Origin of the sequence: Aeromonas sp. Y293-4, from assembly GCF_027705905.1 — a bacterium.
GTDB classification, from domain to species: Bacteria; Pseudomonadota; Gammaproteobacteria; order Enterobacterales; family Aeromonadaceae; genus Aeromonas; species Aeromonas veronii.
This window is the reverse complement of sequence record NZ_JAPDCI010000010.1, coordinates 115344-165094: the sequence shown is the minus strand read 5'-3', so window position 1 is coordinate 165094 and position 49751 is coordinate 115344. Positions and strand designations below refer to the sequence as shown.

At 59.2% G+C, this 49751-nt stretch carries 61 protein-coding genes (1 of these 61 only partly in view); 14 read left to right on the top strand and 47 right to left on the bottom strand.

Annotated features, from left to right (window positions below; genetic code table 11):
* Window positions 1-138: 138 nt before the first annotated feature.
* From rplQ to rpsJ, 28 genes are all read right to left on the bottom strand, one after another.
* A complete protein-coding gene (rplQ, locus tag OKC31_RS13190; RefSeq protein ID WP_005307999.1) occupies window positions 139-522 on the bottom strand; it encodes a 50S ribosomal protein L17 in 384 nt (127 codons plus the stop codon).
* Between the two features lie 43 nt (window positions 523-565).
* Window positions 566-1555 carry a DNA-directed RNA polymerase subunit alpha gene (locus OKC31_RS13185; protein ID WP_005307997.1) on the bottom strand — a complete coding sequence of 330 codons (990 nt, stop codon included), beginning with the start codon at window positions 1553-1555 and terminating at the stop codon, window positions 566-568.
* Window positions 1556-1580: 25 nt separating this feature from the next.
* Complete coding sequence (gene rpsD / locus OKC31_RS13180) at window positions 1581-2201, bottom strand: 30S ribosomal protein S4 (protein WP_005340600.1); 621 nt, start codon at window positions 2199-2201, stop codon at window positions 1581-1583.
* A gap of 39 nt (window positions 2202-2240) precedes the next feature.
* A complete protein-coding gene (gene rpsK, locus OKC31_RS13175; protein WP_005307993.1) occupies window positions 2241-2630 on the bottom strand; it encodes a 30S ribosomal protein S11 in 390 nt (129 codons plus the stop codon).
* A 14-nt stretch (window positions 2631-2644) separates the two neighbouring features.
* Entirely contained in the window at window positions 2645-3001 is a 357-nt protein-coding gene (gene rpsM, locus OKC31_RS13170; RefSeq protein WP_005307991.1) for a 30S ribosomal protein S13, read from the bottom strand.
* Window positions 3002-3140: 139 nt separating this feature from the next.
* Window positions 3141-3254, bottom strand: a complete 114-nt coding sequence (gene rpmJ, locus OKC31_RS13165; RefSeq protein WP_005319705.1) for a 50S ribosomal protein L36 — start codon at window positions 3252-3254, stop codon at window positions 3141-3143.
* Between the two features lie 27 nt (window positions 3255-3281).
* The gene (gene secY, locus OKC31_RS13160) at window positions 3282-4610 is read right to left on the bottom strand and encodes a preprotein translocase subunit SecY (protein ID WP_005340602.1); all 1329 of its coding nucleotides are present in this window, start codon (window positions 4608-4610) and stop codon (window positions 3282-3284) included.
* Window positions 4611-4618: 8 nt separating this feature from the next.
* Complete coding sequence (gene rplO / locus OKC31_RS13155; protein ID WP_005340604.1) at window positions 4619-5056, bottom strand: 50S ribosomal protein L15; 438 nt, start codon at window positions 5054-5056, stop codon at window positions 4619-4621.
* A 2-nt stretch (window positions 5057-5058) separates the two neighbouring features.
* Window positions 5059-5238, bottom strand: coding sequence for a 50S ribosomal protein L30 (gene rpmD, locus OKC31_RS13150; RefSeq protein ID WP_005307985.1), 180 nt, complete (start codon window positions 5236-5238; stop codon window positions 5059-5061).
* A 6-nt stretch (window positions 5239-5244) separates the two neighbouring features.
* The gene (gene rpsE, locus OKC31_RS13145) at window positions 5245-5745 is read right to left on the bottom strand and encodes a 30S ribosomal protein S5 (RefSeq protein ID WP_005340605.1); all 501 of its coding nucleotides are present in this window, start codon (window positions 5743-5745) and stop codon (window positions 5245-5247) included.
* Window positions 5746-5759: 14 nt separating this feature from the next.
* On the bottom strand, window positions 5760-6113 hold the full coding sequence (gene rplR, locus OKC31_RS13140; RefSeq protein WP_005340606.1) for a 50S ribosomal protein L18: 354 nt from the start codon (window positions 6111-6113) through the stop codon (window positions 5760-5762).
* Window positions 6114-6122: 9 nt separating this feature from the next.
* On the bottom strand, window positions 6123-6656 hold the full coding sequence (gene rplF / locus OKC31_RS13135) for a 50S ribosomal protein L6 (protein ID WP_005340607.1): 534 nt from the start codon (window positions 6654-6656) through the stop codon (window positions 6123-6125).
* A 13-nt stretch (window positions 6657-6669) separates the two neighbouring features.
* Window positions 6670-7062, bottom strand: a complete 393-nt coding sequence (gene rpsH / locus OKC31_RS13130) for a 30S ribosomal protein S8 (protein WP_005307980.1) — start codon at window positions 7060-7062, stop codon at window positions 6670-6672.
* A 21-nt stretch (window positions 7063-7083) separates the two neighbouring features.
* On the bottom strand, window positions 7084-7389 hold the full coding sequence (gene rpsN, locus OKC31_RS13125; RefSeq protein WP_005340609.1) for a 30S ribosomal protein S14: 306 nt from the start codon (window positions 7387-7389) through the stop codon (window positions 7084-7086).
* Window positions 7390-7399: 10 nt separating this feature from the next.
* On the bottom strand, window positions 7400-7939 hold the full coding sequence (gene rplE / locus OKC31_RS13120; RefSeq protein WP_005331162.1) for a 50S ribosomal protein L5: 540 nt from the start codon (window positions 7937-7939) through the stop codon (window positions 7400-7402).
* Window positions 7940-7952: 13 nt separating this feature from the next.
* The gene (gene rplX, locus OKC31_RS13115; protein WP_005307977.1) at window positions 7953-8270 is read right to left on the bottom strand and encodes a 50S ribosomal protein L24; all 318 of its coding nucleotides are present in this window, start codon (window positions 8268-8270) and stop codon (window positions 7953-7955) included.
* 11 nt (window positions 8271-8281) lie between these two features.
* On the bottom strand, window positions 8282-8650 hold the full coding sequence (rplN, locus tag OKC31_RS13110) for a 50S ribosomal protein L14 (RefSeq protein WP_005307975.1): 369 nt from the start codon (window positions 8648-8650) through the stop codon (window positions 8282-8284).
* A gap of 147 nt (window positions 8651-8797) precedes the next feature.
* Window positions 8798-9046, bottom strand: a complete 249-nt coding sequence (gene rpsQ / locus OKC31_RS13105; protein ID WP_005307966.1) for a 30S ribosomal protein S17 — start codon at window positions 9044-9046, stop codon at window positions 8798-8800.
* The gene (rpmC, locus tag OKC31_RS13100) at window positions 9046-9237 is read right to left on the bottom strand and encodes a 50S ribosomal protein L29 (RefSeq protein ID WP_005307965.1); all 192 of its coding nucleotides are present in this window, start codon (window positions 9235-9237) and stop codon (window positions 9046-9048) included. Before rpmC ends, rpsQ begins: the two co-directional genes overlap by 1 nt.
* Entirely contained in the window at window positions 9237-9650 is a 414-nt protein-coding gene (rplP, locus tag OKC31_RS13095; protein WP_005340612.1) for a 50S ribosomal protein L16, read from the bottom strand. The genes rpmC and rplP overlap by 1 nt, the downstream gene beginning before the upstream one ends.
* A gap of 13 nt (window positions 9651-9663) precedes the next feature.
* Window positions 9664-10377 carry a 30S ribosomal protein S3 gene (gene rpsC, locus OKC31_RS13090; RefSeq protein ID WP_005307962.1) on the bottom strand — a complete coding sequence of 238 codons (714 nt, stop codon included), beginning with the start codon at window positions 10375-10377 and terminating at the stop codon, window positions 9664-9666.
* A 3-nt stretch (window positions 10378-10380) separates the two neighbouring features.
* On the bottom strand, window positions 10381-10725 hold the full coding sequence (gene rplV / locus OKC31_RS13085; protein ID WP_005319741.1) for a 50S ribosomal protein L22: 345 nt from the start codon (window positions 10723-10725) through the stop codon (window positions 10381-10383).
* Between the two features lie 10 nt (window positions 10726-10735).
* Window positions 10736-11014: a 30S ribosomal protein S19 gene (rpsS, locus tag OKC31_RS13080; RefSeq protein WP_005307960.1), complete on the bottom strand. Its 279-nt coding sequence runs from the start codon at window positions 11012-11014 to the stop codon at window positions 10736-10738.
* Window positions 11015-11036: 22 nt separating this feature from the next.
* A complete protein-coding gene (gene rplB / locus OKC31_RS13075) occupies window positions 11037-11858 on the bottom strand; it encodes a 50S ribosomal protein L2 (protein ID WP_005340614.1) in 822 nt (273 codons plus the stop codon).
* A 15-nt stretch (window positions 11859-11873) separates the two neighbouring features.
* Window positions 11874-12176 (bottom strand): 50S ribosomal protein L23, encoded by a 303-nt coding sequence (gene rplW, locus OKC31_RS13070; protein ID WP_005307955.1) that lies wholly within the window; start codon window positions 12174-12176, stop codon window positions 11874-11876.
* Window positions 12173-12778 carry a 50S ribosomal protein L4 gene (gene rplD, locus OKC31_RS13065; protein ID WP_005340616.1) on the bottom strand — a complete coding sequence of 202 codons (606 nt, stop codon included), beginning with the start codon at window positions 12776-12778 and terminating at the stop codon, window positions 12173-12175. Before rplD ends, rplW begins: the two co-directional genes overlap by 4 nt.
* 17 nt (window positions 12779-12795) lie before the next feature.
* Window positions 12796-13428 carry a 50S ribosomal protein L3 gene (gene rplC, locus OKC31_RS13060; protein WP_005340620.1) on the bottom strand — a complete coding sequence of 211 codons (633 nt, stop codon included), beginning with the start codon at window positions 13426-13428 and terminating at the stop codon, window positions 12796-12798.
* Between the two features lie 22 nt (window positions 13429-13450).
* Window positions 13451-13762 (bottom strand): 30S ribosomal protein S10, encoded by a 312-nt coding sequence (gene rpsJ, locus OKC31_RS13055; RefSeq protein ID WP_005307944.1) that lies wholly within the window; start codon window positions 13760-13762, stop codon window positions 13451-13453.
* A 356-nt stretch (window positions 13763-14118) separates the two neighbouring features.
* On the opposite strand from rpsJ, the gene OKC31_RS13050 reads away from it, so the two are divergent.
* Window positions 14119-15033: a DMT family transporter gene (locus OKC31_RS13050; RefSeq protein WP_270657068.1), complete on the top strand. Its 915-nt coding sequence runs from the start codon at window positions 14119-14121 to the stop codon at window positions 15031-15033.
* Window positions 15034-15070: 37 nt separating this feature from the next.
* On the opposite strand, the gene envZ is transcribed toward OKC31_RS13050, so the two are convergent.
* Complete coding sequence (envZ, locus tag OKC31_RS13045) at window positions 15071-16381, bottom strand: two-component system sensor histidine kinase EnvZ (RefSeq protein WP_005340624.1); 1311 nt, start codon at window positions 16379-16381, stop codon at window positions 15071-15073.
* Window positions 16378-17100, bottom strand: a complete 723-nt coding sequence (gene ompR, locus OKC31_RS13040) for an osmolarity response regulator transcription factor OmpR (protein ID WP_005340625.1) — start codon at window positions 17098-17100, stop codon at window positions 16378-16380. The genes envZ and ompR overlap by 4 nt, the downstream gene beginning before the upstream one ends.
* Window positions 17101-17349: 249 nt before the next feature.
* On the opposite strand from ompR, the gene greB reads away from it, so the two are divergent.
* Window positions 17350-17823: a transcription elongation factor GreB gene (greB, locus tag OKC31_RS13035; RefSeq protein ID WP_005355349.1), complete on the top strand. Its 474-nt coding sequence runs from the start codon at window positions 17350-17352 to the stop codon at window positions 17821-17823.
* 201 nt (window positions 17824-18024) lie between these two features.
* On the top strand, window positions 18025-20334 hold the full coding sequence (locus OKC31_RS13030; protein ID WP_247823633.1) for a Tex family protein: 2310 nt from the start codon (window positions 18025-18027) through the stop codon (window positions 20332-20334).
* A 70-nt stretch (window positions 20335-20404) separates the two neighbouring features.
* Here OKC31_RS13030 and OKC31_RS13025 read toward each other — a convergent pair whose 3' ends face one another.
* The 4 genes from OKC31_RS13025 to bioH all read right to left on the bottom strand — a co-directional run bounded on the left by OKC31_RS13025 (window position 20405) and on the right by bioH (window position 22608).
* On the bottom strand, window positions 20405-20683 hold the full coding sequence (locus tag OKC31_RS13025; RefSeq protein ID WP_005355353.1) for a hypothetical protein: 279 nt from the start codon (window positions 20681-20683) through the stop codon (window positions 20405-20407).
* An 86-nt stretch (window positions 20684-20769) separates the two neighbouring features.
* Complete coding sequence (locus OKC31_RS13020; protein ID WP_088868230.1) at window positions 20770-21537, bottom strand: putative metalloprotease CJM1_0395 family protein; 768 nt, start codon at window positions 21535-21537, stop codon at window positions 20770-20772.
* A 1-nt stretch (window position 21538) separates the two neighbouring features.
* Window positions 21539-21772, bottom strand: coding sequence for a flagellar basal body rod C-terminal domain-containing protein (locus OKC31_RS13015; RefSeq protein WP_247823634.1), 234 nt, complete (start codon window positions 21770-21772; stop codon window positions 21539-21541).
* Between the two features lie 71 nt (window positions 21773-21843).
* On the bottom strand, window positions 21844-22608 hold the full coding sequence (gene bioH, locus OKC31_RS13010) for a pimeloyl-ACP methyl ester esterase BioH (RefSeq protein ID WP_247823635.1): 765 nt from the start codon (window positions 22606-22608) through the stop codon (window positions 21844-21846).
* A gap of 38 nt (window positions 22609-22646) precedes the next feature.
* On the opposite strand from bioH, the gene OKC31_RS13005 reads away from it, so the two are divergent.
* A complete protein-coding gene (locus OKC31_RS13005; RefSeq protein WP_247823636.1) occupies window positions 22647-23375 on the top strand; it encodes a ComF family protein in 729 nt (242 codons plus the stop codon).
* A gap of 80 nt (window positions 23376-23455) precedes the next feature.
* Window positions 23456-24034 (top strand): Fe-S biogenesis protein NfuA, encoded by a 579-nt coding sequence (nfuA, locus tag OKC31_RS13000; RefSeq protein ID WP_005340636.1) that lies wholly within the window; start codon window positions 23456-23458, stop codon window positions 24032-24034.
* A gap of 69 nt (window positions 24035-24103) precedes the next feature.
* On the opposite strand, the gene gpsA is transcribed toward nfuA, so the two are convergent.
* From gpsA to OKC31_RS12985, 3 genes are read right to left on the bottom strand one after another with little or no spacing between them, the layout of a single operon-like run.
* Window positions 24104-25108 (bottom strand): NAD(P)H-dependent glycerol-3-phosphate dehydrogenase, encoded by a 1005-nt coding sequence (gene gpsA / locus OKC31_RS12995; protein WP_247823637.1) that lies wholly within the window; start codon window positions 25106-25108, stop codon window positions 24104-24106.
* A 2-nt stretch (window positions 25109-25110) separates the two neighbouring features.
* Entirely contained in the window at window positions 25111-25581 is a 471-nt protein-coding gene (gene secB, locus OKC31_RS12990; protein ID WP_005340639.1) for a protein-export chaperone SecB, read from the bottom strand.
* Between the two features lie 50 nt (window positions 25582-25631).
* Window positions 25632-26063, bottom strand: coding sequence for a rhodanese-like domain-containing protein (locus OKC31_RS12985; protein WP_005340640.1), 432 nt, complete (start codon window positions 26061-26063; stop codon window positions 25632-25634).
* 246 nt (window positions 26064-26309) lie between these two features.
* Here OKC31_RS12985 and gpmM point away from each other — a divergent pair, with 246 nt between their 5' ends.
* Window positions 26310-27839, top strand: a complete 1530-nt coding sequence (gene gpmM, locus OKC31_RS12980) for a 2,3-bisphosphoglycerate-independent phosphoglycerate mutase (protein ID WP_005356867.1) — start codon at window positions 26310-26312, stop codon at window positions 27837-27839.
* A gap of 9 nt (window positions 27840-27848) precedes the next feature.
* Window positions 27849-29201: a murein hydrolase activator EnvC gene (gene envC, locus OKC31_RS12975; protein WP_236324951.1), complete on the top strand. Its 1353-nt coding sequence runs from the start codon at window positions 27849-27851 to the stop codon at window positions 29199-29201.
* A 132-nt stretch (window positions 29202-29333) separates the two neighbouring features.
* Here the strand turns inward: envC and OKC31_RS12970 are convergent, their stop codons facing one another.
* Window positions 29334-29984, bottom strand: a complete 651-nt coding sequence (locus tag OKC31_RS12970) for a Qnr family pentapeptide repeat protein (protein ID WP_247823638.1) — start codon at window positions 29982-29984, stop codon at window positions 29334-29336.
* Between the two features lie 89 nt (window positions 29985-30073).
* On the opposite strand from OKC31_RS12970, the gene OKC31_RS12965 reads away from it, so the two are divergent.
* Complete coding sequence (locus OKC31_RS12965) at window positions 30074-31081, top strand: substrate-binding domain-containing protein (RefSeq protein ID WP_076493932.1); 1008 nt, start codon at window positions 30074-30076, stop codon at window positions 31079-31081.
* 84 nt (window positions 31082-31165) lie between these two features.
* Here the strand turns inward: OKC31_RS12965 and OKC31_RS12960 are convergent, their stop codons facing one another.
* Genes OKC31_RS12960 through OKC31_RS12950 form a run of 3 tightly spaced genes read right to left on the bottom strand, consistent with a single transcriptional unit; the run spans window position 31166 to window position 34119 of the window.
* Window positions 31166-31807 (bottom strand): bifunctional 4-hydroxy-2-oxoglutarate aldolase/2-dehydro-3-deoxy-phosphogluconate aldolase, encoded by a 642-nt coding sequence (locus OKC31_RS12960; protein ID WP_247823639.1) that lies wholly within the window; start codon window positions 31805-31807, stop codon window positions 31166-31168.
* A gap of 9 nt (window positions 31808-31816) precedes the next feature.
* Window positions 31817-33613 carry a phosphogluconate dehydratase gene (gene edd, locus OKC31_RS12955; RefSeq protein WP_236322893.1) on the bottom strand — a complete coding sequence of 599 codons (1797 nt, stop codon included), beginning with the start codon at window positions 33611-33613 and terminating at the stop codon, window positions 31817-31819.
* On the bottom strand, window positions 33610-34119 hold the full coding sequence (locus OKC31_RS12950) for a gluconokinase (RefSeq protein WP_005340649.1): 510 nt from the start codon (window positions 34117-34119) through the stop codon (window positions 33610-33612). The genes edd and OKC31_RS12950 overlap by 4 nt, the downstream gene beginning before the upstream one ends.
* Window positions 34120-34364: 245 nt before the next feature.
* On the opposite strand from OKC31_RS12950, the gene gntU reads away from it, so the two are divergent.
* The 4 genes from gntU (at window position 34365) to OKC31_RS12930 (ending at window position 41640) form a co-directional block, all read left to right on the top strand.
* Entirely contained in the window at window positions 34365-35705 is a 1341-nt protein-coding gene (gene gntU, locus OKC31_RS12945; protein ID WP_111900465.1) for a gluconate transporter, read from the top strand.
* Window positions 35706-35855: 150 nt separating this feature from the next.
* Window positions 35856-37205, top strand: a complete 1350-nt coding sequence (gene pssA, locus OKC31_RS12940; RefSeq protein ID WP_247823640.1) for a CDP-diacylglycerol--serine O-phosphatidyltransferase — start codon at window positions 35856-35858, stop codon at window positions 37203-37205.
* 189 nt (window positions 37206-37394) lie between these two features.
* A complete protein-coding gene (gene recG / locus OKC31_RS12935; RefSeq protein WP_247823641.1) occupies window positions 37395-39464 on the top strand; it encodes an ATP-dependent DNA helicase RecG in 2070 nt (689 codons plus the stop codon).
* Window positions 39465-39522: 58 nt separating this feature from the next.
* A complete protein-coding gene (locus OKC31_RS12930) occupies window positions 39523-41640 on the top strand; it encodes an AsmA family protein (RefSeq protein WP_270657066.1) in 2118 nt (705 codons plus the stop codon).
* A gap of 54 nt (window positions 41641-41694) precedes the next feature.
* On the opposite strand, the gene OKC31_RS12925 is transcribed toward OKC31_RS12930, so the two are convergent.
* Complete coding sequence (locus OKC31_RS12925) at window positions 41695-42603, bottom strand: bifunctional GNAT family N-acetyltransferase/hotdog fold thioesterase (protein WP_115544223.1); 909 nt, start codon at window positions 42601-42603, stop codon at window positions 41695-41697.
* 51 nt (window positions 42604-42654) lie between these two features.
* On the opposite strand from OKC31_RS12925, the gene OKC31_RS12920 reads away from it, so the two are divergent.
* Complete coding sequence (locus tag OKC31_RS12920) at window positions 42655-43335, top strand: spermidine synthase (RefSeq protein WP_270657073.1); 681 nt, start codon at window positions 42655-42657, stop codon at window positions 43333-43335.
* Here the strand turns inward: OKC31_RS12920 and dtd are convergent.
* The 5 genes from dtd to OKC31_RS12895 all read right to left on the bottom strand — a co-directional run bounded on the left by dtd (window position 43324) and on the right by OKC31_RS12895 (window position 49228).
* Window positions 43324-43761, bottom strand: coding sequence for a D-aminoacyl-tRNA deacylase (dtd, locus tag OKC31_RS12915; protein ID WP_033138812.1), 438 nt, complete (start codon window positions 43759-43761; stop codon window positions 43324-43326). The two genes, OKC31_RS12920 and dtd, sit on opposite strands and share 12 nt — an antisense overlap.
* 92 nt (window positions 43762-43853) lie before the next feature.
* A complete protein-coding gene (locus OKC31_RS12910) occupies window positions 43854-44726 on the bottom strand; it encodes a virulence factor BrkB family protein (RefSeq protein ID WP_041209731.1) in 873 nt (290 codons plus the stop codon).
* A gap of 176 nt (window positions 44727-44902) precedes the next feature.
* Window positions 44903-46144, bottom strand: a complete 1242-nt coding sequence (locus OKC31_RS12905; RefSeq protein ID WP_247823643.1) for a malic enzyme-like NAD(P)-binding protein — start codon at window positions 46142-46144, stop codon at window positions 44903-44905.
* Between the two features lie 254 nt (window positions 46145-46398).
* Window positions 46399-47625: an aromatic amino acid transporter gene (locus tag OKC31_RS12900; protein ID WP_139442314.1), complete on the bottom strand. Its 1227-nt coding sequence runs from the start codon at window positions 47623-47625 to the stop codon at window positions 46399-46401.
* A gap of 169 nt (window positions 47626-47794) precedes the next feature.
* Window positions 47795-49228 (bottom strand): DUF2867 domain-containing protein, encoded by a 1434-nt coding sequence (locus tag OKC31_RS12895; RefSeq protein WP_247823644.1) that lies wholly within the window; start codon window positions 49226-49228, stop codon window positions 47795-47797.
* A 167-nt stretch (window positions 49229-49395) separates the two neighbouring features.
* On the opposite strand from OKC31_RS12895, the gene OKC31_RS12890 reads away from it, so the two are divergent.
* Window positions 49396-49751: the 5' end (the start) of a hypothetical protein gene (locus OKC31_RS12890; protein WP_247823645.1), read on the top strand. 736 nt of this gene lie beyond the right edge of the window; the window shows 356 of its 1092 coding nt (coding positions 1-356); the start codon lies at window positions 49396-49398; the stop codon falls past the right edge of the window.

Below are 49751 nucleotides of genomic sequence, written 5' to 3'. Positions count from 1 at the left end.
GAGGCAGTTGAGGCAGTTGAGGCAGTTGAGGCAGTTGAGGCAGTTGAGGCAGTTGAGGCAGTTGAGGCAGTTGAGGCAGTTGAGGCAGTATCAGAATGGATTAAAAGAAAAGCCGGGACAAGCCCGGCTTTTTCTTTATCACTCAGCAGCTGCTTCAGCAGCGGCCGGGCGGTCTACCAGCTCAATATAAGCCATAGGGGCGTTGTCGCCTGCACGGAAACCGCATTTCAAAATGCGAGTATAACCGCCGGCGCGCTCCAGGTAGCGCGGGCCCAGTTCATTGAACAGCTTAGCCACGATCGCGTTATCGCGAGTACGGGCAAATGCCAGGCGACGATTAGCAACGCTATCAGTCTTGGCAAGGGTGATCAGCGGTTCAACTACACGACGCAGCTCTTTTGCCTTAGGCAGAGTCGTCTTGATGATCTCATGACGAACCAGGGAGCTGGCCATGTTGCGGAACATTGCCTGACGATGGCTGCTGTTCCGGTTCAGTTGACGACCACTCAAACGATGGCGCATGACCTTATCCTTCTAACTAAATCTGTGAAACCCGTAATCTGGATTACTCGTCAGCGATGCTGGCGGGCGGCCAGTTCTCAAGGCGCATGCCAAGAGACAGACCACGGGAGGCCAACACGTCCTTGATCTCAGTCAGGGACTTCTTACCGAGGTTAGGAGTCTTAAGCAACTCAACTTCGGTACGCTGTACCAGATCACCAATATAGTGGATAGCTTCTGCCTTCAGACAGTTCGCAGAACGAACTGTCAGCTCCAAATCATCGACAGGACGTAGCAGAATCGGATCAAACTCGGGTTTCTCTTCTTTCTTCTCGGGCACGCTGACATCGCGCAGATCCACGAAGGCTTCCAGTTGCTCGGCCAGGATAGTGGCAGAACGACGGATGGCTTCTTCAGGATCCAGGGTACCATTGGTCTCCATGTCGATGACCAGCTTGTCCAAGTCGGTACGCTGTTCCACACGTGCTGCCTCAACATTGTAGGCAATACGAACGATGGGGCTGAACGCGGAGTCCAGCAGCAGGCGACCAATAGGACGCTCTTCATCATCGTTGTGAACACGAGCAGAAGCAGGCACATAACCACGACCGCGCTGAACTTTCAGGCGCATGCTGATTTCAGCATTGGCACCAGTCAGGTGGCAGATTACGTGCTCCGGGTTTACGATCTCGACTTCATCACCGTGAGTGATATCACCAGCGGTAACGGGGCCTGTTCCAGACTTGGTCAGGGACAGAGTTACCTCGTCCTTGCCTTCCAGCTTCACAGCGATACCTTTCAGGTTGAGCAGGATTTCAAGAATGTCTTCCTGTACACCTTCTTTGCTGCTGTACTCATGCAGTACCCCGTCAATTTCGACTTCAGTAACTGCACAACCGGGCATAGATGACAGCAAAATACGACGCAGGGCGTTGCCCAGCGTGTGACCAAAGCCACGCTCGAGTGGCTCAAGAGTCACTTTCGCATGAGTCGGGCTAACTTGCTCGATGTCAACTAGCCGCGGTTTAAGAAAATCTGTTACAGAACCCAGCATTGTGTCCTCTCTTTAGAAGCTAGCTTTACTTGGAGTAAAGCTCGACGATCAGCTGTTCGTTAATGTCGGCAGACAGGTCGGAACGCTCTGGCAGACGCTTGAAAGCACCTTCCATTTTAGCGGCGTCAACCTCTACCCAAGTCGGCTTCTCACGCTGACCAGCAACTTCCAGGGAAGCTTTGATACGCGCTTGCTTCTTAGCCTTCTCACGAACGCAGATCACGTCCTCAGGGGAAACCTGGAAAGAAGGAATGTTCACAACGCGACCGTTTACCATGATGGCCTTGTGGCTCACCAGCTGACGAGATTCAGCACGGGTAGCGCCGAAGCCCATACGGTAAACAACGTTGTCCAAACGACCTTCCAGCAGCTGCAACAGGTTTTCACCGGTGTTACCCTTTTGACGGGCAGCGTCGCGGTAGTAGTTGCGGAACTGTTTTTCCAATACGCCGTAGATACGACGAACTTTTTGTTTCTCGCGCAGCTGAACACCGTAGTCGGACAGACGCGCTTTACGCGCACCGTGCTGACCAGGGGCGGTGTCAATCTTGCACTTAGAATCAATCGCACGAACACCTGACTTCAGGAAGAGGTCGGTGCCCTCACGACGGCTAAGCTTAAGCTTAGGACCGATATATCTTGCCATCTTCTTTCTCCAACAATCCTAGACCAAGTAGCTACAGCGTTATACGCGGCGCTTCTTGGGAGGACGACAACCGTTGTGCGGGATCGGAGTCACATCAGTAATGTTAGTGATGCGGAAACCAGCCGCGTTCAGGGCGCGGATGGAAGACTCACGACCGGGACCCGGACCTTTGACCATGACTTCCAGGTTCTTGACGCCATATTCTTTGGCCATCTCACCAGCGCGCTCGGCAGCTACCTGAGCAGCGAACGGGGTGGACTTACGAGAACCACGGAAACCGGAACCACCAGAAGTAGCCCAAGACAGAGCATTGCCCTGACGGTCAGTAATGGTCACGATTGTGTTGTTGAAAGATGCATGAACGTGCGCAATACCGTCGCTCACTTGCTTTTTAACGCGCTTGCGAGCACGAGTCGGAGTTTTAGCCATTTTCTACCTTCCCGTTACTTCTTGATAGCCTTGCGCGGACCCTTACGGGTACGAGCGTTGGTCTTGGTACGTTGACCACGAACAGGCAGGCTACGACGGTGACGCAAACCACGGTAGCAACCCAGATCCATCAATCGCTTGATGTTCATGGAAATCTGACGACGCAGGTCACCTTCAACGGTGAATTTACCTACTTGTTCACGCAGACTCTCAATCTGAGCTTCGTCCAGGTCTTTAATTTTCACATTCTCAGCGATACCGGCTGCGGCACAGATGGCCTTGGAGCGGGTACGACCGACGCCATAAATAGCAGTCAAAGCGATGACTGCATGCTTATGGTCAGGAATGTTAATGCCAGCGATACGGGCCACTATTCACTCCTACATATAGTAGATTACGACCACCACAAAGCCCGTGAGCGGATACGTGGCGGTCAACCAATACACAACAAAAGTTGGCTGGCTATATTAGCCAGCACAACTATTTGTTGCAAGTACTAACCGTAAAAAATTAGCCTTGGCGCTGTTTATGCTTTGGCTCGCTGCAAATCACACGCACCACACCGTGACGCTTGATGATTTTGCAGTTACGGCAGATTGCCTTAACGGAAGCACGAACTTTCATTGCTTAACTCCGTAACTACGCCGACCTTTAGCGGCCGTAGCCCTTCAGGTTGGCCTTCCTCAGGACGTCGCCATATTGATGAGACATCATATGGGTTTGTACCTGAGCCATGAAGTCCATGATAACTACCACAATAATCAGCAGCGAAGTGCCACCGAAGTAGAACTGTACGTTCCAGGCAGTCATCAAGAACTGGGGTACCAGACAGATAAAGGTTATATAGAGCGCACCTGCCAATGTCAGGCGAGTCATAACCTTATCGATGTAACGTGCTGTCTGCTCGCCCGGGCGGATCCCCGGGATAAAGGCTCCACTCTTCTTCAGGTTATCTGCTGTCTCGCGGGGGTTGAACACCAGCGCGGTATAGAAGAAGCAGAAGAAGATAATGGCTGCTGCATACAGCATCTCGTAAAGCGGTTGACCCGGCTGCAGGACCATAGAGACCTGTTGCAGGATATCAGCTACTTTACCCTCGCCCTGACCAAACCAAGAGGTAATGGTCCCCGGGAAGAGGATGATACTGGATGCGAAAATCGCAGGAATCACACCAGCCATATTCACTTTCAACGGCAGGTGTGTGCTTTGCGCGGCAAATACCTGGCGGCCTTGTTGACGTTTGGCATAGTTAACGACGATACGACGCTGACCACGCTCCACGAACACCACAAAGTAAGTCACTGCGAAAACAATCAAGCCCAGCAACAACAACAGCAGGATGTGCAATTCCCCTTGACGTGCCTGTTCGGCCGTAGCGCCAATGGCATGCGGCAGACCAGCAACGATACCTGTGAAAATAATCAACGAGATACCATTACCAATCCCACGCTCGGTAATCTGCTCACCCAACCACATCAAAAACATGGTACCGGTGACCAGACTCACAACCGCTGTGAAATAGAAGCCTAGACCCGGATTAGTCACGAGTCCATGCATCATATTCGGCAGACCGGTTGCAATACCAATGGCCTGGAAAGTTCCCAAAACCAGCGTGCCCCAACGGGTATATTGGCTAATCTTGCGACGGCCGGATTCACCTTCTTTCTTGAGTTCAGCAAGAGCGGGGTGAACCACTGTCAGCAGCTGGATAATGATCGATGCCGAAATGTACGGCATGATCCCCAACGCAAGAATAGAAGCACGCGAGAGTGCACCACCACTGAACATGTTGAACATCTCAATGATGGTGCCCTTCTGTTGCTGGAACAACTCGGCCAGTACGGCGGCGTCAATACCAGGAATCGGCACATAAGAGCCTGCACGGAAAACGATAATCGCCCCGAGAACGAAGAGCAGACGGCTCTTCAGTTCACTCAGACCACCCTGTGCTTTAACATCCAATCCTGGTTTCTTAGCCATTGTACTGATTATTCCTCGATTTTACCGCCAGCGGCCTCGATGGCTGCGCGTGCACCTTTGGTGACGGACAGACCACGAACGGTCACAGCACGGTCAATGTTGCCTGACAGAACAACTTTAGCGAACACGATGTTCTTAGTAACAACACCGGCTTGCTTCAGAGTGCTCAGGTCGACCACATCACCTTCTACCAGGGCGATTTCGTTCAGACGCACTTCGGCAGAAACCAAAGATTTGCGAGAGAAGAAACCGAACTTCGGCAGACGGATTTTCAAAGGCATCTGGCCGCCTTCGAAACCGTTGCGGACTTTACCGCCACCGGAACGAGAGGTCTGGCCTTTAACACCACGACCACCAGTCTTGCCCAGGCCGGAGCCGATACCACGACCACGACGTTGTTTTTCAGGCTTGGAACCAGCGGCCGGAGACAGAGTGTTCAGACGCATGCTTAGCCCTCCACCTTAACCATGTAATAAACCTGGTTGATCATGCCGCGTACGCAAGGAGTATCTTCCAGCTCAACGGTGTGACCAATGCGACGCAGACCCAGACCACGCAGAGTCGCCTTGTGCTTTGGCAGACGGCCGATAGAGCTGCGAGTTTGAGTTACTTTTACAGTGTTAGCCATGTCGCATTACCCCAGAATTTCTTCAACGCGCAGACCACGCTTGGCAGCGATCTGTTCCGGTGATTGACCGTGAACCAGAGCGTCTACAGTAGCGCGAACAACGTTGATTGGGTTGGTGGAACCGTAGGTCTTGGCCAGCACGTTGTGGATACCGGCAACTTCCAGAACAGCACGCATAGCGCCGCCTGCAATGATACCAGTACCTTGGGAGGCCGGCTTCATGAACACGGTGGAGCCAGAGTGAACACCACGCACCGGGTGGTGCAGAGTGCCGTTGTTCAGCTCAACCTTGTTCAGGTTACGCTTAGCCTGTTCCATTGCTTTTTGAATAGCAGCCGGAACTTCACGGGCTTTACCGTAACCGTAACCTACACGGCCGTTACCATCACCCACCACGGTCAACGCGGTGAAGGACATGATACGACCACCTTTAACAGTTTTCGAAACACGGTTTACTGCAATGAGCTTTTCTTGCAGTTCGCCGGCTTGAGATTCGACTTTAGCCATCTTCGACTCCTAGCTTAGAACTGAAGACCAGCGTCACGTGCGGCAGCTGCCAGGGCAGCGATGCGACCGTGATACTTGAAACCGGAACGATCGAAAGATACGTTCTGAACGCCTTTGGCAATAGCACGCTCAGCGATAGCCTTACCTACAGCGGTAGCAGCATCTGCGTTACCGGTGTATTTCAGAGCTTCACTGATGGCTTTCTCTACTGTGGAAGCAGAGGCCAGAACTTCGGAACCGTTGGCTGCAATAACCTGCGCATAGATATGACGCGGGGTACGGTGAACAACCAGACGGGTAGCTCCCAGTTCCTGCATCTTTTTCCGAGCACGAGTAGCACGACGGAGACGAGCTGCTTTCTTGTCCATAGTGTTACCTTACTTCTTCTTAGCTTCTTTAGTACGCACTTGCTCGTTGGCATAGCGTACACCCTTGCCCTTGTAGGGCTCCGGAGCGCGGTAAGCACGGATATCGGCGGCGACTTGGCCAACCAGCTGCTTGTCGACGCCACGCAGAACGATTTCTGTAGCAGTCGGGCACTCAGCGGTCACACCAGCCGGCAGCGCATGCTCTACCGGGTGAGAGAAGCCCAGAGCCAGCGCAACAGCATTGCCCTTGATGGAGGCTTTATAACCTACACCAACCAGCTGCAGCTTGCGCTCGAAGCCTTGGGTAACACCGATTACCATGTTGTTGACCAATGCACGGGCAGTACCGGCCTGAGCGTCAGCACCAGCGATGCTGCCGCGCGGGGCGAACTTCAGTACATTGTCTTCTTTGGTCACTTCTACACCGGCGTGAATAGAGCGAACCAGAGAACCTTTACCACCTTTGATGGTCAGTTCCTGGCCGTTCAGAGTCACCTCTACGCCAGCAGGAATAGTGACGGGTGCCTTAGCAACACGAGACATTTCCTACCTCCTATTAAGCGACGTAGCAGATGATCTCACCGCCCATGCTTGCTTTGCGAGCAGCACGGTCAGTCATCACACCTTTAGACGTGGACACGATAGCAACACCGAGACCGCCCATAACTTTCGGCAGATCAGTAGTGCGCTTGTAAATACGCAGGCCTGGACGGCTTACGCGTTGGATCAGTTCTACAACTGGCTTGCCCTGGAAATATTTCAGTTCAATTTCCAGTTCCGGCTTCACGTCACCAGCTACGGAGTAGCCAGCGATGTAACCTTCTTCTTTCAGCACTTTGGCGATAGCCACTTTCAGCTTGGAAGAAGGCATGGAAACCGCAACTTTGCTCGCCGCCTGACCGTTACGGATGCGGGTCAGCATATCCGCGATCGGATCTTGCATGCTCATAAGTCTAACTCCCGAGATTCGTTACCAAGAAGCCTTCTTCAGGCCCGGAATTTCGCCCTTCATGGCATGCTCACGCACCTTGATGCGAGACAGGCCAAACTTGCGCAGGAAACCGTGCGGACGACCAGTAATATTGCAACGGTTACGCTGGCGGGACGGACTGGAATCACGGGGCAGCTGTTGCAGTTGCAGTACAGCATCCCAACGCGCTTCTTCAGAAGCGTTCATGTCAACGATGATAGCTTTCAGCTCGGCACGCTTGGTCGCGTACTTGGCTACCAGCTTGGCACGCTTTGCTTCGCGCGCTTTCATGGATGTTTTAGCCATAACCCTAACCTTACTTGCGGAATGGGAAGTTAAAGGCAGCCAGCAGAGCACGGCCTTCTTCATCGGTATTCGCGGAAGTGGTGATGGTGATATCCAGACCACGGACGCGATCGACTTTGTCATAGTCGATTTCCGGGAAGATGATCTGCTCACGCACGCCCATGGAGTAGTTACCACGACCGTCGAACGCTTTAGCGTTCAGGCCACGGAAGTCACGGATACGCGGTACGGAGATGCAGATCAGCCGTTCCAGGAACTCCCACATACGCTCGCCACGCAGGGTTACTTTACAACCTATCGGGTAGCCTTCACGAATCTTGAAGCCCGCAACAGATTTGCGAGCTTTGGTGATCAGCGGCTTCTGACCGGAAATGGCAGCCATATCGGCAGCAGCATTTTCCAGCAATTTCTTGTCAGAGATCGCTTCACCAACACCCATGTTCAGGGTGATTTTCTCGATCCGAGGGACTTGCATGATAGTCTTGTAACCGAACTGCTTGGACAGTTCATTTACTACATCGGATTTGTAGTAATCATGCAGTTTCGCCATCGTTAAACTCCAATTACTTCACAAGTTCGCCGGTGGATTTGAAGAAACGGACTTTTTTGCCGTCTTCAATCCGGAAACCAACGCGGTCAGCTTTGCCAGTGGCAGAGTTGAACAGCGCTACGTTTGATACATCGATGGGGGCTTCTTTGGTGACGATACCGCCAGCCTGACCCAGTGCGGGTACCGGCTTCTGGTGTTTCTTCACCTGGTTGATGCCTTCCACGATTACCTTACCTTTTGCAATCAGGACTTGAGTGACTTTGCCACGCTTGCCCTTGTCTTTGCCGGTAAGAACAATCACTTCGTCTTCGCGACGGATTTTAGCTGCCATCGTTCGACTCCTTACAGTACTTCGGGTGCCAGGGACACAATCTTCATGAACTTCTCATTACGCAGTTCACGGGTCACCGGGCCAAAAATACGAGTACCGATTGGCTGTTGGTTGTTGTTAAGCAACACAGCCGCATTGTTGTCGAAACGGATGACAGAGCCGTCCGGACGACGAACGCCTTTACGGGTGCGTACGACCACCGCGTTATACACATCACCTTTCTTCACTTTACCGCGAGGAATGGCTTCCTTGATGGAAACCTTGATGATGTCGCCGATGCCGGCGTAACGGCGGTGCGAGCCACCCAGAACCTTAATACACATTACACTGCGAGCGCCGGAGTTGTCGGCAACACCCAGCATACTTTGCATCTGGATCATCTTAGTGCTCCGCTTTGTTTACTTCTTATCCCTAATGGGATCTGGCTGCCTTCAAAAGGCGCGAAACTATAACACAGGATTTTCAGAAAAGGTAGCCTAAAAAACAAACGGCCCCTGAAAGGGGCCGCTTGGACTACAAAGTACCGATTAGGCCTTTTCTACAACGGCAACCAGGGTCCAGGACTTGGTCTTGGACAGCGGGCGGCATTCGCGGATTTCCACGAGGTCGCCAGCTTTGCACTCGTTGTTTTCGTCATGTACGTGCAGCTTGGTAGTGCGCTTGATGATCTTACCGTAGATCGGGTGCTTTACCTTGCGCTCGATAGCAACAGTGATGGACTTGTCCATCTTGTCGCTGATTACACGACCTTGCAGAGTACGGATCTTGTCAGTCATTACGCACCTGCCTTCTCAGTCAGTACAGTCTTGATACGTGCGACGTCACGACGCACTTGTTTCAGAGTGTGAGTCTGAGCCAGCTGGCCGGTGGACGCTTGCATGCGCATGTTGAATTGCTCACGCAGCAGGCCCAGCAGCTCCTGGTTCAGTTCTTCGACGCTCTTTTGACGCAGATCTTGGGCTTTCATCACATCACCGTCTTAATTACGAAAGTGGTCTGAACAGACAGCTTAGCTGCGGCCAGGGCAAACGCTTCACGCGCCAGAGCCTCAGGTACACCGTCCATCTCGTACAGAACCTTGCCAGGCTGGATCGGGCAAACCCAGTATTCCACGTTACCCTTACCTTTACCCATACGAACTTCGAGGGGCTTTTCGGTGATGGGCTTGTCCGGGAACACACGGATCCAGATCTTACCTTGACGCTTAACGTGACGGGTCATGGCACGACGGGCTGCTTCGATTTGACGAGCAGTCAGTTGACCACGGGATGTCGCCTTCAGGCCAAAGGTACCGAAGGATACTTCGTTACCAGAGGTGGCCAGACCGCGGTTACGACCCTTGTGGGTCTTGCGGAATTTAGTACGCTTAGGTTGCAACATTTACCGAATCTCCTTACTTAGCAGCGCGGCGCTTGTTGTCACGCTTGGGCTTTGCAGGAGCTTGCTCTTGAGCAGCGGCAGCGTTAACAGCAGCCAGACCGCCCAGAACTTCGCCCTTGAAGATCCAAACTTTAACGCCGATCACACCGTAAGTGGTGTGGGCTTCAGAAGTTGCGTAGTCGATGTCGGCACGCAGGGTGTGCAACGGCACACGACCTTCACGGTACCATTCGGTACGCGCGATTTCAGCGCCGCCCAGACGACCGGAAACTTCCACTTTGATGCCCTTGGCACCCAGGCGCATTGCGTTCTGTACGGCGCGCTTCATAGCACGACGGAACATTACACGACGCTCCAGCTGGGAAGTGATGCTGTCGGCAACGAGTTTGCCATCCAGCTCCGGCTTGCGGACTTCGGAAATGTTGATCTGAGCAGGCACGCCAGCAATAGTGGCTACAGCTTTGCGCAGCTTCTCAACGTCTTCGCCTTTCTTACCGATTACAACACCCGGACGAGCGGTGTGAATGGTCACACGGATGCTCTTGGCCGGACGCTCAATGGTGATCTTGGACAAGGACGCGTTTTTCAGTTCCTTGGTCAGGAACTGGCGTACTTGAAAATCGCTGTACAGGTTGTCAGCGAAGTCTTTGGTGTTCGCGAACCAGGTAGAATTCCAAGGCTTGGTAATACCCAGGCGAATGCCATTAGGATGTACTTTCTGACCCATTGCTTATCTCCCAGCCTTAGCGTCGGATACCACTACAGTGATGTGAGCGGTACGCTTGAGGATACGATCCGCACGACCTTTGGCACGCGGACGGATGCGCTTCATGGAGGGACCTTCGTCGACCATGATAGTAGCAACACGCAGCGCGTCGATATCGGCGCCTTCGTTGTGCTCAGCGTTTGCAATGGCAGATTCCAGCACTTTCTTAACCAGCACTGCAGCCTTTTTCGGGCTGAAGGTCAGGATATTCAGAGCCTTGTCTACGGACAGACCACGTACTTGATCGGCTACCAGACGAGCTTTCTGGGCAGAAGTACGGGCATAACGGTGTTTAGCGATAGCTTCCATCATTTATCCCTTAGCGCTTCTTAGCCTTCTTATCAGCAGCATGGCCGCGATAAGTACGAGTCGGTGCGAATTCACCCAGTTTGTGACCGATCATTTCTTCGGTAACGAAAACCGGAACGTGCTGACGACCATTATGGACAGCGATGGTCAAACCGATCATGTTCGGGATGATCATTGAACGACGGGACCAGGTTTTAACCGGCTTTTTATCCCCGCTTTCCACCGCTTTCTCTACCTTCTTCAGCAAGTGCAGGTCAATAAATGGACCCTTCTTGAGAGAACGTGGCATGGTGATTCCTCTATGTTAACAATTACTTGTTACGACGACGTACGATGTACTTGTCGGTACGCTTGTTCTTACGGGTCTTGAAGCCTTTAGCCTTCTGGCCCCATGGGGACACAGGCTGCATGCCCTTGTTACGACCCTCACCACCACCGTGCGGGTGGTCAACCGGGTTCATCGCCATACCGCGAACGGTCGGACGAATACCACGCCAGCGGTTTGCACCGGCTTTACCCAGTTGACGCAACATGTGCTCGGAGTTACCGACTTCACCGATGGTAGCGCGGCACTCGGCCAGAACTTTACGTACTTCGCCGGAACGCAGACGCAGAGTTACATAGTTACCTTCACGAGCCAGGATCTGGATGAAAGTACCAGCGGAACGAGCCAGCTGGGCACCTTTACCAGGCTTCATCTCTACAGCGTGAACGGTAGAACCAACCGGGATGTTGCGCATCGGCAGGGCGTTACCTACCTTGATGGCTGCATCAGCACCAGAAGCGATCGCGTCACCAGCTTTCAGGCCTTTCGGAGCCAGGATGTAACGACGCTCACCATCTGCATACAACACCAGAGCGATGTTAGCGGTACGGTTCGGATCGTATTCCAGGCGCTCTACTTTAGCCGGGATACCGTCTTTGTCGCGCTTGAAGTCGACGATACGGTAGTGCTGCTTGTGACCACCACCGATATGACGGGTAGTGATACGGCCGTTGTTGTTACGACCACCGGACTTGCTTTTGCTGTCCAGCAGAGCGGCGAAGGGCTTGCCCTTATACAGCTCTTGATTGACGATCTTGACGACGTGGCGGCGGCCCGGAGAAGTAGGCTTGCACTTAACGATTGCCATTTTTGAGAACTCCTCTTACTCGGCTGCGCCCATGAAGTCGATGTCCTGACCAGCTTTCAGGGTCACATAAGCCTTTTTCCAATCGGAACGACGGCCTACGCGTGCACCTGCGCGCTTGGTCTTACCCTTCATGTTCAGGGTACGGACGGTCTCAACTTCGACCTCGAACAGTTTCGCAACTGCAGCTTTGACTTCCGCCTTGGTAGCATCAACAGCAACTTTGAACACGATAGTGTTCTGCTTTTCTGCAACCATGGTGCTCTTTTCAGAGATGTGCGGAGCCTTCAGAACTTTCAGCAGACGCTCTTCACGGATCATGCCAGCATCTCCTCGATTTGCTTAACTGCGTCAGCAGTCATCAGAACCTTGTCGAAAGCGATCAGGCTGACCGGGTCGATACCGGCAACGTCACGCACGTCAACTTTGTACAGGTTGCGAGCAGCCAGGAACAGGTTCTCATCGACTTCAGCAGTCACGATCAGAACGTCAGTCAGTTCCATTTCTTTCAGCTTGGCGATCAGTTCTTTGGTCTTCGGAGCTTCGATGCCGAACTTCTCAACAACGATCAGGCGCTCTTGACGTACCAGCTCGGACAGAATGCTACGGATAGCGCCGCGGTACATCTTCTTGTTTACTTTCTGGCTGTGATCTTGCGGCTTAGCAGCAAAAGTCACACCACCGGAACGCCAGATGGGCGAACGGATGGAGCCAGCACGGGCACGACCAGTACCCTTCTGACGCCACGGCTTTTTGCCGCCACCAGACACTTCAGAGCGAGTCAGCTGCGCACGAGTACCCTGACGGGCACCAGCGGCATATGCAACGACGACCTGGTGAACCAGAGCTTCGTTGAATTCGCGCCCGAAGGTAGTCTCGGAAACTTCAAGAGCGCTCTTGGCGTCTTTCATTACCAATTCCATTACTATCTCCTCAGACGTTACGCTTTGACGGCAGGTTTGACGATCACGTTGCCGTTGGTTGCACCCGGTACTGCACCTTTGATGAGCAGCAGGTTGCGTTCAGCGTCAACACGAACCAGTTCCAGGTTCTGAGTCGTTACACGCTCAGCACCCATGTGACCAGCCATCTTTTTGCCCTTGAATACACGACCCGGAGTCTGGTTCTGACCGATAGAACCCGGAACGCGGTGAGACAAGGAGTTACCGTGGGTCATATCCTGGGTGCGGAAGTTGTGGCGCTTAACAGTACCAGCAAAGCCCTTACCTTTGGATGTGCCGGTAACGTCTACCAGCTTAACGTCAGCGAGAAGATCTACTTTCAGCTCGCTACCAACAGTGAAAGTTTCACCGTTGTTCAGGCGGAATTCCCACAGACCGCGACCGGCTTCTACACCAGCTTTGGCGAAGTGGCCAGCTTCCGGCTTGGTCACACGGCTGGCTTTCTTGGCGCCAGTGGTAACCTGAATAGCGTTGTAGCCGTCGGTTTCTACAGATTTGACCTGAGTTACACGGTTAGCTTCAACTTCGATAACAGTCACCGGGATAGAAACGCCATCTTCAGTGAAGATGCGAGTCATACCCACTTTGCGACCTACAAGACCGATTGTCATTGTTATCAACCTCTTTCCGTAATTAACCCAGGCTGATCTGGACGTCTACACCAGCTGCCAGATCCAGACGCATCAGGGCGTCTACGGTCTTGTCAGTCGGCTCAACGATGTCTACCAGACGCTTGTGAGTGCGGATCTCGTACTGATCACGCGCATCTTTGTTGACGTGCGGGGAGATCAGGACGGTGAAGCGCTCTTTGCGAGTCGGCAGCGGAATAGGACCGCGAACCTGCGCGCCAGTGCGCTTAGCAGTTTCAACGATTTCCGCAGTGGATTGATCAATCAGGCGATGATCAAAAGCCTTCAGGCGGATACGGATTCTTTGGTTCTGCATTGACAGAGCTCCAATAGATAAAAGAACATAAATCAACACCGCCCGACCGAGATTGCTCCCGCCAGAGGTGTGATTTTTCACGTTTCCCCCCATATCGGGAGGACTGTATGGCTGGCTCCTGTAAACAGGAAACTCAGCAGCAGACATATCGTCTGGCTCACCTCATGGGTAAGCGGAGGGGATTATACGGATTTTTCAAATTTGCGCAAGGGAGAGCGAACAGATTATGCGCAGTTTTATGTGGCAGATGGATCTCGCCTGCGGCAACACACTCTGCTGCCGACACCAAGGTAACGACAATGTTACAAGCAGACTGGTAGACTGTGCGCTTGCCTCTGTCAGTGGAACGACATCCCATGCTCAAAGATCAAAAGAAAGCCTATCAGTATGGCCTTTGCGCCGTTGCCCTCTGGTCGACGGTCGCCACAGCCTTCAAGATTTCCCTCGCCTATTTCGAACCTGTGCAACTGTTGCTTGTGGCCGCCTTCACCTCGACTCTCACGCTGACAGCCGTCGTCGCCAAACAGGGCAAACTGCCGCTGCTGGGGAGCTACATCAAGGCCCGCCCTTTCTACTACCTGACTCTGGGCGTGCTGAACCCCTTTCTCTATTACCTGTTGCTATTCAAGGCCTATGACCTGTTGCCTGCCCAGCAGGCACAGACCCTCAACTACACCTGGGCCATTACCCTCAGTCTGCTGGCCGTCCCCTTCCTCGGCCAGAAGCTGCGTCGGCGTGATGGCGTCGCTATCGTGCTGGGGTATTTTGGCGCGCTGGTGATCGCCACCAGAGGGGATGTATTCGGCCTCCAGTTCGACAGCCCCCTCGGCGTGACGCTGGCGCTGGTCTCGACCCTCATCTGGGCCAGCTACTGGATCCTCAACACCCGCAATCAGGGCGATCCCATTGTCAGCCTGTTGCTCGGCTTTATGATCAGCCTGCCTTTTATCGTCGTGGCGACCTGGTTGCTCTCCGATTTTGCCATGACCGCCTGGCAGGGATGGGCTGGAGCCATCTATGTGGGACTGTTCGAAATGGGTTTCGGTTTCGTGCTCTGGCTGATGGCGCTGCGCCATGCCAACAACACGGCCCCCATCAGCAACCTCATCTTTATCTCGCCGTTTGCCTCACTGGTGCTGCTCAATCTGCTGATCGGCGAAACCATCCATCCGGCCACCCCCATCGGGTTGGCGCTCATCGTTGCCGCCCTGCTGATCCAGCAGCTCAAGTACGGTAAACGCTATCGTGCATCAGTCGAAACCAAGAGCTGACCATGCAGAAGGGCGTATCCACGGATACGCCCTTCTCTCAATCCATCCACTCCTGTGGCTGATGTTTCGGCAGCCGCATCTCGACCAGCAGGCCGCCGAGATCCGAACTTCCCAGCCGGATAGTGCCGTGGTGCTGGGCGACTATCTTGGCCACGATGGCCAACCCCAGCCCACTACCGCCGACGGTCCGCGCCACATTACCCTGAGTAAACGGCTTGAGCACCCGGGAGTAGTCCTGCTCCGGAATCCCGGGGCCATCATCAGAAAGGCGCAAGCGCACCCAGTGCCCGTCGTCCTTGAGCTCGGCATGCAAGCGGCTCGCCCCATAACGCTGCGAGTTGCTTGAGAGGTTGTTCAACACCCGCCGGATACTTACCGGATTGCAGGCCACCCGCACCGCCTCTTGCGGCAGCGCCAGATCGACCTCCAGCCCCTGCTCCGAGTAGATCAGCAAGGTATCATGCACCAGCTGGGTCAGGTCGATAGGCTCCAAATCCTGCCCCTCATCCGGTCGGATGTAGTCGATGAACTGATCGATGATGGCATTGGACTCATCGATGTCGGCGTTGATGCTCTCCTTGAGGTACTCGTCACCGGAGGACATCATCTCGGTCGCCAGCCGGATGCGGGTCAGCGGGGTACGCAGATCGTGGGAAACCCCCGCCATCATCAGGTTACGCTCTTCGATCAGGCTCTTGATGGAGTGGGACATATGGTTGAAGGTGCGGGTCAGTCGCCGCACTTCCCGTGATCCCAGCTCCCCCAACGCCTCAGGGAAATGGCCTCTGGCCACCGCAACAGCGCCAGCTTCGAGATCCTCGAGCGGGCGCACCAGCTGCCGGGCAAAGCGCCAGGCCGCAAACAGGGTGATCACCAACAGCACGCTCAGATAGATGATGAGGGGTTCGATATCGTCATCTTCAATCTCGGTCAGCGGGATCCGCACCCAGATTTTGCTGGCCTGGGGCGGCTGGATCCAGATGATGTAGTGATCCTGGATCTCGACCCGCACCTTGGCTGGGCCACCCAGCTCGCGGCTGATGTTCTCCTCCAGATAGGGGTATGGCTTGGCATCGTTGAAGCCATGCTGCACCGCCTCGCTCTGGGTATAGATGTCGGTACCGGTCGTCACATAGACCAGCGCTTCGGCATCTTCACTCAGCGCCAGTTGTTCGGTGTTGACCGGAAAGATCAGCTTGACCTGATTGGCCAGCAAGTGACTGATCTGCTTGACGGTCGGCGCCAGCAGATAGTTGTAGAAGGTGACGTAGGAGACCGCTTGATAGACCACCAGGACGGCAGCCAGAAACCAGAGCATGCGCGAGAACATGCTGCCGACTTTTTTCATGCACCGTCACCATCTGGCACGAACACATACCCCAGACCCCAGACGGTCTGCAGATAGCGGGGCTGGGCCGGATCCTGTTCCAGCAGGCGGCGCAGGCGGGAAACCTGCACGTCGATGCTGCGCTCGGTGGCGGTGTATTCGCGGCCACGGGCCAGATTCATCAGCTTGTCGCGGGAGAGCGGCTCGCGCGGATGGCTGACCAGCACTTTTAGCACCGCAAATTCACCGCTGGTAAGCGCCATCGGCTCGCCATCCCGGCTCAGCTCGCGGGTCGCCAGATTGAGCTGGAAGGCGCCGAAGTTGACCACCTTCTCTGCAGCCGAGGGAGCCCCCGGCAACTCGACGGTATGACGGCGCAGCACGGCACGGATCCGCGCCAACAGTTCGCGGGGGTTGAACGGCTTGGGCAGATAGTCATCGGCCCCCATCTCGAGCCCGACGATGCGATCGACTTCATCCCCCTTGGCAGTGAGCATCAGCACCGGGATCTGATTGCCCGCTTCCCGCAGACGGCGGCAGATGGAGAGTCCATCTTCCCCCGGCAACATCAGGTCGAGCACCATCAGACTGAAGTTTTCACGAGTCAGCAAGCGATCGGCCTGCTCGCCATTGGCCACGCCGCGTACTACGAATCCCTGCTCGGTGAGATAGCGTTCCAACAGGGAACGTAATTTCAGGTCATCGTCCACAACCAGGACCTTGTATTGCTGCTGACTCATTGCTTTGCCTCTTCATTCTTTAGCTGCCCCCAATACTAGGGGGGGATATAGCGGGAGCAAAGCACAAATATGTTACCGGTTATTACCCATCCCGAGAGCGTGACGGCCATCAAGTCACTACGCTGGCCAGCTACTCCCTGAATGGCGCCAGCCGAGCCATCACGATTTCCCTCGACAGCAAGAGGACAAAAGCTAATATTCCCGAGCAGTTAGCGATGATTACCCCTCTTTGACCAGGTCCGCATCACCATGAAGACAAAGCTGATCACACGCGAAGGCTACAACAAGCTGAAAGAAGAGCTCGATTTCCTCTGGCGTCAGGAGCGCCCCGAGGTCACCAGGAAGGTGGCATGGGCCGCCAGTCTTGGGGATCGCAGCGAAAATGCCGACTACCAGTACAACAAGAAGCGGCTGCGGGAGATCGATCGGCGGGTGCGTTACCTGCGCAAATGTCTCGAAGAGCTGGGGATCGTCGACTATGCCCCCGCACAGGAGGGCAAGGTCTTCTTCGGCGCCTGGGTCGAGGTGGAAAACGAAGAGGGCGAGACCAAGCGCTTTCGCATCGTCGGCTATGACGAGATCTTCGAGCGCAAGGATTACATCTCCATCGACTCCCCCATGGCCCGCGCCCTGCTCAAGAAAGAGGTCGGTGATGAAGCCATCGTCCGTACGCCAGTTGGTGACGTCTGCTGGTATATCAACGAGATCAGCTACCCCAAATAGCCGGACTGCTGGCGAGCTGCTTGCTACAGCCACATCCTGAGTCACAGGTGCAATGGCAAGATAAACGCCCCCCCTGCGACTTTATCAGTCTGACTGGTGCAGACCCCGGCGCAGGGTGGCATCCCGCAACACGACCCCATATAGTGCTCACACTTGGCGCCTGATGGCGCGGACTCGACCACAGAGGCCCTCAACAACATCATGATGCAAACCATAGAGAGACAGATTGCCGATGAGCTCAATGCTCGCCCGGAGCAGGTGCAGGCCGCAGTGCGCCTGCTGGATGAAGGCTCGACCGTGCCCTTTATCGCCCGTTACCGTAAAGAGGTGACCGGCGGTCTGGACGACAGCCAACTACGTACTCTGGAGAGCCGCCTCGGCTATCTGCGTGAACTGGAAGATCGCCGTCAGGTGATCATTCGCTCCATCGAAGAGCAGGGCAAGCTGACCCCCGAGCTGATGCGCGAATTGAATGGCGCCGACAGCAAGACCCGACTGGAAGACCTCTACCTCCCCTACAAGCCCAAGCGCCGCACCAAGGGGCAGATGGCCATCGAAGCCGGGTTGGAGCCGCTTGCCAACCTGCTGCTCAGCGACCCGATGCAGGATCCCGAGCAAGCGGCTGCCGCCTTCCTCAATCCCGAACAGGGCATTGCCGACAGCAAGGCGGCCCTCGACGGCGCCCGCTATATCCTGATGGAGCGCTTCGCCGAGCAGGCCGACCTGCTGGAGAAGTTGCGCGACTACCTGTGGCAAAATGCCACCCTGCGCGCCCGCGTGGTGGCAGGCAAGGAGCAGGAAGGGGCCAAGTTCAAGGACTATTTCGAACACGACGAACCACTGCACAAGGCCCCCTCCCACCGGGTGCTGGCCATGCTGCGCGGCCGCAATGAGGGGATCCTCAATCTGGCGCTGGTCACCGGTGACGATGAGAGTGCCAGCCCCTGCGAAGGGATCATTGCCCACCACCTCAAGCTCAATCTGCAGAACCGCCCGGCCGACAAATGGTTGCAAGGGGTGGTGAGCTGGACCTGGAAGATCAAGTTGTCGCTTCAGATGGAGACCGAGCTGATCGGCCGTATCCGCGAGTCGGCAGAGGAGGAGGCAATCAAGGTGTTCGCCATGAACCTCAAGGATCTGCTGATGGCGGCCCCGGCCGGCATGCGCTGCACCATGGGGCTGGATCCGGGCATCCGTACCGGGGTCAAGGTTGCCGTGGTGGATGCCACCGGCAAACTGGTCGATCACGCCACCATCTATCCGTTCGAACCAAAACGCCAGATTGATCAAAGCCTCAAGACCCTGAGCGAGTTGTGCCAGAAGCACAAGGTCGAGCTCATCAGCATCGGCAACGGCACCGCCTCGCGGGAGACCGACCGGCTGGTCAGCGACCTGTTCGAGCGCTACCCCGCCGCTAAGGCGCAGAAGATAGTCGTGAGCGAAGCGGGGGCCTCGGTCTACTCCGCCTCCGAGCTCGCCTCTCAGGAGTTCCCGGATCTCGACGTATCGATCCGTGGCGCCGTCTCCATCGCCCGCCGCCTGCAAGACCCGCTGGCCGAGCTGGTCAAAATCGACCCCAAGAGCATCGGGGTGGGCCAGTATCAGCACGACGTCGGCCAGAGCCAGCTGGCCCGCCGGCTGGATGCCGTGGTCGAGGATTGCGTGAACGCGGTCGGGGTCGATGTGAACACCGCCTCGGTCGCCCTGCTCAACCGGGTTTCCGGCCTCTCCCAGACGTTGGCCCAGAACATCGTCGCCTATCGGGATGAGCACGGCGCCTTCAAGAGCCGTCAGCAGTTGCTGAAAGTGAGCCGACTCGGCCCCAAAGCCTTCGAACAGTGCGCCGGCTTCCTGCGCATTCGCGGCGGCAGCAATCCCCTCGACAGCTCAGCGGTACACCCGGAGTCCTATCCGGTCGTGGAGCGGATCCTCGCCAAGCTGGAGCAGACCGTGGAGAGCCTGCTCGGCAACAGCAGCCTGCTGCGCAGCCTGAAACCGGCCGATTACACCGATGAGCAATTCGGCGTACCTACCGTCACCGACATCATCGGCGAGCTTGACAAGCCGGGCCGCGACCCGCGCCCCGAGTTCAAAACCGCGACCTTCAAGGAAGGTGTGGAGCAGATCAGCGACCTGGTGCCAGAGATGGTACTGGAAGGTGTAGTCACCAACGTCACCAACTTCGGCGCCTTCGTCGATATCGGTGTTCATCAGGACGGTCTGGTGCACATCTCCTCCCTGACCGACCGTTTCGTCAAGGATCCCCGTGAGGTGGTCAAGGCGGGCGACATTGTGCGGGTCAAGGTGCTGGAAGTGGACGCCCCGCGCAAGCGGATCAGTCTGACCATGCGCCTCGACGAAAAGGCAGGGCAACCCGCCCGCAAGCCGGCTGAAGCGCGCAACAGCAGTGCTGGCAACACTAAACCAAGAAATGAGCCGCGCCAAAGCCCCCCTATGGGTGGTGCCATGGGCAACGCCTTCGCGGCAGCGCTCTCCAAAGCGAAAAAGTAACGACACCGTCCAGAACACCTCTGAATGCAAAAAGCCCCGCAAGGGGCTTTTTTACACGCGAAGCTCAGGATCACTGCGTCAGGGCAGCAAGAATGCTCTCGGGCTCTCCATGCTGGGCCAGCACCTCCCGCAGCCGGTTGAATGCCTTGCAGGCCTCTTGCGGATACTTGCCGTAAGAGACGACGCCGGTGTGGCTCCAGCCTGCCGCCAGCATCACTTTCTTCTTGAAACTGGTTCCTTCAGTTCCCCCTCCCCCGAGCTGCATCAGAAACTGCTCCATCTGCAGGTGGGGAGGCGGTACACGGGAGAAGGTGGTGAAATCTTCCGCTTTGACTTCATCGAAATGCATGACAGCTCCTGTGAAATTGGAATGGGCCTGATCTTCAGGTTAGTTGCAAAACAGGCAAAGCAGCTGAAAGTTTGGTGAGGGGGGATTCAGATATGCAGACTGAGGGACTGGGTCGAGGCCGGGCTGACAGCCTGTTGATAGTGGCCCGCGATGACGCTGTTGCGCTTGTCCATATAGGCACTCAGCACGCCGCCCGATTTTGCGCTCTGCTCGGCCATCAGCTCTTTGCGCGCCTTGGCTTCACTGGCGGCGGCGCTGCGCGCGACGGCCAGATCCTGCGCGGAAGGCTCGGCAGGCGCCAGCGCTGCAGCGCGGATCTGCTGCATCTTGGCGATGGTAGCCGCAGGGTCACCGGGTACGACACTGGTATCGATCTGGACTTCGCCACCCGTAGCATAACGCTTGCCATCCGGCCCTTGCGTAAACTGATAGGTGGGCGAGCTGGCGTACTCTCCACCCGCAGACTGGTGCGCCTGCTCGTGAGTGCGCACCTCCTTGTCACGCTCGACAAGATCCTGAACCTGCTGCTCTTGCCGCTGTTGCTGCTCCTGCTGTTTGGGATCTTGCTGCTTGCGCTGCCCATCCTCACCGGTGGCCTCGACAAAGCGATTATCTGGCAGTGTCGTCGGGGCTAATTGCCCGGTTTCACGGCTGTTCTGGGAGCTCTGATTGCTGGAGGCCTGACCGGCTTTGGATTTCTCTTTCTGGGAGCCGACTTCGGATTCGGCAACGGAGGCTTGGCCCGCTCGGGCCTGCGGGATCAGTTCTGCCCGGCGATTATCCGTCCTCGCCGCTTCCACTTGGGGTTGCAGCTGTGTCGGGATAAGAGGAGGCAGACTGACATTGATGTTCATCTCACACCCGGATGTCGATCAGGGTTCCCATCATCTCGCTGGCAGTCTGCACTACCTTGGCGGAAGCGCCAGCCTGTTGCTCGGCCACCTTGAGATTGACAAGCTCATCGGTCACTTGCACCTGATCCCCGCTGGGGGTGTTGAGGCGGGCGATCTGACCAGATGCCTTGTCGGCAATCTGCTCGGCTCGCTGAAATCCCTGTACCCCGCTGTTGAAAGCAGAATCAATACGCATGGTGTTACTCCTCTGGTCACAGCTTAATTATCCGCCAGACCAGAGGATTAATGAAGCTTGCCGGCTGTTTTTTAGCCAACAAAATCTCGAACGATTTCAATGAATTCGTCAGGGTGGGAGATAAAAGGTGCGTGTGAGGCCTTATTGAGAGTCACGCTGCGGCTGGCAGGGTAGAGATCATCCAACAGGGGAATGGCCGCCTTGGGCACCAATGAATCCAGTCGGCCATAGATCCGCAACCAGGGCAGATCCAGCTCCCGCAGCGGTTCGCGCAGGTCAATCTCGGCCAACAGCGTCAGCCCGGCCTCAAGTGCGGCAAACTGGGGCGCCGGGCGCTCGGCCAGCCAGTGGCGCAACTGACGGATATCGTCCCGGGCGTGTTCACTGCCCATGGCCTGGATCGCCAGAAAGCGCTCTATGGTCTGGCGAAAATCCCCCGCCAGCATCTGGTTGAAGCCGGTCAGTACCTTGGGGGCAATTCCGGGCCACTCGTCCCGCGCCATAAAGCAGGGAGAGCTGGCTACCGTGATCAGGGAGTGCAACCGATCGGGATGCGTCAGCGCCAACTGGCTTGCCACCAGACCGCCGAGCGACCAGCCAAGCAGATGGCACTTCTGCGGCAAGATGGCGGCCACCTGCTCGGCAAGCCAGGTCAGGCTGTAATCCACCTCGTCTGCCAGCGGGCTGTTGCCAAAACCGGGCAAATCCACCAGATGAATCCGATAGTGGGACGCCAACTGCCGGGCAATACCATGCCAGACCGCACCATTCATCCCCCAACCGTGCAACAGCACCAGATCGGGCCCCTGGCCAAACTGCTCTACCGATATGCTCATCTAGACTCAAGATCCCTGTTCATGCACTTGGGGTCAGCATGTTAAAGCGACTGCTCGCTAAAGCAAGCCCGCTGCTCGGCAACCACGGCGACTGGCAAGGGAGTTGCCTCCTCTGTCATCAACCTTGCGACAACGAGCCCCTGCTCTGCAGCTGGTGTCGGCAGGCGCTGCACCAGTCACAGCCGAGATGCCGCCTCTGCGCCGCACCGCTGACTGACTATATAGAAGAGAGCATACCGGTCTGCGGCCGCTGCCAGCGCAGACCTCCCCCTTGGGAGCGGTTGCAGGTGATCGGCGACTACCAAACCCCCTACCCCATGCTGATCCCCCGGCTCAAATATTCCGGCCAGATCCTGCTGGCGCCGCTACTGGCACGCCTCTTGGCCGATCATCTGGATGGCTGCGAGCCGCCGGAGGCGATCATTCCGGTTCCCCTGCACTGGTGGCGGCAGTGGCGGCGCGGGTTCAATCAGGCGGAGGAGATCGCGCACCCCCTTGGCGAGTTCACCGGCATTCCCTGCGACAACACCCTGTTGCAGCGCATCAAGGCAACACCGCAGCAAACAACCCTGAGCGCCGGGCAGCGTCGGCGCAATCTGCGCGGGGCATTCCGGATCCGCCCTCACCACTATCGCCATGTCGCCCTGCTCGATGACGTCGTGACCACAGGCGCCACCGCCGGTCAGCTCAGCCGTTTGCTCCATGAGAGCGGCATCACAAAGGTAGAAGTGTGGGCAATCTGTCGTACCCTGCGGCACAGCAAGTAGCCATCGGCATGCTACCCAAGCATTAATAACCGCGTTATCATGAATACCCTAGTCGTACACTCAGGTTTATGAGGATAGTGATGATCAGCATTTCCGACGCCGCCCAGGCCCATTTCCGTAAACTGCTGGAAAAACAGCCTGATGGCACCAATATCCGGGTGTTTGTGGTCAATCCGGGAACCCAGAATGCCGAGTGTGGCGTATCGTATTGCCCGCCCGATGCCGTGGACCCGGAAGATCAACACCTGCCCTTCAGCGGCTTCGACTGCATGGTCGATCCCCTGAGCGCCCCCTTCCTGGTGGATGCCACCATCGACTTCGTGACCGATCAGATGGGCTCCCAGCTCACCCTGAAAGCACCGAACGCCAAGATGCGTAAAGTGGCCGACGACGCGCCGCTGATCGAGCGCATCGAGTACGTGTTGATGTCCGAAGTGAACCCCATGCTGGCCGGTCACGGTGGCAAGGTCACCCTGGTCGAGCTGACTGAAGACAAACTGGCCATCCTGCAGTTTGGCGGTGGTTGCAACGGTTGCTCCATGGTCGATTACACCCTGAAAGAGGGGATCGAGAAGCAGCTGCTGGAGAAGTTCCCGGGTGAGCTAAACGGCGTGAAAGACGCCACCGAGCACCAGCGCGGCGACCACTCCTACTACTGATTTGCAGCCCTTGCAGCAAAGAAAAGGCCCCGCCAGATGGCGGGGCCTTTTGCATGGGCAATCGGCAGATTACTCGTCCTTCTTGTCTCGCGACAACAGGGCGATGGCCGCCTCTTTCGGGTTCTTACCCTCGTAGAGCACCTTGAAGATCTGCTCGCAGATGGGCATCTCGACGCCGCAGCGGGCCGCCAGCAGATGCACCTCTTTGGTGTTGCGATACCCCTCTACCACCTGACCGATCTCGGTCATGGCGGTGTTCACATCCTTGCCGGCCCCGAGGGCCAGCCCGAAGCGACGGTTGCGCGACTGGTTGTCGGTACAGGTGAGCACCAGATCCCCGAGCCCCGCCATCCCCATAAAGGTTTTGGCATCGGCACCCAGCGCCGCACCCAGACGCTGCATCTCCACCAGACCCCGGGTGATGAGCGCGGTTCTGGCATTGGCGCCAAACCCGAGCCCGTCGGAGAGACCGGCACCGATAGCGATGACGTTCTTCACCGCTCCACCCAGCTGTAGACCGACGAAATCCGGATTGGTATAGACCCGGAACGAACGGCCACAGTGCAGCAGATGGGAGAGATCGTCGGCGAACTCGTCGTGAGTCGAGGCGACCGAGATGGCGGTCGGCAAACCGGCAGCCAGCTCCTTGGCGAAGGTTGGGCCGGAGATGACCGCCAGCGGCATCTCGTCACCCAGCACTTCACGGGCCACGTCCTGCAGCAGACGGCCACTGTCCGGCTCCAGACCCTTGGTGGCCCAGGCGATACGGGTATCGGGGCGCAGGAAGGGTTTGATCAGGGTCAGTACATCACCAAATACATGGCTTGGCACGACCAGCAGCAGCACGGGGGCAGCCTGTACCGCACGTTGCAGATCCGCAGTTAGCTGCAGATCGGCAGGAAAAGGGACATCAGGCAAAAATGCCTTGTTGCAGCGGTCTTGTTCCAGCTCGGCAACATGAGCGGGGTCGTGACCCCACAGCAGGGTCGGATGACCGTTGCGCGCCAGAGAAATGGCAAGGGCGGAGCCATAAGACCCCGCCCCCAAGACCGAGATAGCGATCTGGTCAGCCATTATCAGGCTTCCGCAGTCGCCTGCTGGGCCTGTGCTTGCGCCATGTGCTGGGCAAACAGGGCATCGAAGTTGACCGGTGCCAGGTTCAGCTGCGGGAAGGAACCCTTGCTCACCATGTTGGCCACGGCTTCGCGGGCATACGGGAACAGGATGTTCGGGCAGAAGGCAGCCAGGCAGTGAGCCAGTTGCGGCTCCGGCAGGTTACCGATGGTGAAGATACCGGCTTGCTGTACTTCGCACAGGAAGGCGGTTTCGGTTTCCAGTTTGCAAGTCACGGTCAGGGTCAGGACAACCTCGTACACGTTCTCAGCCAGGATGTTGGTCTTGGTATCCATATCCAGCTTGACGTCCGGCTGCCACTCTTTCTGGAAGATGTGCGGGGTGTTCGGCGCTTCGAAAGAGACATCCTTGGTGTAAACACGCTGGATGTGGAATTCCGGTTGTACTTCCTGGTTGTTGATCTCGTCAGCCATTTCGTTTGATTCCTTGTTATATGGATAAGTGGGCTCAGGCCCTGCTTAAATCAGCGTTTCTTGGTTACCGGCAGATTTTCTGCACGCCATTGGGCCATGCCACCGCCGAGCACATAAACCTGCTTGAAGCCAGCTTTGCTCAGCTGACGGCCCGCGCCGCCCGCAGTCATTCCCGACTCGCACACCACTATGATGGGGGCATCTTTATGCTTTTCAACCGGGCCCAGATTATTGCTCTGGATCTGGGTCAGCGGCAGGTGCTGGGCACCGGCCAGATGGCCCTTGGCATACTCTTCCTGACTGCGAATATCCACCACGGTGGCATTCTCGCGGTTGATCAGCAGGGTCGCGGTGTGATTGTTGACGGTTTTTACCGGGGACAAACGGGCACGCACAGTGGTGTAAACCAGGGTGCCAGCCAGACCTAACCAGGCTGCGGTCAGCAGCGGGTTACGGGCCGCAAAATCCAAATACTCTTGCATCTTCTACTATCCAGGGACCAAGACAAGGGCCCGAGTATACATGGGGGTATTGATAAGATCAGCCATCTTGGCGGCAAAGCGCGAGCAGGCTCCCATCATCATTGGGCAGCGAGCATGGCAGGAAAGGCGTGGCTTGCGGGGCCACGGGAGCGCCCCTTGGCTATCAGGTGACTATTTCGGCAGATGTAGTAATATTACGCTAGTTTCATTTCCCGCATTTTTTCCAATCCGAGAGGACATAGTCTTATGTCAACAGCTAAGAAACCTTTGGTTCTGGTCATCATGGACGGTTGGGGCTACAGCACCAAGCAAGAGCACAACGCCGTCGCTGCCGCCAAGACTCCCAACCTCGATCGTCTGGCCCGTGACTACACCAGCACCCTGATCTCCGGCTCCGGTCTGGATGTCGGTCTGCCGGATGGCCAGATGGGCAACTCTGAAGTAGGCCACGTCAACATCGGTGCCGGTCGCATCGTCTATCAGGAGCTGACCCGCATCTCCAAAGACATCCAGGACGGCGAATTCTTCCAGAACGTCGAGCTGGCCAAGGCTGTTGACGCTGCCGTGACCAACGGCAAAGCCGTTCACATCATGGGCCTGATGTCCCCGGGTGGCGTACACAGCCACGAAGAGCACATCATGGGCATGATCGAAATGGCTGCCAAGCGTGGCGCCGAGAAGATCTATCTGCACGCCTTCCTGGATGGCCGCGACGTTCCGCCGCGCTCCGCCCAGTCCTCCATCGAGCTGTTCGACGCCCTGTTCGCCAAGCTGGGCAAGGGTCGTTTCGCCTCCATGATCGGTCGTTACTTCGCCATGGACCGTGACAACCGCTGGGATCGCGTGCAGCAAGCCTATGACCTGATGACCCAAGGCAAGGGCGAGTTCACCGCCGAGAGCGCCACCGAAGCGCTGGCTGCCGCCTATGCCCGCGACGAGAACGACGAGTTCGTCAAAGCGACCCGCATCGGCGAAGCTGCCCCGATGGAAGATGGCGATGCGCTGATTTTCATGAACTTCCGTGCCGACCGTGCCCGTGAAATCACCCGCGCCTTCGTTGACACCGACTTCACCGGCTTCGCCCGTGCCGTTGAGCCGAAGCTGAACTTCGTGATGCTGACCGAATACGCGGCCGACATCAAAACTGCCTGCGCCTACCCGCCGACCGCTCTGGTCAACACCCTGGGTGAGTGGCTGGCCAAGCAGGGCAAGACCCAGCTGCGCATCTCCGAAACCGAGAAATACGCTCACGTCACCTTCTTCTTCAACGGTGGCGAAGAGTCCTGCTTCACCGGCGAAGATCGCGAGATCGTGGCCAGCCCGAAAGTGGCGACCTATGACCTGCAGCCGGAGATGAGCTCCGAAGAACTGACCGACAAGCTGGTTGCGGCCATCAAGAGCGGCAAGTACGACGTCATCATCTGTAACTACCCGAATGGCGACATGGTTGGTCACACCGGTGTGTTCGATGCCGCCGTCAAAGCGTGTGAAGCCGTTGACCACTGCATCGGTCGCGTCACCGACGCCCTGGCCGAAGTGGGTGGCGAGTGCCTGATCACTGCCGACCACGGCAACGCCGAGAAGATGCTGGACGAAGAGACTGGTCAGGCCCACACCGCCCACACCAATCTGCCGGTTCCGCTCATCTATTTCGGTCGCAAAGCCGAGGTAGTTGAGGGTGGCAAACTGTCCGATCTGGCCCCCACCATGCTGACCCTGATGGGTCTGCCGGTGCCGCCGGAAATGACTGGCAAGCCCCTGATGATTCTGAAATAATCCTTCCCCATGCGGGGATGCGAAGTTATTTCACAGAAAACCAGTCGCGTCGGCCTGTTGGCCGGCGCGCTGTTTTTTTGCCTGTCGTTTGGCGCCAGCAAACCGGCTTTGGCCGCCAATCAGCAGCTGGGGACCATGCAGTCCCAGATCAAAGAACAACAGCAGACCATCAAGCTCAGCAAGCAGGAGCTTGCCAAGCTCAATACCCAGCTCAAGGCTGACGAGCAGGCCATCTCGGCCGCCGCCGCCAAACTCAACCAGACCAGGCAGCAGTTGAAGCAGAACCAGCAGACGCTGGCGACCCTGCAAAAAGACAAGCTGGCGCTGGAAGTTCAAGCCAAACATCAGAAACAGTTGCTGGCCAAACAGGCGGAGAGCGCCTTTCAGGCGGGCAACCACGACTACCTCAAACTGCTGCTCAATCAGCAGGATCCGGCCAAACTGAGCCGCTCACTCGACTACTACGACTACCTCAACAAGGCCCGCATCGAGGCCATCGACGCCCTGCGCGCCACCCGCGACAAGCTGGCGAAAAACCAGCAGGCAACCAAAGAGACCGAAACCAGACTGCAGACCCTGCTTGCCGAACAGCAGGAACATCACCAGAGCCTGCTGGCCAGCCAGCAGAGCCGGGCCAAGGTGCGCAACCAGTTGCAGCAGTCGGTACAGGATGACGAGCAGAAGCTCACCAAGCTGGTCAAGGCGGAGAAAGCGCTGAAAGCCCGGCTGGAAGAGCTGCGTCGCAAGCGGGAAGAGCAGGAGCGCCGTGAACGGGCCGAGCGGGAACGGCTGGCCAAGCTGAAAGCGGAGCAGGAGCGTCAGCGCAAGCTGGCCGAACAGCGCCGCGCCGAGCAACAACGACTCGCCGCCCAGCAGAATAAAACCGTCAAACCGGCAGAACCTGCCGAAGAGGTGGCCAGCAGCAAACCGGAGCGCGGCTCGGGCATCAGCAGTGCCGGTCACTATAGCGGCCTCAAGACCAATGGCAGCCTGCGCTGGCCGGTGCAGGGACCGATCCTCATCTCCTATGGCTCGCCCCGTACCGCCCAGCTCAAGTGGAAAGGCACCCTGATCGGCGCCAGCGAAGGAACCCAGGTCAAGGCGGTTGCACCGGGACAAGTGGTCTACGCCGACTGGCTCGACGGCTTCGGTATGCTGCTGGTGATCGACCACGGTAAAGGCTATATGAGCCTCTACGGTCATAATCAGTCGCTGCTGCGTCAGGTTGGCCAGAACGTGGAACAGGGTGAACCGGTGGCGCTGGTCGGTGACAGTGGCGGTCAGGACAGACCGGGCCTCTACTTCGAAATTCGCTATCAGGGCGAGGCGATCAACCCGACCAAATGGCTGGCCAAGGGTTGAGTCAACCCGGCCGACAAACGCGTCACACACTCACTAGCAAAAGCCTGCCTCACGCAGGCTTTTGTCGTTTCAGGAGCGCCCTCCCCACTGTCGGTCCCATTTGATGAAAAATTACCTATTTTTTCGCTCGGCTCAGGGGAAGACAACCAGACCGATCTGCTCCAGCAATGTCTGCTGCTGATCCTCGTTGATCTGTACTCCCTGCAGATCGACCCGGCGCAGATCCAGCCCCGGCAGATCGCACTGGCGCAGATCGCAGCCCTGCAGCTTGAAGCTGGTCCAGTCAATCTGGCCAAACTCGGAGCCGCTAAGATCGGAACCCACCAGCGAGGCACCAAACAGGTTGGCCCCCTGCCAACGGTTGCCGGTCAGCTCGCACTTCTCCAGCAGGCAGCCCTCGAAGCTGGCGTAGCTGAAGTTGTTGCCGGTCAGATGGGCCTCGCAGAAGTAGCTTTTCGCGGTGATCTGGTTGGCGAAGCTGGCATGGCCGAAGTTGATGCCGACCGCCTGACAGTCGCGCATCTCCAGCCCCAGACACTGGCTGCGGCTGCAGTCGGCCATGGTGAGATCGCAGCGCAGGAAGCTGGCCTCGCGCAGCTCGCAACCCTGCAACAGGCAGCCCCGTTCACTCTCCCGATCGTAGAAGCTGCAGTCAATGAAGCGGCTATCGCTCAGATCCAGCCAGGAGAAGTTGCAGCCGATAAAGCGGCACTCCGAGAACTGTTCCCCCTCCACATCCTGTTGCTCGAACCGGAAATCCACGAACTGCTTGCCTCTGATCATCGGAAAACTCCTGCAAAAACGGCTTCATATGCTGACTTTATCCGCCAAAAACGGTAATGTTACATGTAACATCCACGTTGGACACCTCTATGAGCCCCACCCGCAAGCGCCGCCCCACCCTGCAAGATATCGCCGACCAGACCGGCGTGACCAAGATGACTGTCAGCCGCTATCTGCGCGACCCGCAGACCGTGGCGGAGGGGACCCGCGAGCGGATCGCGGCTGTGGTGGAAGAGCTGGGTTATATCCCCAACCGGGCGCCGGACATTCTCTCCAACGCGACCAGCAAGGCGATCGGCATCCTGATCCCCTCCCTCTCCAACCAGGTCTTCTCGGCGGTGATCCACGGCATCGAGTCAGTGACCCGACCGGCCGGTTACCAGACCCTGCTGGCCCACTACGGCTACAGTCCGGAGCGGGAGGAGGAGCAGGTCGCGTCCCTGCTCTCCTATCACGTGGATGGGCTGATCCTCTCCGACAGCCAGCACACCGAACGCACCCGCAAGATGATCGCCACCGCCGGCATTCCGGTGGTGGAGACCATGGATCTGCCGCAAACCCCCATCGACATGGTGGTCGGCATGGACCATAGAGCCGCCGCCCGGGCCATGGTAACAGAGATGCTGCGCCGGGGCCGACGCAAGGTGGTCTATCTGGGGGCACGGCTCGACGTGCGCACCCAGCTGCGGATGGAGGGTTACTATCAGGCGATGACCGACTTCGGCCTCACCGGCCAGCATCTGCTGACCGAACAATCCTCCAGCTTCACTCTGGGGGGCGAGCTGCTGGATCAGGCGCTGGTACGCTATCCCGACCTCGACGGCCTGTTCTGCACCAACGATGACCTGGCGGTGGGTGCTCTGCTGCAGTGTCAGGCCAAGTGGATCCCGGTGCCCCAGCAGATCGCCATCGCCGGTTGCAACGCTCTCGACATCGGCCACGCCATGACCCCCAAACTGGCCAGTATCGCCACCCCGCGGGAAGCGATCGGTCGGGAGGCGGCCACCATGCTGCTGGCGCGTCTCAACGGCCAATCCCAACCCGACACCCGCAAGGATATCGGCTTCTCCCTCTATGTCGGGGAGAGTCTGGGGTAATCCCTTCCCGCACACACTGAAGCCACGCTGATAGCAAACAGGCCACCCGAGGGTGGCCTGTTTGGTTTTCTGCACAATTGATGCTTAGCGTTTAACCAGTTCAACCGCTTCGCGGGAGAGGCGGGTTACCTCTTCCCAGTTGCCGCTCTTGACCGCATCAGCCGGCAGCATCCAGGAGCCGCCGACGGTGGCCACGCATTTGAGTGCCAGATAGTCGGCCACGTTTTTCGGGCCGATACCGCCGGTGGGGCAGAACTTCACCTGGGGCAGCGGGGCGGCAATGGCGGAGAGCACCTTGGTACCGCCGTTCGCTTCGGCAGGGAAGAACTTCAGGTGGTCATAGCCCGCTTCCAGCGCCTGCATCACTTCAGACGGAGTAGCAACGCCCGGGATCAGCGGCGCCGTGCTCTTGGCCGCGTGGGCCAGCAGGGCTGGCGTCATCCCTGGGGAGATGACGAAGCGGGCACCGGCAGCGACGGCTGCGTCAAACTGCTCGCAGTTGAGCACGGTACCGGCACCGACCATGGCATCCGGCATCGCCTTGGCGATGAGGGCAATGGCATCGAGCGCCACCGGGGTGCGCAGGGTGATTTCGAAGACAGAGATGCCGCCGTCGAGCAGCGCCTTGGCCATCGGCAGGGCCTGATCCAGCTCGTTGATAACCATCACGGGTACCAGCGGGGAGGCGGCAAACACCTCGGCCGGGGTCACTTTCCAGTTCTGCATAGCTCTTCCTTAGTCAAAGATGGTGGCGCCACACTCGGCGCTCGATACCGCGCGACGCATCACGCTGAACAGTTCACGGCCCCACCCCTCTTGTTCCAGAGTGAGGTCAATCTCGGCCTGGGTACGGCCACTCAAATCGGTCAGGCAGTCGAGGCTGCCGTTTACCGCGTCAACCCGCAGCAGGTCACCGTCAGCAAGCAGGCCAATGGCCCCGCCGTGCAGCGCTTCCGGGGTGACGTGGATGGCGGCCGGGATCTTGCCGGAGGCGCCGGAGAGACGGCCATCGGTGACCAGCGCCACCTTGTAACCCGCCTTCTGCAGGTTGCCGAGCACCGGCATCAGCTTGTGCAGCTCCGGCATGCCGTTAGCGGCCGGACCATTGTGGCGCACCACGATAACGGCATCCTGATTGAGATCGCCCGCCTTGTAGGCCGCTTCCACCGCATGCTGGGAGGAGAAGACCCGCGCTGGCGCTTCGATAACCCGATACTCGGGAGCCACGGCGGAGACCTTGACCACGGCGCGGCCCAGATTGCCCGCCAGCAGCTTGGTGCCACCAGTGGCCTGGAATACGCTGCCGGAAGGTGACAACACGCTCGCATCGCCGCTCTCGCCCACCGGCTGCCATACCAGCTGGCCATCGACCAGTGCCGGACGGCTGAGGTAATCCTGCATCTCGCCAAAGACCGGGGTGGCATCCATGTGGATCAGCCCCTCTTCGGCCAGACGGCGCATCAGGCCGGGCACGCCGCCCGCCTGTTCGAAGGCGTTGACGTCGGCCGGGCCGTTCGGGTACATGCGAACCAAGAGCGGCACAACGTCGGAGAGATCGCTGATGTCATCCCAGGTCAGTACCAGACCGGCGGCGCGGGCCAGCGCCACCATGTGGATACTGTGGTTGGTGCTGCCGCCAGAGGCGAGCAGGGCCACCAGACCGTTGACCAGCGAGCGCTCGTCCAGCACCTCGCTCAGCGGGCGATAGGCCGGGGAACCCGGGATCATGGCGCTAATACGGCGGGCCGCTTCGGCGGTCAGGGCGCGACGCAGCTCGCTATGCGGGTGCACAAAGGCAGAGCCCGGCAGCATCAGGCCCATGGCCTCGAATACCAGCTGGTTGGTGTTGGCGGTGCCGTAGAAGGTACAGGTGCCTGCCGCGTGGTAGGCGCCGCACTCCATCTCCAGCAGGGCATCGCGACCCACTTCACCGGCAGCGTACTTCTGACGCACCTTCACCTTCTCGTCATTGCTGATGCCGCTCGCCATCGGGCCAGCAGGAACAAATGCAGTCGGCAGGTGAGCGTGGGAGAGGGCCCCCATGATCTGACCCGGAGCGATCTTGTCGCAGATACCGAGAAGCAGGGTGGCATCAAAGGTGTTGTGAGAGAGCGACAGTGCGGTCGCCTGGGCGATCAGGTCGCGGGAGAAGAGGGACATGTCCATCCCCGGCTGACCCTGAGTCACGCCGTCGCACATGGCGGGCACGCCGCCGGCGACCTGGGCGCTGTGACCCAGCTCGGCCAGCACCGCCTTGATCTGATCCGGATAGCCCTGATAGGGCTGATGGGCGCTCAGCATATCGTTGTAGGCGGTGACGATGCCGACGTTGGCGCGGGTCATATCGAGAATGCGACCCTTCTCGTCACTGCTGCAGGCGGCCACGGCGTGGGCCAGGTTGCCGCAGGCCAGCGCGGCACGGGTCTTGCCCTGCTCTGCCTGACGCTGGATGCGGGCCAGAAATGCCTGACGACGGGCGACACTGCGCTCGCGGATGCGGGCGGTGACGTCGGAAATTACCTGATGAATCATTGGGCTTGCTCCAATGCTGTGACGGCGCGGTCAACCACCTGTTCGAAGGTGCCGTCTATATCAATGTGGAATACACCGGCTTCGCCATCCGGGCGCTCCAGCGTATCGAACTGACTTTGTACCATGCTTTCACGCATGAAGTGGCCCTTGCGGGCACGCATCCGCTCGAGGATCAGCGGCTGGCTGCCATCGAGGAAGATGAAGCTGACCGACTCGTTGCCTTCGCGGATCTGGTCGCGGTACTTCTTTTTGAGGGCGGAACAGACAATGATGCCGGTCTCGTTCTTCTGCTCGAGACTGTAGGCGGCGTCGCGGATCCGCTCCAGCCAGGGGGCACGATCCTCATCGTTGAGGGGGTTGCCACCAGCCATCTTCTGGATGTTGGCCTTGGGGTGCAGGTCATCACCATCGATGAACTTGGCGCCCAGCGCTTCGGCCACTTTCAGACCCACGCTGGATTTGCCGCTACCACACACACCCATCACGATAATGCACTTACCCGCCATAATTTGACCTCTGTCCCACTTTTCAAAAAACCAGCTGTTGATGGGTTCTAATCTAACACGTTACCGGTAACATGTTACCGGTAACGATTGAAAATGTGAAGTCTGCCACAGACTGAGCAAACCCATAGTCACCTGGGCATATGATGTTGAGCCCTTGCCATAAATCTAAATAAATCATAAAGATATGGTTTGCCGACGGATCGGCAAGGTGTCACGACTGAACTTGGAAAAAGGAACGCATAACAATGTCTGACCTCTCCCTGATCATGACAGCCGCCGGCTCGATCGTGCTGCTGCTCTTCCTGGTGATGAAGGCCCGGCTCCACGCCGTGGTAGCCCTGATCCTGGTCTCCATGGTGGCGGGTCTCGCCGCTGGCATGAACCCGGCCGATATCGCCGCCACCATCCAGAAAGGGATGGGTGGCACCCTCGGTTTCGTCGCGGTAGTGGTGGCGCTGGGCGCCATGTTCGGCAAGGTGATGGAAGTGACCGGTGCCCTCGACCGGGTGGCTCACACTCTGCTCGGCAAGTTTGGCGTCAAGCGCGCCAACTGGGCCATGGCCCTGACCGGCTTTGTCTGCGCCCTGCCGCTCTTCTTTGACGTGGCCGTGGTGCTGCTAATCGGCGTCGCCTTCGCCATCGTCCGTCGTGGCGGCGGCAGCGTGGTTAAGATCGGTATCGCCCTGCTGGCCGGTATCGCCACTTGCCAGGCCTTCCTTATTCCGGCGCCGGGCCCGATCCTGGTGGCATCCCAGCTGGGTGCCGACTTCGGCTACATGATCCTGTTCGGCTTGATCGCCGCCGTGCCGGCGCTGATCCTGGCGGGCCCGCTGTTCGGTGACTTCATCAGCAAGATCGTCGATGTGCCGCTGCCCGCCGATGCCCAGAACAGCGTTCACGATGACAGCAAATCCCTGCCCTCCTTCGGGCTGGCCATGGGCCTCATCGGCCTGCCGCTGCTGATGATCGGCCTCAAGACCATCGTCGGCCGCTTTGTCGAGGCGGGCTCTACCCTGCACAACTGGCTGGAGTTCATCGGTCACCCCTTCACCGCCATCATGGTCGCCTGTCTGGCCGCCTTCTATCTGCTGGGTATTCGCCGCGGCATGTCCCGTGACGAGGTGATGAGCGTCTGCAACAGCGCCATCCAGCCGGCGGGCGTCATCATTCTGGTTACCGGTGCCGGTGGCGTCTTCAAGCAGGTGCTGGTTGATTCCGGCGTGGGTGCCGCCCTTGGCAACATGCTGGCCGACTCCGGTCTGCCCATCGTCGCGCTGGCCTTCATTCTGGCCGCTGCGGTGCGGGTGATTCAGGGCTCTGCCACCGTCGCCATGCTGACCGCCTGTGGTCTGGTGCTGCCGATGCTGGAGCCGCTCGGCCTGAACGGTGCCCAGCTGGCTGCCGTCACCATCGCAATCGGTGGCGGTGCCATCGTGCTCTCCCACGTCAACGACTCCGGTTTCTGGCTGGCGAACCGCTACCTCGGCCTGACCGAGAAGCAGACCCTGCAGACCTGGACCGTGATGGAGACCATCATCGGCACCACTGGCGGCGTGATGGCGATGATCATCTACAGCTTCCTCTGACAAGGGGGAAATGCTGACAAAAAGGCCTCACTCGTGAGGCCTTTTTCATCTTTCTGATGATTCTTTCTTTGGCTGAGAGGGCGAGATTGCTAGAATCGCCTATTCATCGCTCCGAGTGGAACGCTTAACCCCGTGATTTCAGGTTTATCTATGCATTCATCGGCCCATTATCGACAACTGCTGGCGCGCCTGCCCCAGATCGCCGTCGCAGCGGATCAGTTTGAAGTGCTCTATAGCGCCCAGGATTTCAAACGCCGCATTCTTGCGCTTATCGCCAGTGCCACCCGGCGCATCTATCTGGTCGCGCTCTATCTGCAGGATGACGAAGCAGGCCGGGAGATCCTCTCCGCCCTCTACGCCGCCAAGCAGCGCAATCCGGCCCTCGACATCAAGCTGTTCGTCGACTTCCACCGTGCCCAGCGCGGCCTGATCGGCAAAGGCAAGCAGGGCGGCAACCACCTGATGTATCAGGCCATGGCTGCCGAACACGAGCACCAGATCGAAATCTACGGCGTGCCGGTCAAAGGGCGCGAGCTGCTCGGCGTGTTGCACCTCAAGGGCTTCATCTTTGACGATGCGGTGCTCTACTCCGGTGCCAGCCTCAACGACATCTACCTGCACCAGCAGGATCGCTACCGCTTCGACCGCTATCACCAGATCATCAGCCCGGAGCTGGCCCGCAGCATGGTCAACTACGTGGATGACCTGTTCGTGAAGAGCGACGCCGTGCAGCGGCTGGATCGCAGCGACGTGCCCAGCGCCAAACAGCTGAAGGGGCCGATCCGCCGCTTCAAGCTGAGTCTGCGTCAGGGGCAGTACCGCTTCGCCACCATGCCGGTCAACACCCAGGAGGTGGCCGTCACCCCCATGGTGGGTCTGGGCAAGCGCAACAATCAGCTCAACCTGATGATCCGCAATCTGGTGCGCGCCACCGAGCGGGAGATCTTCATCTGCACCCCTTACTTCAACCCGCCCAAGGAGTTGAGCAAGGATATCGAGGATCTGCTGCAGCGCGGTTGCAAAGTCACCATCGTAGTGGGCGACAAGACCGCCAACGACTTCTTCATTCCGCCGGAAGAGAAGTTCTCCACCATCGGTGGCCTGCCCTATCTCTACGAGACCAACCTGCGCAAGTTTGCCGAGCGCAACCAGCGCCACATCGACGACGGTCGCCTCAACCTGATGCTCTGGTGTTGCGAGCGCAACTCCTACCATCTCAAGGGGATCTTCGTGGATGACGAGTGGGCCCTGCTCACCGGCAACAACCTCAACCCCCGCGCCTGGGCGCTGGATCTGGAGAATGGCCTGCTGGTACACGATCGTCGCCACCTGCTGCGTCCTCAGTTCAATGCGGAGCGGGAGAACATCCTGACCAACACCATGCGGATCAGCCACTTCGATCAGGTGGAACAGATCCAGGACTACCCGGAACAGGTGCGCAAGCTGCTGGGACGGATCCACCGGGTCAAGGCTCATCTGCTGCTCAAGCGGATCATCTGACCCCGGGGCGCGCAGCGCCCACCCCGCCCAACGGCAATCAGACCAAGGCCTCCCGTTTTCGGCAGGCCTTTGTTATATCCGCCGTTTCCCCCGCTTTGACGGCCCAGCCAGCAGCAACTCGGCTTGCATCGGCCCCTCAACAACCCCTATCATCTGGACATATTTACAGTGTTTTCGGGCATCTAATTGATGAAATTGGATAAAATTCCTCTCGATAGCCTCAAGGGTGTCGGCAGCAAGATGCTGGAGAAGCTCGAGCGGCTGGGGCTGGCCACGGTACAGGATCTGCTGTTCCACCTCCCCCTGCGCTACGAGGACCGCACCCAGGTGTGGCCCATCGGTGATCTGCCGCCCGGCCTGCACGGCGCTGTCGAGGGCGAAATCCAGGACACTCAGCTGGTGATGGGACGCCGCCGCATGATGGTCTGTCGCATCAGCGATGGCACCGGCACCCTCACCCTGCGCTTCTTCAACTTCACCGCCGCCCAGAAAAACAGTCTGGCGGCGGGCCGCCTGATCCGCTGTTTTGGCGAGGTGCGCCCCGGCAAATACGGGCTGGAGATGGCCCACCCCGAGTACAAGCTGCTCGGTGAGGAGCAGGCAGGCCAAACCGAAGAGGCACTCACCCCCGTCTACCCGACCACCGAAGGGCTGCGCCAGCTCACCCTGCGCAACCTCACCGATCAGGCGCTGGCCCAGCTCGACCTCTATGGCGTGGAGGAGCTGCTGCCCGCCGGACTCTATCCCCATCAGATTGAACTGGCCGCCGCCCTGCGCCTGTTGCACCGTCCGCCCCCCTCGGTGGCACTACCACTGCTCGAAAGCGGCCAGCATCCGGCCCAGCAGCGGCTGGTGCTGGAGGAGCTGCTGGCGCACAACCTCTCGGTACTCAAGGTGCGCGCTCAGGCACAAACCCAGCTGGCCCGCGCCCTCAAACCTGCGCCCGCGCTGGTCGAGAAACTGCTCGGCGCCCTGCCGTTCAAGCCCACCGGCGCCCAGAGTCGGGTGGTGGCCGAGATAAGCAAGGATCTGCAACAGAGTCACCCCATGATGCGGCTGGTGCAGGGGGATGTGGGTTCCGGCAAGACCCTGGTCGCGGCGCTGGCCGCCCTGCAAGCTATCGGCAACGGCTGTCAGGTGGGGCTGATGGCGCCGACCGAGCTGCTGGCGGAACAGCACGCCATCAACTTCGCTAAGTGGCTGGAGCCGCTCGGCATCGGAGTCGGCTGGCTGGCGGGCAAGCAGAAAGGCAAGGCGCGGGAGGAGGCGCTGGCCGCCATCGCCGATGGCAGCGTCAAGATGGTGGTGGGCACCCACGCCATCTTTCAGGAGCAGGTGGTGTTCCAGCGTCTGGCGCTGGTCATCATCGATGAACAGCACAGATTCGGGGTGCATCAGCGCCTCGCCCTGCGCGAGAAAGGGGAGCGTGAAGGGGTACATCCCCATCAGCTCATCATGACCGCCACCCCCATCCCCCGTACCCTGGCGATGACCGCCTATGCCGACCTCGATACTTCGGTCATCGACGAACTGCCGCCGGGCCGAACCCCCATCACCACGGTGGCGCTGCCCGACAGCCGACGCGGCGATGTGATCGAGCGGGTCAAGCTCGCCTGCACCGAAGGCAAGCAGGCCTACTGGGTCTGCACCCTGATCGAGGAGTCGGAGGTGCTGGAGTGTCAGGCTGCCGAGGATACCGCCGCCGAGCTGCAAAACCTGCTGCCCGGCCTGCATATCGGGCTGGTACACGGCCGGATGCGCCCGGTCGAGAAACAGCGGGTGATGGAGGAGTTCAAGGCAGGCATACTGCAACTGCTGGTCGCTACCACCGTCATCGAGGTGGGGGTGGATGTGCCCAACGCCAGTCTGATGATCATCGAGAACCCGGAACGGCTCGGGCTGGCGCAGTTGCACCAGCTGCGCGGTCGGGTCGGACGCGGGGCGGTAGCCTCGCACTGCGTGCTGCTCTATCATGCCCCCTTGTCCAAAACGGCCCAGAGCCGGCTCGGGGTGCTGCGTGAGACCAACGACGGCTTCCTCATCGCCCAGCGCGATCTGGAGCTGCGCGGCCCGGGGGAACTGCTCGGCACCCGCCAGACCGGTCTGGCCGATCTCAAGATCGCCGATCTGGTGCGGGATCAACCGCTTATTCCGCAGGTACAGAAGATGGCGCGCTTCCTTATGGATAGGCATCCGAGTCATGTCGAACCCTTGATACGGCGCTGGCTTGGCTTACGGGATCACTATTCCAATGCCTGACCTGCGGAATCACGCTGCCAACGCCTGATCACTCAACCAATACAGGAGGAAAGCACTTATGAATTCCTGGCTACGCGGCCTGCTCTACACCTTTGCCTTCCTGCTGCTCTTTGTCTGGGTTGCCCTCGGCCTGTTCGACGCCGAGCGCGCCAAAGGCCCCATCGCCAGCTGGATCAGCCAGCAGACCGGCGTACCCGTCACCATAGGGCGACTGGTATTCAACCCGCTCCACCCCTACACCCTGCTGGCGGAGCAGGTGCGCTACGGCGATGCGGTCTCCCTCGACAAGATCTATCTGGAGATAGAGAGCATCGACTGGCTGAGCCGCGATGTGCGGATCGCCCATCTCGACCTCATTCGCCCCGCCATCAAGCTGCCGCTACCCAACCAGCTGCCCAGCCTGCCGGTGCACTCCCTCACCATCAGCGACAGCACCATCGATCGCCTCAGTCTGGAGAGCCCTGAGCTGACCCTGCGCGGCCTCAATGCCACCCTGAGTGACTGGGAGCTGATCGATCCGAAACGGCAGCCACAGGCCAACCTGAGCCTCAATATCGGCCAGCTGGAGACTCCGCAGTTCACCTTCGCCCGTCTCAACCTGCAAGGACGGCTGGAAGGAGAAGTACTGCGCAGCGACAAGCTGGTGACCAACCTGTTTGACGGTCTGCTGGAGACCGGCATGGTGCTGGACTGGCCCGCTCGCACCCTGCAACTGCACGATCTCAAGGCGCGCGGCATGCGGGTGGAGCTGGGGGATCTGACACAGCAAGGCTTCCCGCAGCGCTTCCCATTGCAAAGCGTATCGCTGGATCGCGGTCAGCTGGACGGCGTCAGCCTCAACGACATCAATCAGGAGCTCTCCTTCAACAACTTCAGCGGCCAGCTCACCGCCTTCAACTGGCAGGCGGGCAACCAGCCCACCGGCTATCTGAGCGGCACCCTGGGGGACATGGGCCGCGGCCTGTTCCAGCTGGAGGAGATCAAGGGCAAGCTCGCCTTCTCGCCCCAGCAGATCGACGGCGAACTGCAGGGCAAGGCCTATGAAGGGGCGTTCAATGTCGAGCTCTCCCTCGACACCCAGCAGCAGAAGCTGACCCTGAAAGACGTGGCGCTGAGCGGCATGGATATCAGCCTGCCGCAGGGGTGGTGGCAGGATTGGCAGGGCTGGCGCCCGCAGCAGGTGGATATCCACAAGCTGGCGTTCGACAAGCTCAAGGTGCTCTCCTTCGACGATTCCATCCCTCTCTCGCTGACCGGCTGGCAGCTCTACCTGAGCGATCTCGCCCTGCGTGGCAATCAGCCCGGCCCGCTGCTTGGCCGTGCCCGTATCGAGAGCAAGTGGTTCGAGCTGGTGTGGGATGGCCTCAGCGCCCGCAACGGTGAACTGGATGGGGAACTGACCCCCAGCTCCTGGCAACTGGGCAAGCTCACCAGCTCGCTGCCGGATGAGGGCAGCCTCAGCATGAGCGGCCAGTGGGGCCGCGAACCAGGCCAGAGCAGCCGCCTCCAACTGCAGGCGACCAAGCTGGATCTGCAGCAATGGGGCAAGATATTCCACTCCCCTGTCTCGTTCGCAGGCAAGGCGGACGTGAGCGCCGATCTGCAAGCCGAACATGGCAAAACGGCAGGCGAGTGGCGCCAGACCCTGCAGGGGAGCTTTGCCCTCGATGCCGACGAGCCGTTCTGGGACAAGGTAAAGATAGATCCGCTGCTGGATGAGTGGTTCAAGGGGGCGACCCCGCCCACCCTGACGCCGGATCAGCTGTGGCAGGCGATGCAGGAGGGTGACACCCCCTTCTACCGCATCAAGCTGCTGGGCAAGATCGACAAGGGGCAACTACAAGTCGAGCAGGCTGGCGCCTCCACCATCACCCATCTGCTGGCGCTGCAAGGGAGGATCGATCTGGTCAACGAACAGTGGCAGCTCGATCTGGGAGTGCTCAATGGCAACCGCTGCGCCGAGCTGCTCGGCCAGTGGCGCGGGCCGCTGACGGAACCCACACTGGCCTGGAGCTTCCCGCAGAAGCAGGACGCCTGCGGCTGGGAAGTGGGAGTACGCTATCCGCCGCAAGGCAACAGCGCCCCGCTCTGGCGACCGGCTCCCGCACCGAAAGCCCAAAACCAGGCCCAAGTGCAGACCCAAGCCGGGCAGACAAGCGACAGCCAGCAAGGGTAAAAACAGACAAGGCCTCATGATGAGGCCTTGTTGTTTGATGGGGAAACGACGCGGTTACTGGCCCGGGCGGCGGGGCGGCTGCACCACGTAGTGACCGCAGAACTCCGCCGCCAGCTTGCTGCCGCTGAACAGCTGGATCTTGAGGCTGAAGGTGGCAGGCTCGCCCCGTTTGAGCGGCTGCAGCACGGCGGGCATCCCCTCGCGGGCCACTCGCGCCTCGGGCTCCTCATCGACCGGGCCATGATATTTGATGGTGCTCTCGGCCAGCACCGGCTCGCCCACCAGCCCCTCCTCTTTAAGCTGCAGCCAGATCAGCCCCCAGCCCGCCAGCACGCACTGGCTGTAGACACTGCCGGCAAACATGCTGCCATGCACGTTGAAGTTGGCCGCCAGATTGGCCTTGAGGTGGAAAGTCTGGCCATCGTAGTGGCTGATGTGCATCCCCATCTTCTCGCTGATGGGTACCCCGCGCGACCAGCGGGTGGTGAGATCCTGACACCACTCCGGCCGGTACTGGATAGTCTGCAACGGGCTCAGGGATTTGATCATCTGGCGATGGGGAATCCGACCAAAGGAGACGGGGCCGCCCCCCACTTCGAGAAAGCCGCACTTGCGATAGAACTCCACCGCTTCCTGACGGGCGTTCATCACCAGCCGTTTCACCTTCTCGCTGCGGGCCAACTGCTCGAGATCTTCCACCATTTGGGCACCCAGCCCCTGGCCGCGATATTCGGGCCGCAGCGCCATAAAGCGGATCTGCGCCTCGTCACCGCCGATAAAGAGGCGGCCTACCGCGATGGGAGTGCCATCGGGTGCCAGCATCAGCCGGTGAATGGCGACCGTATCGTACTCGTCCCGCTCGGAACCGACGGGCAGATTGAAGGGCTTACGCAGAAGTTCCCAGCGCAACTGGTAGTAGGCATCCAGCTCGGCGACTGTCTGAGGGGTGACTACCCGGTACATAGTTTCATCCTTGAGTTACACTGGTCGGAAACCATCTTGCCGTGCAAATTCATGGACTTCAATCTGCAAGCGTACCAAGCCGATCTCTTGTTGCACCTCAGCGTCAAACCCCAGCGCCGCCTCACGGTACAGGAAAATGACCAGCACCGCTGGCTGGAGATAGACGGCGTGGTGCAATCCGCCATGTCGCTCGCCGACCCCGCGACCCTCTGTCTGCCCCATCAACGGGTCATCGCCTGCCTGCTGCCGGAGCGGGCTGAGCAGATCCTCGAACTGGGTCTGGGTGGCGGCGATCTCACCCGCCACCTGAGTCAGCGCTGGCCCGATGCACGCCACGAGTGCGTCGACCTCGACGAAGAGGTGCTGACCGTTTATCAGCAGTTTTTCCAGCATCAGGAGAGCGATGAACGCGCTGCTCCGGCACTCCATCAGGCCGATGCCCTCGCCTTTCTGGAGCAGAGCGAGCAGCAGTACGACCTCATCCTGCTCGATCTCTTCAGTCAGGATGGCAACCCGCTGCTGCTGTTTCAGGAGCGGCCCTACCGGGCGCTGGCTCCCCGCCTCTGCGGCACTCTGGTCATCAACCTGTTGCCGCGCACCGCACTTGAGCTAACCCACGCCCTGACACTGATAGAACAGTGGATTGGCCCGGCCACCCCCTATCCGGTCGCAGGGCTCATCAACGTGATCGTCCACGTCATACCGCGGGATCAGGCATCCTCAGACCTGTAGCCAGAAGGTAACCGGGCCGTCGTTGACCAGCGCCACCTTCATGTCGGCGGCAAAACGCCCGGTTGCGGTCGGGATGCCGCTGGCAGCAGCCTTCGCCACGAAGTAGTCATAGAGGCGTTCGGCCTCGCTCGGGTGGGCACCGCAGGAGAAGCTCGGGCGCATCCCACTCTTGGTGTCGGCCGCCAGGGTAAACTGGGAGACCACCAGCAGGCTGCCACCGATCTGGCTGACATTGAGGTTCATCTTGCCGTTCTCGTCACTGAAGACCCGATAGCCGCTCACCTTGTGCAGCAGTTTGTCGGCCTTGGCCTCATCATCCCCCTGCTCCACCCCAAGCAGCACCAGCAGCCCCTGACCGATGGCGCCGGTCACCTCTCCCTCGACAGTCACGCTGGCCTCGGAGACCCGCTGAATCAGTGCAATCACATCCCTCTCCTCTCAAAACAGAACGACCGCCCCGGCTCGATTGCAGGGGCGGTCGTCGATGCTACCAATAAACCGGTGGCCAAGGCGATGGCTTAGCCAAGCTCCTCGCTCGCCGGCTTCTCGTACTCGCCGAGGCAAGCTGTGGTCTCCGCACCAAGCAGCACCACCAGCCAACTCAAATAGACCCAGACAAACAGGATCGGGATGGTGGCCAGCGCGCCGTAGATGGCCTGATAGGAGGGGAAGCTGGTGATGTAGATGGCAAAGCCGCGCTTGGCCAGCTCGAACAGGGTCGCCGCCACCAGCGCGCCGATAAAGGCGTGGGCCAGCCGCACCTTGCAGTTCGGTACCACGGTATAGACCAGCAGGAAGGTGAGCACCGAGAAGAGGAACGGCAAGCCGCGCAGCAGCAGATAGCCGATGCCGAACAGGCTCTCGGCGCCAAACAGCCGCAGCGAGAAGATGTAGGAGGAGATGGCGATGCTGGCACCGATAAGCACGGGCCCCAGGGTGAGGATCATCCAGTACATGGCAAACGCCTGCGCCAGCGGGCGGCCCTGGGTCGAACGCCAGATGTAGTTGAGGTTCTTGTCGATGGCGGAGATCAGCATCAGCGCCACCACCACCAGCGCCCCGATACCCACCGCAGTGGTATTGGTGGCATTGGCGACGAAGCCGTCGATGTACTCCTTGAGCACCTCTCCCGCCGTCGGCACGAAGTTGTGGTAGACGAACTGCTCCATCGCCTGTTTGAGGCTCTGGAACACCGGGAAGGCGGACATCATGCCAAAGACCACGGCGATCATCGGCACCAGCGAAAGCAGGGTGACATAGGCCAGATAACCGGCGGTAACCGTCAATCTGTCCTGCTGGAAACGGCCCCAGACAAACTGGGCAAAGTGGCGACCATCATGGCGCAAGAAGGAGAGGGCGTGGGCCAAACGGCCGCTGACAGGCTGCTGCATCTTGATTCTCGTTAGCGTCATAGTGGCAATATTGTGTCAGAGGAGAGCGCTGTTTGACCACCTTTGAACCCGATTTGCCTCCATATGCCCTAACCTGTCGCCCGGATGGCGTCTCTGGCTGTCGCCAGAAGCAGAAATCAAAACGGCCCCGCTATGGGGCCGTTTGCAACGCCGGATTACAGCATGTAGTCCGCGGGCAGCTCGATGCGGGCAACGCCGGAGGCCACCGCCGCCAGCGCCACGGCGCGGGCTACGCGCGGCAGCAGACGGGCATCCATCGGCTTGGGAATAACGTAATCCTTGCCGAAGGCGAGCTCGCTCACCCCGGCGGCGGTCAGTACCTCGGCCGGCACCGGCTCCTTGGCCAGCGCACGGATCGCCTCGACCGCGGCAATCTTCATGGCATCGTTGATGCGGCTGGCACGAGCATCGAGGGCACCGCGGAAGATGAAGGGGAAACAGAGCACGTTGTTAATCTGGTTCGGGTAATCGGAGCGACCGGTACCCATGATGAGGTCGCTGCGCACCCCGTGGGCCAGCGCCGGCTTGATCTCCGGATCCGGGTTGGAGCAGGCGAAGATCACCGGATTGGGCGCCATCAGGGCGACCGCTTCGGCGGGCAACACGTCTGGGCCGGAAACACCGACAAACACATCCGCTCCTTCGATGACATCCATCAGGGTGCGCAGCGGGGTCTCGTTGGCGAAGCGCTGCTTGTACTTGTTGAGATCGCTGCGGCCGGTGTGAATCACCCCCTGACGATCCAGCATGAAGATGTTGTGCGCTCTGGCGCCACACTTGATCAGCAGATCCATGCAGGCGGTGGCGGCAGCCCCCGCCCCCATGCAGACGATGCGGCTGTCACTGATCTGCTTGCCCTGAATCTCCAGCGCGTTGAGCAGACCGGCGGCGGTGACGATGGCGGTACCATGCTGATCATCGTGGAACACCGGTATGTCGCAGCGCGCGATCAGCGCCTCTTCAATCTCGAAACACTCCGGCGCCTTGATATCTTCCAGATTGATGCCACCGAAGGTATCGGCGATAGCCGCTACCGTGTCGATGAACTGCTGGCTGGTCTCGTGCTTCACCTCGATGTCGATGGCGTCGATACCGGCGAAGCGCTTGAACAGCAGTGCCTTGCCCTCCATCACCGGCTTGGAGGCCAGCGGCCCCAGATTACCCAGCCCCAGAATGGCGGTGCCGTTGGAGATGACTGCCACCAGGTTGCCCTTGCCGGTATAGCGGTAGGCATCGGCCGGGTTGGCGGCGATCTCGCGCACCGGCTCGGCAACACCCGGGCTGTAGGCCAGCGCCAGGTCGCGGGCGGTTTCGGCAGGCTTGGTCAGGGCGATGGCAATTTTGCCCGGTACGGGCAGGGCGTGGTAATCGAGTGCTTCTTGACGCAGATCGGACATGGGGGACCCCGATGTGGTTGGTGCAAATGAGGTGCCGACAGGGGGCACACAGAAGGGCGGGGATCATAAAAGAAAGCGGTGGGCATGCCCAGCAGATCATGCTGCCGCTAGCCAGATCAGACCAGTTATTTCAGCACCTTACCCCACCCACACCTACCACTTTAGTTATAGATTCTGCCGCGTGGGATAAAAATGGAGCAAAAAGGGCGGCAAATTGGCCTTGCCGCCCTTTCTGTCAGTGCTGTAGACCTGACTCAGTTGCCCAGATAGACCGGCAACAGATTTGCCATCGACAGGAAGTGGAACAGCGCGGTCGCCAATCCGAACAGGATCAGCAGCCAGGCCATCAGCTTGCCGCCGGGGGTGACGAAGTGGGGGGTCACTTCGCCCCGCTCGGCCCGCGCCCGGGTGCGCAGCACCAGCAGTGCCGGGATGATGCAGGTCCAGATGGTGGCGGCGGCACCGGCATAGCCGATGGCCAGCAGGAAGCCGAACGGGAAGAGCAGGGAGAGCACCAGCGGCGGCAGGAAGGTAACCGCCCAGGTCTTGCTGCGACCGACGCGGCTGTTGTCGAACTTGAACAGATCAGCCAGATAGTCGAACACCCCGAGCCCCACCCCGATAAAGGAGGAGAGAATGGCCGCCATGGAGAAGCCGTTGATGGCGCTGGCCACCTTCTCCGATTCGATCACCCCTGAAAGCGCGGAGAGCAGCACACTCACGTCTCCCCCTTTGGCAATCACAGGGGCAAAATCCTGACGGGGCAGGTTGCCGAAGATCCCCAGCAGCCAGAGCACGTAGAGCGCCAGCGCGATCAGGGTTCCCCCCAGAATGGCCCATCTGGCCTGCTGCTCGTTCTGGTAATAGGCACGCAGGGAGGCAACAGAGTGGTGATAGCCAAACGAGGTGAGCGCCACCGGCAGCATTGCCATGGCATAGGGGGCGTAGCGACTCTCGCTGCCCGCCAGATCGAGCAGGGTCGGCAGCTTGATACTGCCGAGCAGCCCGGCCACACCGAGGGCGAAACTGAGGATCATAAAGGCGATCAGCACCACAGAGATGCGGTCAACGGCGCGAGTCGAGTGCCACACCACCGCAGAGAAGAGCGCCACGAACAGCACGGACGCGAGCTTGCTGTCGATCCCCAGTATCCCCTGCAGGATGGCACCGGAGGAGGTGATATAGGCGTAGAGCAGAATGCCGCCAACAAAGTAGACCGAGAGGTTGTTGAGGAGATTGAGCTTCTCCCCCAGCAGCTCGCGAGTCACGGTATTGAAGGAGACCCGCATATCGTGGTGCTGGAAGGATTCCAGCAGCATCCAGCCGGAGAGGGTCATCATCACCATGGTGACGGTCAGCGCCAGTACCGACCAGAGGGTCCAGGCCCCCGCCCCCGAACTCGGCAGACCGAGCATGCCGGCTCCCACGCAGACGCTGGCAATGATGCAGGCGCCCCCCAAAATTGACGGTTTTTTCTTCATAATCCCTTCTTTTTCTGACTGATTATCTATCCGCGGTAAACAAGACCGCGGCATGATGCCAGCCTTTGCCATAAGACGCCTACCACTATCTGTCATAACCGGGCATGGCCGCCGCATAAAAAAATGCCCCGAACGGGGCACTCTATCAGCGGGAATGATGTGAAGAGGGTTAATCCATCACCGGGATACCTGCCCTCGCTTCGGCCTGACGGGCGATGGCTTCGGTCATCCCCTGAAAGATAAAGAGGTGGAACGGCAGCATGGCGAGCCAGTAGGCCAGCCCCCAGGCGCCCTGCGGGTGCCAGTGAGCGGTGACCCGGATGCGGGTCAACCCGGACTCCTCAGGCAGGATGTTGAACTCCAGCCGCCCGACGCCCGGGGCCTTCATGTTGAACAAGAGATCGAGCCTGCGCCCCTCATCCACCCCGAGGATCTGCCAGGAGTCGAGCATGTCACCCTTCACGAAGCGATCCGGATTGGTGCGGCCACGGGTGCGGGCCGGACCGCCGATCAGATGATCCATCCATTCGCGCACCACCCACAGCTGGTTCATGTAGAAGTAGCGCTGCTCACCCCCCAGTTGCTGCAACACATGCCACACCACCTCGGGAGAGGCGAGGCAGATGGCCTCGCCGCTGGCGGTACGGTCGTAGAAGCCATATTCGGGATGGCGCCAGCGCAGGCCGAGCGGCGTCTCCTGCCCCTGCTGTTCGGCACCCAGCTTCTGCTCCAGCGCCAGACTCTCCGCCAGCGCCTCATCGAAGCTGAGCAGAGTCTGTGGCAGCAGGGCACGCAGCGGGCCGTCGTCGGCCGGGATATCGTGCTTGAGACCGCCCACCAGCGCCTTGGCCACCGGCTGCGGCACAGAAGTGACGAACTGCAGCCACCAGGCAGAGAGGCGCGGGCTCAGAAACGGAATGGGAATGATGGGGCAGCGCTTGCCGATATGGGCGGCGAACTTCTGCAACTGCTGCTGATAGCTGAGCAGCTCGGGGCCGACCGCGTTGAAGATGCGCCCATCCACCTCGTCTGCCTCTACCAGACCGCCCAGATAGTGCAGCAGGTTTGACAGCGCAATCGGCGGCGTGCGCGAGCGCACCCATTTGGGCGTCACCATCAGCGGCAGGTTGAACACCAGATCCCGCATCACCTCGAACGCCGCTGACCCTGGCCCGATGATGATGCCGGCGCGCAGCTCCACCGTCGGTACGCCGGATTCGCGAAACAGCTCGCCACAGTGGCGGCGGGAGTTGAGATGGCGGCTGTTGCACTGCTCGGGCTGGATTGCCCCGAGATAGATGATGCGGCGCACCCCGGCGGCGCGGGCAGCGGCAGCGAAGTTCTTCACCCCCTGCTGCTCCAGCCGGTGAAAATCGGCCCCCGCCCCCATGGCATGGACCAGATAGAAGACGGTATCTATGCCCGCCAGTGCAGGCAGCAGGGTGATCGGCTTGAGGCTGTCGGCGAGGCGAAACTCGACCCCCTCAGGCAAGCGGCAGGGACGGCGCGCCCCGGCAATCACCCTGTAGCCCAGCGTTTGCAGGTGGGGCACCAGATAGGAACCGATGTATCCTGCCGCTCCCATCACCAGACAGTTTCTCATCCTCTCTTCCTCTTCACATGTTGCGCCCTGCGCTTGGGCAAACGGACCAGCACCCGCATGCCCATCATCCTGCCACGCCGCCACCTTGCAACCTAGTACTAACCACCTCCCTGATTAGTCCGATTTGGTGTTAAGCCCTGCTCATCAATTGGTCGATAACTGACCAGATGTATAGCGCCGAGGGCGAACGTATGCGCATCGATCACTACGACCTCCAGGGGGAGGTGCAATACCGGCAACAACAGGCCCAGAGCCGCAAGGTGCGCAACCTCGGGCCAGTGCCACCCGTCATCAATCCACCGGAGGGCAACAACGCGGCAGTGGCCGGCGAACGCAGCAGCACCCTGACCCTCACCAGCGCCCTGACGCTGCAAACCGCGAGGCAATCGGCCGCCAGCCAGCCAGCAGCAACACCTCCCGCCCCGCCCGCAGCGGACGTCGGCAAAGAGCAGGATGGTATTCCCGACGATGGACTGGATAACCGCCAGCGGCTGATCAAGCTGATGATCGAGGCGATGCTGGG

What these genes read in the sequence shown, in the direction of transcription:
- envC (WP_236324951.1), top strand. Translation starts at nt 27,849, where the DNA reads ATGCGGGGATGCGAAGTTATTTCACAGAAAACCAGTCGCGTCGGCCTG.
- OKC31_RS12965 (WP_076493932.1), top strand. Translation starts at nt 30,074, where the DNA reads ATGAGCCCCACCCGCAAGCGCCGCCCCACCCTGCAAGATATCGCCGAC.
- rplO (WP_005340604.1), bottom strand. Translation starts at nt 5,056, where the DNA reads ATGCGTCTGAACACTCTGTCTCCGGCCGCTGGTTCCAAGCCTGAAAAA.
- OKC31_RS13020 (WP_088868230.1), bottom strand. Translation starts at nt 21,537, where the DNA reads ATGAACATCAATGTCAGTCTGCCTCCTCTTATCCCGACACAGCTGCAA.
- pssA (WP_247823640.1), top strand. Translation starts at nt 35,856, where the DNA reads ATGCATTCATCGGCCCATTATCGACAACTGCTGGCGCGCCTGCCCCAG.
- rplW (WP_005307955.1), bottom strand. Translation starts at nt 12,176, where the DNA reads ATGATCCGTGAAGAGCGTCTGCTGAAAGTTCTGAAGGCTCCGCACATC.
- rpsN (WP_005340609.1), bottom strand. Translation starts at nt 7,389, where the DNA reads ATGGCTAAAACATCCATGAAAGCGCGCGAAGCAAAGCGTGCCAAGCTG.
- gpsA (WP_247823637.1), bottom strand. Translation starts at nt 25,108, where the DNA reads ATGGCTGACCAGATCGCTATCTCGGTCTTGGGGGCGGGGTCTTATGGC.
- rpsS (WP_005307960.1), bottom strand. Translation starts at nt 11,014, where the DNA reads ATGCCACGTTCTCTCAAGAAGGGTCCATTTATTGACCTGCACTTGCTG.
- rpsK (WP_005307993.1), bottom strand. Translation starts at nt 2,630, where the DNA reads ATGGCTAAAACTCCGACTCGTGCTCGCAAGCGCGTTAAAAAGCAAGTG.
- OKC31_RS13050 (WP_270657068.1), top strand. Translation starts at nt 14,119, where the DNA reads ATGCTCAAAGATCAAAAGAAAGCCTATCAGTATGGCCTTTGCGCCGTT.
- rplB (WP_005340614.1), bottom strand. Translation starts at nt 11,858, where the DNA reads ATGGCAATCGTTAAGTGCAAGCCTACTTCTCCGGGCCGCCGCCACGTC.
- bioH (WP_247823635.1), bottom strand. Translation starts at nt 22,608, where the DNA reads ATGAGCATATCGGTAGAGCAGTTTGGCCAGGGGCCCGATCTGGTGCTG.
- rplC (WP_005340620.1), bottom strand. Translation starts at nt 13,428, where the DNA reads ATGACAATCGGTCTTGTAGGTCGCAAAGTGGGTATGACTCGCATCTTC.
- OKC31_RS13185 (WP_005307997.1), bottom strand. Translation starts at nt 1,555, where the DNA reads ATGCTGGGTTCTGTAACAGATTTTCTTAAACCGCGGCTAGTTGACATC.
- ompR (WP_005340625.1), bottom strand. Translation starts at nt 17,100, where the DNA reads ATGAGTCAGCAGCAATACAAGGTCCTGGTTGTGGACGATGACCTGAAA.
- rplP (WP_005340612.1), bottom strand. Translation starts at nt 9,650, where the DNA reads ATGTTGCAACCTAAGCGTACTAAATTCCGCAAGACCCACAAGGGTCGT.
- OKC31_RS13030 (WP_247823633.1), top strand. Translation starts at nt 18,025, where the DNA reads ATGATGCAAACCATAGAGAGACAGATTGCCGATGAGCTCAATGCTCGC.
- rpmJ (WP_005319705.1), bottom strand. Translation starts at nt 3,254, where the DNA reads ATGAAAGTTCGTGCTTCCGTTAAGGCAATCTGCCGTAACTGCAAAATC.
- rpsJ (WP_005307944.1), bottom strand. Translation starts at nt 13,762, where the DNA reads ATGCAGAACCAAAGAATCCGTATCCGCCTGAAGGCTTTTGATCATCGC.
- OKC31_RS12895 (WP_247823644.1), bottom strand. Translation starts at nt 49,228, where the DNA reads ATGAGAAACTGTCTGGTGATGGGAGCGGCAGGATACATCGGTTCCTAT.
- rplN (WP_005307975.1), bottom strand. Translation starts at nt 8,650, where the DNA reads ATGATCCAGATGCAAAGTATGCTGGGTGTTGCCGACAACTCCGGCGCT.
- rplV (WP_005319741.1), bottom strand. Translation starts at nt 10,725, where the DNA reads ATGGAAGCTATCGCTAAACACCGTTATGCCCGTACTTCTGCCCAGAAA.
- recG (WP_247823641.1), top strand. Translation starts at nt 37,395, where the DNA reads ATGAAATTGGATAAAATTCCTCTCGATAGCCTCAAGGGTGTCGGCAGC.
- rpsC (WP_005307962.1), bottom strand. Translation starts at nt 10,377, where the DNA reads ATGGGTCAGAAAGTACATCCTAATGGCATTCGCCTGGGTATTACCAAG.
- rpmD (WP_005307985.1), bottom strand. Translation starts at nt 5,238, where the DNA reads ATGGCTAACACTGTAAAAGTAACTCAAACTCGCAGCTCTATCGGCCGT.
- gpmM (WP_005356867.1), top strand. Translation starts at nt 26,310, where the DNA reads ATGTCAACAGCTAAGAAACCTTTGGTTCTGGTCATCATGGACGGTTGG.
- OKC31_RS12900 (WP_139442314.1), bottom strand. Translation starts at nt 47,625, where the DNA reads ATGAAGAAAAAACCGTCAATTTTGGGGGGCGCCTGCATCATTGCCAGC.
- OKC31_RS12950 (WP_005340649.1), bottom strand. Translation starts at nt 34,119, where the DNA reads ATGGCGGGTAAGTGCATTATCGTGATGGGTGTGTGTGGTAGCGGCAAA.
- rplQ (WP_005307999.1), bottom strand. Translation starts at nt 522, where the DNA reads ATGCGCCATCGTTTGAGTGGTCGTCAACTGAACCGGAACAGCAGCCAT.
- rpsH (WP_005307980.1), bottom strand. Translation starts at nt 7,062, where the DNA reads ATGAGCATGCAAGATCCGATCGCGGATATGCTGACCCGCATCCGTAAC.
- rplD (WP_005340616.1), bottom strand. Translation starts at nt 12,778, where the DNA reads ATGGAATTGGTAATGAAAGACGCCAAGAGCGCTCTTGAAGTTTCCGAG.
- OKC31_RS12910 (WP_041209731.1), bottom strand. Translation starts at nt 44,726, where the DNA reads ATGCAGCAGCCTGTCAGCGGCCGTTTGGCCCACGCCCTCTCCTTCTTG.
- OKC31_RS12970 (WP_247823638.1), bottom strand. Translation starts at nt 29,984, where the DNA reads ATGATCAGAGGCAAGCAGTTCGTGGATTTCCGGTTCGAGCAACAGGAT.
- secB (WP_005340639.1), bottom strand. Translation starts at nt 25,581, where the DNA reads ATGGCTGACGAGATCAACAACCAGGAAGTACAACCGGAATTCCACATC.
- OKC31_RS13025 (WP_005355353.1), bottom strand. Translation starts at nt 20,683, where the DNA reads ATGCATTTCGATGAAGTCAAAGCGGAAGATTTCACCACCTTCTCCCGT.
- secY (WP_005340602.1), bottom strand. Translation starts at nt 4,610, where the DNA reads ATGGCTAAGAAACCAGGATTGGATGTTAAAGCACAGGGTGGTCTGAGT.
- OKC31_RS12920 (WP_270657073.1), top strand. Translation starts at nt 42,655, where the DNA reads ATGGACTTCAATCTGCAAGCGTACCAAGCCGATCTCTTGTTGCACCTC.
- rplF (WP_005340607.1), bottom strand. Translation starts at nt 6,656, where the DNA reads ATGTCTCGTGTTGCTAAGGCACCCGTCACTATTCCTGCTGGCGTAGAG.
- rplX (WP_005307977.1), bottom strand. Translation starts at nt 8,270, where the DNA reads ATGGCAGCTAAAATCCGTCGCGAAGACGAAGTGATTGTTCTTACCGGC.
- OKC31_RS12905 (WP_247823643.1), bottom strand. Translation starts at nt 46,144, where the DNA reads ATGTCCGATCTGCGTCAAGAAGCACTCGATTACCACGCCCTGCCCGTA.
- OKC31_RS12930 (WP_270657066.1), top strand. Translation starts at nt 39,523, where the DNA reads ATGAATTCCTGGCTACGCGGCCTGCTCTACACCTTTGCCTTCCTGCTG.
- OKC31_RS12985 (WP_005340640.1), bottom strand. Translation starts at nt 26,063, where the DNA reads ATGCAAGAGTATTTGGATTTTGCGGCCCGTAACCCGCTGCTGACCGCA.
- envZ (WP_005340624.1), bottom strand. Translation starts at nt 16,381, where the DNA reads ATGAAAAAAGTCGGCAGCATGTTCTCGCGCATGCTCTGGTTTCTGGCT.
- gntU (WP_111900465.1), top strand. Translation starts at nt 34,365, where the DNA reads ATGTCTGACCTCTCCCTGATCATGACAGCCGCCGGCTCGATCGTGCTG.
- OKC31_RS13015 (WP_247823634.1), bottom strand. Translation starts at nt 21,772, where the DNA reads ATGCGTATTGATTCTGCTTTCAACAGCGGGGTACAGGGATTTCAGCGA.
- edd (WP_236322893.1), bottom strand. Translation starts at nt 33,613, where the DNA reads ATGATTCATCAGGTAATTTCCGACGTCACCGCCCGCATCCGCGAGCGC.
- greB (WP_005355349.1), top strand. Translation starts at nt 17,350, where the DNA reads ATGAAGACAAAGCTGATCACACGCGAAGGCTACAACAAGCTGAAAGAA.
- rplE (WP_005331162.1), bottom strand. Translation starts at nt 7,939, where the DNA reads ATGGCGAAACTGCATGATTACTACAAATCCGATGTAGTAAATGAACTG.
- rplR (WP_005340606.1), bottom strand. Translation starts at nt 6,113, where the DNA reads ATGGACAAGAAAGCAGCTCGTCTCCGTCGTGCTACTCGTGCTCGGAAA.
- rpsQ (WP_005307966.1), bottom strand. Translation starts at nt 9,046, where the DNA reads ATGACTGACAAGATCCGTACTCTGCAAGGTCGTGTAATCAGCGACAAG.
- OKC31_RS12925 (WP_115544223.1), bottom strand. Translation starts at nt 42,603, where the DNA reads ATGTACCGGGTAGTCACCCCTCAGACAGTCGCCGAGCTGGATGCCTAC.
- OKC31_RS12960 (WP_247823639.1), bottom strand. Translation starts at nt 31,807, where the DNA reads ATGCAGAACTGGAAAGTGACCCCGGCCGAGGTGTTTGCCGCCTCCCCG.
- OKC31_RS13005 (WP_247823636.1), top strand. Translation starts at nt 22,647, where the DNA reads ATGTTAAAGCGACTGCTCGCTAAAGCAAGCCCGCTGCTCGGCAACCAC.
- rpsD (WP_005340600.1), bottom strand. Translation starts at nt 2,201, where the DNA reads ATGGCAAGATATATCGGTCCTAAGCTTAAGCTTAGCCGTCGTGAGGGC.
- rpmC (WP_005307965.1), bottom strand. Translation starts at nt 9,237, where the DNA reads ATGAAAGCCCAAGATCTGCGTCAAAAGAGCGTCGAAGAACTGAACCAG.
- nfuA (WP_005340636.1), top strand. Translation starts at nt 23,456, where the DNA reads ATGATCAGCATTTCCGACGCCGCCCAGGCCCATTTCCGTAAACTGCTG.
- rpsE (WP_005340605.1), bottom strand. Translation starts at nt 5,745, where the DNA reads ATGGCTAAAGTCGAATCTCAAGCCGGCGAACTGCAAGAAAAGCTCATT.